Raw genomic sequence first — 56894 nt, 5'->3', positions numbered from 1 at the left:
TGGCCGCTTTTGGACGAGGCCAGATCGAACTGAAGTCCCCTGCCCAGTTCAAGCTGATGAAAGAGGCAGGGCTGATCCTCTCTGCTGCCCTGGACGTCGCGGTAGCTGCTGCCGACGTCGGAGTCAGCACCGCCGAGCTGGACGCACTTTTTGCCGAGCAGCTGACGAAGGCGGGGGCGACGTCGAACTTTCTGGGCTATTACGGATACCCGGCGACCATCTGCACCTCAGTCAATGAGCAAGTGGTGCACGGCATTCCGAACGATCGGAAATTGCAGGACGGCGATCTGGTCTCCATCGACGGCGGAGCCATTGTCGGGGGCTGGCATGCTGATTCAGCGCGGACAGTGATCGTCGGAACCGCGGACCCCGCTGACCTGAAGCTCTCGAAGCTCACCGAAGCGGCGATGTGGCGCGGGATCGCCGCGATGGCCACAGCCAGCCGGGTGGGCGAGATCGGCGATGCCATCGACGACTACGTCACCGAGGCGGCGGGGGAGAAGTTCGGCATTATCGAGGACTACACGGGGCACGGCATCGGCTCAGCAATGCATATGGATCCCGATGTGCTCAACTACCGATCCCGGAACAGAGGCCCCAAGTTGCGTCCCGGCATGGCCCTGGCCATCGAACCTTTGCTGGTACGCGGTGGCATCGCTACCCGGACGCTGGAAGATGAGTGGACAGTGGTGACCGAAGACGGCCAGCGGGCGGCTCACTGGGAACATTCGGTGGCGGTTCATCAGAACGGCATCTGGGTGCTCACCGCGCCCGACGGCGGTGCCGCCAAGCTCGCCCAGTTCGGCGTCACCCCGGCGCCCCTACCTTAAACTCCAACGCTGTGACAGTTAGAGCCGTTATGGAGCTTTCAAAACGACTCCAACTGTCACAGCGTTTTCAACGGATGCTGAAGTGGGGCGCACCCCTAGGATGGCGCGCGCCACGACAGTGGGGCGCGAGGGCTCCACTGTGGCGACGAAGGGAGCGGACAGGGTTCCCTGCCCGAACTTGCGAGGGGAAGGGCTGTTCGCGAACGCGACACTGTGGGAGTGTCCTTAGAGTGGGGCGCGAGGGCTCCACTGTGGCGACGAAGGGAGCGACAGGGTTCCCTGCGCGAGCTTGCGAGGGGGAGGGCTGTTCGCGAACGCGACACTGTGGGAGTGCCCCAATCTCTTTAGGACTTGAGCTTGGGTTTGACGTCCTTATCGTAGATGCCTTGCAGAGTGTTCTTCAGATCGGCCAGCGTGGCTTTGACATCAGCTTTCTCATTCATGATCTTGGCCGCCGCCTTGGCCATCTCCTGATCAGCGCCGGGCAGGAAGACCCGGGCGTAATCCTGGCTCTTGGTCACCTTGAGCTGGTCGAGAGCGACTTGGATCTGCGGGGTCTTCGCCAGCACGGCCGACATGTCTGCCGAGGTGCGGCTCGGCATATAGCCGGTAGCTTCGGAGAACTGCGCGGTGCTCTGAGCACTGGTGTAGAAGCTCAGGAACTTGGCAGCCGCCAATTGGCGTTCCGGGCTGCTCTTCTTGGCGATCGCGAGCCCGGCCCCGCCAGTGGGGCAGACCGGGGACGCCGAGGCGGGGCCACCGGGCAGGAAACCCACGCCGATGTTCAGGCCCTTTTCCTTGGCGGCCTTCAGCGTGGTCACCAAGTCTCCGGTGGAGGAGACAGTTGAACTGACCGCTCCGGCCGTCATATCGCCCACGGCGTCCTTGGAAGAGACTCCCGCCCAGTTATTCTTCACAATGCTGTCCTGCACCCACTGCATGGCCTTGACCGTTTCATCAGAATCAGCGGTGATGTCCCACTCCTTGGACCAGCTGCCGCCGAAGCCCCAGAGGACGTTCTGCAGCGTCCAGCCGGCATAGCCGGCCAGCGCCGGGTACTGGTATGCGTGCAGGAAACCCGGTTTGGAAGCGTTGGCTTGTTGGATCTTGGGAGCCCACTGGGCGAACTCGTCCCAGGTCTTCGGGGCACGGTCCGGCAGGCCAGCGGCTTTGAAATGATCCTTGTTGTAGTAGAACAACGGGGTCGAGCGGTTGTTCGGCACGGCCCAGTGCTTGTTGTCGTACTTGTAGTCGTCGTACAGCGTCTGGTTGAAGTCGTCGGTCTTGTCGTTGACCGCTTTGAGCAGCTCATCGATCGGCACGATGGAATCCGCGATGGCGAAGCGGAACCACCAGACGTCGGAGGCCAGCACGATATCCGGGGTGTCGTTGCCGGTCTGCGCGGTCTGGAACTTCTGCGCTACTTCCTCGTAGTTCGAACCGCCGGTGATCAGGCTGACCTTGATCTCCGGATTGGCCTTCTGGAAATCGTCGATCAGCTTCTGCTCGATCGGCTGGGAAGAGCCGGGGTGGCTGGAGAGGAAGGTGATCTGCCCTGCTGGCTTAACCTTGGACCAGTCGACGTTCGTGGCGGCAGTGTTCGGGCCGCCGCTCGTGCTGGGACCACCGCAGGCTGCGAGCGCCGTCGCACCTATTCCCAGACCACCGAGGGTGAGGAATCCTTTGCGATTGATGTTCATGTTGTGCCTTTCATTGGAAGGTAGGGTGCAGCGAACTGGGTCGGGAAGCTTTAACCGGTGACGGAGCCCTGAGTGAGCCCGGCGACGATATAGCGCTGGAGAGCGGCGAAGATCACCAGGATCGGCAGGATGACAATGACCGCTCCGGCCATCAGCACGCCCCAGGCTTGGGAACTCGAGTCTGAATTGCTGAGCAGGGTCAGGCCCACCGGGAGCGTCATCATCTCCGGCTTGGTGGTGATGATGAGTGGCCAGATGTACTCATTCCACTCGGTCACGATGGTGACCAGGGCGACGGTAGCGATTGAGGGCACCGAGATGGGGACCACGATCTTCCAGAGTCGGCGCCAGTGCCCGGCTCCGTCGATCTCTGCGGATTCCAGGATCGAGGTGGGCAGTGTCATGAAGTGCTGACGCAGCAGGAAAGTGCCGAAAGCGGTGCCAAGACCGGGCAGGATGATTCCCCAGTAGGTGTTCTGGCCGTTCAGACTGGAGATCAGAATATAGTTCGGCAGCACGGCGACCTGCGGCGGGACCATCAGGGCCACCAGGATCAGGATGAAGATCAGGCGTTTGAAGGGGAACCGGACGAAGACTAAGGCGTAAGCGGTGAGAATCGCGAGGAGGCATTTAATCACCGAGCCGATCGCCGTCACGATCACGCTGTTCAGGAAGAACTGTGCAAAGGGAACCGTGGTGGCCGCGGTGGCGTAGTTATCGAAAGTCGGGGCTTGCGGCAAGATTTTGAGGTCCGTGGTGATGATTTCCCCGGGCGCCTTGAAGGAGGAGAGGATCATCCAGAGCAGCGGCAAGAACACCACCAGCGTGGCGATCAGCAGCGGAAGATAACCGCCAACCAGGGTTCGGGCGAGGTTCTTGGCTGAGAAGGGGCCTGGAACGCGGGTGGCAATGGAACTCGAACTCATGCGTAGTGCACCTTCTTCTCAACGAATCGCATCTGGATAGCCGTCATGATCAGCAGCAGCACGAAGAGCACTACGGAAATCGCCGCTGAGTAACCTGCCCGGTTATAAGCGCCGAAAGCCTGCAGATAGGTTTCGAACATCAAGGTGTCGGTGCCCTGCCCGGTGGGGGTCATGATCTTCAAGATGTCGAAGGCCTGAAGCGAGGACAGCAGCGAAGTGATCAGCAGGAAGAACGTGGTGGGGGAGAGCAAGGGGAAGACGATGGAGAAGAAGCGACGGACCGAACCGGCGCCGTCCAGTGAAGCAGCCTCCATCACATCCTTGGGCATCGATTGCAGGCCTGCTAGGTAGACCACCGCGCAATAGCCTAGGTTCTTCCAGATGTAGACGATGATCACCATGGTCAAGGCCAGTTTGGGATCGTTGATCCACTGCGGGCTGCTCTGCCCGAGTCCTCGAAGGATCCAGGAGAGCGCTCCGTAGACCGGATCGAAGATGAAGAGCCAGACCAGCCCGACTCCGACGCCGGAGAGCACGTAGGGCGCGAAAATCGCGGACCGCGCGAAGGTCCTGCCGGGAAGTCGCTGGTTGAGTGCCAGGGCCACGAGTAAGCCGAGTACCATCGCACCGCCCACCGTGAAGATGGTGAAGATCGCGGTGGTGCCCAGTACCTTCGGGGCATCCGAGGAGGTGAAGAAGGTCACGTAGTTGTCCAGGCCCACCGACGTGGCGAAATCGGAGCCCAGGGTCCAGTCCAATAACGAGTACTGGATATTAGCGATCAGCGGACGGTAGGTGAACAAAACGATCAGAGCGATGTTCGGCAGCGCGAAGGCTAGGAAAATCCAGGCATCGCGCTTGGTACGCGCAGTCCAATATCGTTGCCTGATCTTAGTAGTCCCACCCGGTGCGGAAGGTGGTGTCGTCATAGAGAGATCTCGCTTTACTTTTCAGTGGCCGCACGACGCCCCCAGGCGGCTGCAGGAAGATTCTCTGACTACTCCAGCACAAGCGACGGCGTTGTCTTGCCAAAATCGTACTGCTCGTGGCAATGTTCCCGAAGCTTTCACCGGACGTTTACCTAGTTGAGTCATAGAAGGCTGAGTACTCCGTAAAAATTAACTCGATTGATTCATAAATCGGTTTATCTAAGTAGAGACAGCACGCTCAAAATGGTCAACAATAGATGCATGACGGAGAGCGTGGGGGTCTCAGGCGGACAGTTAACCGATGTTCCAGGTATTTCGGTGGGGCAAGTGGAGCGAATCGGCGATGGCTGGCTGACCGGAGTCAGTGTCGTCATACCGCCCCCCGGTACCGTCGGTTCGGTTGATGTACGCGGTGGCGGGCCCGGCACCCATGAAACCGACGCTCTGGACTCCGACACTCTGGTGCAGACCATAGATGCGGTTGTGCTCACCGGGGGCAGCGCCTACGGTCTGGTCTCCGCCCGCGGAGTGATGCGCTGGTGCGAAGAGCAAGGGCGAGGGTACGAAGTCGAAGGCGGCACGGTTCCTATCGTTCCCGCCGCAGCGATCTTCGACCTCGGAAGGGGTGGCAATTTTGCCTGTCGACCGGATGAGGAGATGGGCTACCAGGCAGCTAAAGCGGCTCAGTCCGGAGATATTCGGCGCGGCAACGCTGGTGCGGGAGCCGGTGCCGCACTGGGGCGCGGTATTTTCAAAGGCGGTGTTGGCACCGCGTCGATGCGGATGCGCGGAATCAATAACGACGTCGTGATCGGTGCGCTGGTAGTGGTGAACGCCTACGGACACCCCTTGGGAGCGGACGAGACACTCAAGCAGATGGATGGCGAGCCCGGGCTGAACACCACTCTGGCCGTGGTGGCGACCAACGCCGTGCTGACCAAGCCGCAAGCGAAGCGCACCGCGACCGCTTCCCACGCCGGAATGGCCAGGGCCTTGGCCCCGGTGCACACCCTGCTCGATGGTGACACCATCTTCACTTTGGCGACCGGGGAAATCGAGTTGCGCGGGCATGGCGTGGCGGATATGCGTCCTATGGTCGAGTTGCAATCCTTCGCCGCGATCACCGTACAGGCGGCCATTGAAGACGCGGTGAAATCCGCTCAGACCATCAAGACTCCTGCGGGAACGTTCTCCCGCTGGCCGATGTAGCTACTTCGCCTCAGCCGCTGATGGCTACCGGATTTAACTTATCCGGCTAGATGGCGTAAAGTTGTGTGTTGGTTGTTTGCGCTTTGACGCGCCCATTCAAATCCATCAATAGTGTGTGGTTTGATGTGCGCATCGTACAGAGCGCAACTGTCAAAAATCGAACGCCGTCCGCAACAGCGGAGGGCAAACAACAGTTAGCGGAGGATATGGCCAAAAAAGACGGGGTCATTGAGATCGAGGGCGTAGTGACTGAGGCGCTGCCCAACGCGATGTTTCGTGTTGAGCTGACCAATAAGCACATCGTACTCGCTCACATTTCTGGAAAGATGCGCCAGCACTACATTCGAATCCTCCCTGAGGACCGGGTCGTGGTGGAGCTAAGTCCTTACGACCTTACTCGCGGCCGCATCGTCTATCGCTATAAATAACACTCACCTGCTCAAACGCAAAGGAATGCCATGAAGGTCAAGCCGAGCGTCAAGCAGATCTGCGACAAATGCAAGGTGATCCGCCGTAACGGCCGGGTCATGGTGATCTGCGAGAACCCACGCCACAAGCAGCGCCAGGGCTAATTCTTTCCTTCTTCAGGAGAGCGTTCCCCGGAACTGTGCACGACATAAATAGATAAAAAGGCAGCACAAGTCGATTCCTGGAATCGGCCCACCCCCGGTCGGAGGCCGGGGCCGCAATGAGAAATGCGGGTGTACTGCCTACGACCTCCGGATAAACCAAGGAGTACCGCCACTATGGCTCGTCTCGCCGGCGTTGATCTTCCCCGCGAAAAGCGGTTGGAAGTTGCGCTTACTTACATCTATGGCGTGGGCAAGACCCGTGCACACCAGACCCTGACCGAAACCGGGATCTCCCCGGATGTTCGGGTCAAGGACCTCTCCGATGCTGAACTCGTTCAGCTCCGTGACTTCATCGAAGGCAACTTCAAGGTTGAAGGCGATCTTCGCCGCGAAGTAGCCGCCGATATCCGCCGCAAGGTCGAGATTGGCAGCTACCAGGGTATTCGTCACCGCCGCGGCTTGCCGGTTCACGGCCAGCGCACCAAAACCAATGCGCGCACCCGCAAGGGCCCGAAGCGCACCGTTGCCGGCAAGAAGAAGGCAGGCCGCTAATCCCCACTCGGGATAGCGACCAGCTGATCAGAATTTAGGAGAAACAATGCCCCCGAAGACTCGTGGCGCGGTTCGCAAGCCGCGTAAGAAGGACAAGAAGAATATCGCGCTTGGTCAGGCGCATATCAAGAGCACGTTCAATAACACCATCGTGACCATCACCGATCCGGCAGGCGCCGTCATCGCTTGGGCTTCCTCGGGTGAGGTCGGCTTCAAGGGATCGCGCAAGTCGACGCCGTTCGCTGCCCAGCTCGCTGCTGAGCAGGCCGCTAAGCGTGCCCAGGAGCACGGCGTCCGCAAGGTCGATGTTTTCGTCAAGGGTCCGGGTTCCGGACGTGAAACCGCTATCCGCTCGCTGCAGGCCACCGGCCTGGAGGTGGGGTCCATCCAGGATGTGACTCCGAGCGCGCATAACGGCTGCCGTCCGCCCAAGCGTCGCCGCGTCTAACAGCGCCGATGAATCACTGGCGAGCTTGCCGCGAATCCTAGGATTCGCGGCAAGCCCACGCCGGTTAAAGACTTTAGATACCTTCTTTCCACTACCTGTGTTGCGTCATATAGCGGATGCTCGCTGAAAGGAAAACCAAGTGCTCATTGCACAGCGCCCGACCCTCTCTGAAGAAGTAGTTTCCGATAACCGTTCACGGTTCATCATCGAACCGTTGGAACCCGGCTTCGGATACACCCTCGGAAATTCTCTGCGTCGTACCCTGCTCTCCTCGATCCCCGGCGCCGCTGTTACCAGCATCCGGATCGATGGCGTGCTGCACGAATTCACCACCGTTCCCGGTGTGAAGGAAGACGTCACCGAGATCATCCTGAACATCAAGAACCTTTCGGTTTCCTCTGAGCACGATGAGCCTGTTGTCGCCTACCTGCGCAAGCAGGGCCCCGGCGTCGTGACTGCGGCTGATATCGCCCCGCCGGCCGGTGTGGAGTTCCACAACCCGGATCTGCACATCGCCACGTTGAACTCGAAGGGGAAGTTCGAACTCGAACTGACCATCGAGCGTGGCCGTGGCTACGTTTCGGCAGCGCAGAACAAGTCAGGCGATTCTGAGATCGGCCGGATTCCGGTTGATTCGATTTACTCGCCTGTGCTCAAGGTGACTTTCCGGGTGGAAGCCACTCGTGTTGAGCAGCGTACCGACTTCGATCGCTTGATCGTCGACGTCGAGACCAAGCAGGCCATCGCACCGCGTGACGCCGTGGCATCCGCTGGAACCACTCTGGTGGAGCTGTTCGGTCTGGCTCGTGAGCTCAATACCGCAGCTGAAGGCATTGAAATCGGCCCCTCGCCGACCGATGCCGCCTTGGCCGCGGATATGGCACTGCCGATCGAGGATCTGGACCTCACCGTCCGTTCCTACAACTGCCTCAAGCGCGAAGGCATCCACAGTGTGGGTGAGCTGGTTGCTCGTTCCGAGGCTGATCTGATGGACATCCGGAACTTCGGTGCCAAGTCCATCGACGAGGTCAAGGCGAAGCTCGTGGAACTCGGGCTGTCCCTGAAGGATTCCCCTCCAGGATTTGATCTCGCTGCTCGTGCCGCTGCGATTGATGAAGACGACGCCTTCGCTGACGACGAGCTCTAAAGCCTGTATTTGAATTTGCTTCCGGCGGGCTCAGCGTCCAAATGCTGAGAACCTCCGCTATCCATTTGAGGAGAAAACATCATGCCTACCCCTACTAAGGGTCCGCGCCTGGGCGGTGGCCCAGCTCACGAGCGGTTGATTCTGGCCAACCTGGCAGCATCGCTGTTCGAGCACAAGCGCATCACCACCACGGAGACCAAAGCCAAGCGGCTGCGTCCCTACGCCGAGCGCCTGATCACTTTCGCCAAGCGCGGAGATCTGGCCTCACGTCGTCGGGTGCTCGGTCTGATCAGCAATAAGAGCATTGTGCACGAGCTGTTCACCGATATCGCAGAAGCAGTTGAGAAGCGCGACGGTGGCTACACTCGGATCACCAAGATCGGCAACCGGAAGGGCGATAACGCTCCGATGGCTGTGATTGAGCTCGTCCTCGAGCCGGTCAGCCCGAAGCAGGCCGTTGTTGCCGAGGCCGAGTCGGCCAAGTCAGCTAGCGCTGCAAAGCCCGCCAAGGTCGTTGAGACCGAAGTTGCTGAGGAAGCTCCCGTCGAGGCCGCTGAAGCCACCGAGGACGCTCCGAAGTACGCCGGCTCGCACGCTGTCCTGGAAGACGTCAACGAAGCTCCTGAAGGCTTCGAGATCAAGGGCAACGAAGATTCCATGAAGTACCACGTGCCTGGTTCACGTTGGTACGACAAGACCGTCGCCGAGGTGTGGTTCGCCACCGCTGAGGACGCCAAGGCAGCAGGCTTCGTGCCCGCTGGTGGCGAAGACGCTCAGGAAGAAGGCGAAGAGGAAGCTGCCAAGTAACACTGGCCGCTAGACTTCAGCTATGTCTTTGATGGAACCCATCATCCCCGCCTCAGGGGGTGGTGGGTTCTTTCGTGTCCGGCTCGACCTGGCCTACGATGGGACGCCGTTCAGCGGCTGGGCGATTCAGCCCTCTCGGCTCACGGTGCAGGGAGCGCTTGAGGCTGCGCTGGAGATGCTGATCCGGCGTCCGGTGCGCACCACGGTGGCGGGCCGAACCGACGCTGGGGTGCACGCTCGCGGGCAAGTCGTCCACCTGGAACTCAGCGAACAGGAATGGTCGGCCCTTGCCAGGCGCAGCGGTCAGCGACCCGAGCAGGCGTTGCTCCGCAGGTTGCGCGGCACCCTCTCGAGGGTGCTTGCCGCCGATAGCGGGGCGATCGTGGTCCATCGCGCGGCGCTGGCTCCCGCCGGTTTCGACGCTAGGTTCTCTGCGCTCTGGCGTCGCTACAGCTACCGAATAGCCGATGTCCCCGAGAACTGGGACCCGGTGCAGCGGCAGCTGACCTGGTGGTACAAGGACGCGCTCGACGTCGTTCGGCTCAATCAAGCCGCGCTGCCGTTGCTGGGCCTGCAGGATTTCAGGTCTTTTTGCAAGCCGCGGGCGAATGACCCGGGTTCCAGCACGGTACGCCAGTTACAGAAATTTGAATTCTTGCGCGGCTATGACGGCGTGATCACGGTGAATATTCAGGCGGACGCCTTCTGCCACAACATGGTTAGGGCACTCATCGGGTCGGCGGTACAGGTTGGCTCGGGGGAACAGCCCCTTGGTTGGCTGGAAGAGCGTCTGGCCTTGAAATTCCGAGACGCGAAATCACTACTGGCTGCTCCGCATGCCTTAGTCCTGGAGGAAGTGGCTTATCCGGGTGATGGGGAGCTTGCGGCTCGTGCGGAATTGACCAGGGCACGCCGAGCTGAGGCTTAGGCTGAACGCGGCATTCAGCTTCATGCCTGGTTTCTGTTGGGCCGTTACGCCGACCTCGCGCGGTCGTTGGGACCTCGTTTTGAGGAGCCCTCTGAACGGGGGCTCTGGAAGCATTTTGAACTGCAGGCTCAACAGGGTAATATTGATAGTCGTTGTGCGTATCCTCACTCGGTATCGTGCATCCAGGCGTTGGCTCAGTTGCAGAGTCATAAGACGCGGGGTGTGCCGGGTAACTGGATTACTGGTCTTTAGAGTCCTCACCTCTTGCCCGGTAACGCACGAGATGTGATGCCGTTGGATCTAAAAATCCGCGGTATTCCCCCTAAGAACACGAAACGAAGGCAAAAACTGTGCGTACGTACACCCCGAAGCCCGGCGACATCAACCGCCAGTGGCACGTCATTGACGCCACCGACGTTGTCCTGGGTCGTCTTGCCAGCCAGACCGCAACACTGCTGCGCGGAAAGCACAAGCCGACCTTTGCACCCCATATGGATATGGGCGACTTCGTCATTATCATCAACGCCGACAAGGTTGCCCTGACCGGCGCCAAGCTCGAGCAGAAGCGCGCTTACCGCCACTCCGGTTACCCGGGTGGTCTGTCGAGCGTGAGCTACGCGGAACTTCTGGAGAAGAATCCGGTTCGCGCTGTAGAGAAGGCCATCAAGGGCATGCTGCCCAAGACTTCGCTGGCCGCTCAGCAGCTGTCCAAGCTGAAGGTCTATGTGGGTGCTGAGCACCCGCACGCCGCTCAGCAGCCGAAGACGTTCGAAATTTCCCAGGTCGCCCAGTAGTCCTGGCCACCAAACACACTTAATCAAGGAGAATCGTGGCTCAGAACACTGAAGAGCTGAATACCGAAGCTGCTCCGGCAGCCGAGGAAGAAGTATTGACTAGCTACACCTCAGAGAGCGCTGGCGCATCAGAGTCCGCTCCGAAGAAAGAGCGTCCCGCGCTGACCGTTCCCGGTTCCGCCGTCGGCCGCCGTAAAGAAGCCATCGCTCGGGTCCGGGTTATCCCGGGCACCGGCAAGTGGACCGTGAACGGTCGCGAACTGGCTGATTACTTCCCGAACAAACTGCACCAGCAGGAAGTTAACGAGCCCTTCAAGATCCTCGATCTGGATGGCGCTTACGACGTGATCGCTCGCATCCACGGTGGTGGCCCTTCAGGCCAGGCCGGTGCGCTGCGTCTCGGCGTCGCTCGTTCACTCAACGAGATCGACGAAGAGAATAACCGCCCGACCCTGAAGAAGGCAGGCTTCCTGACTCGTGACGCTCGCGTCATCGAACGTAAGAAGGCCGGTCTCAAGAAGGCCCGTAAGGCTCCGCAGTACTCCAAGCGCTAAAACAGCGCTCCTCAAAAGGCCGGTCGCTTGGGCGACCGGCCTTTTGAGTCTCTCGCGCTGTTTGAGCGCTTGGCTCCACAAGCGCTAATCCCCACAGCCTCTCGACACTCATTCTTCGTGTCGGGGCCCTCGGCTGTGTGGGCCCAAACGCTTCCAAAAGGGCCCGTTGCAAAGCGACGGGCCCTTTTGGGTCCTCGCGAATATTTAGCGCTTGGCTCCACAAGCGCTAATCCCCGTGTCCTCCCGACACTCATTCTTCGTGTCGGGGCCCTCGGCTGTGTGGGCCCAAACGCTTCCAGAAGGGTCCGTCGCAAAGCGACGGGCCCTTCTGGCGTTCCTGTGGTATTCCCCCAGGGCTTTGCGATAGTCCAGGGACTCAAATCCAAAAAGAAAACCCGGAAACCTCCTTCGTGCAATCCAGTTGTCCCACTGAGTGTTACGGATGAGGCGGGATATTTGCCACATTTGCACCACCCTTAACATTCAGTGGGACGGCTGGTTTTGAGCTGGGCTGGATTTGCTCTTGCGGGCTGGGGTTTTGATGGGGGTCGGTGTGGATCGGACGGTTTGGAGCGGTGAACGGGAAGTGCTCCGGGGGAATGTAGAATCGATCTGATGTCTAGATTGTTTGGAACCGATGGGGTTCGCGGCTTAGCCAATGGCTTGCTCACCGCCGAGCTGGCGCTTTCTCTGGCTCAGGCAGCGGCTGTAGTCCTAGGCCATGATCAAATGGCGGAGGGCAAACGCCCCAGAGCGGTGATTGCCCGCGATCCACGGGCCTCCGGTGAGTTCATCGGAGCCGCTGTGGAAGCTGGCCTGGCCAGCGCCGGCGTCGACGTCTACGACGCCGGAGTGCTGCCCACTCCCGCCGCAGCTTATTTGATCGCTTCTTTGGACGCCGACTTCGGCGTGATGATCTCGGCTTCCCATAACCCTGCGGCGGATAACGGTATTAAGTTCTTCGCCCGAGGCGGCCAGAAGCTCGCCGACGAGGTGGAAGACGCCATTGAAGCGGAGCTCAAAAAAGAGCCGCACCGTCCCACCGGTGTCGGAGTGGGTAGGATTCAGCGTTTCTCTGATGCAGAGGATCGCTATATCTTGCATCTGCTCACCACCTTGCCGCATCGGCTCGATGGGCTGACCGTGGTGCTGGACTGCGCTCACGGGGCAGCTAGTGGCTGCTCCCCCCAGGTTTTCAAGGACGCCGGGGCTAATGTCATCGTGATCGGTGCCGAACCCGATGGTTTGAACATCAATGACGGCGTCGGCTCGACACACCTGGGACCCCTGCAAGAAGCCGTGGTGGCCCACGGAGCTGATCTGGGCATCGCTCACGACGGGGACGCCGATCGTTGTCTCGCGGTGGACCACGAGGGCAATGTGATCGACGGCGATCAGATCATGGCGATCCTGGCTCTCGCCCTGAAAGCCGATGGCAAACTCCGGGACAATGTCTTGGTGGCCACCGTGATGAGCAACCTCGGACTCAAGCTGGCGCTGCGCGAGGCGGGAATCAGCATCCGAGAAACGGCAGTGGGCGATCGCTATGTGCTCGAAGCAATGCGCGAAGGCGATTTCAACCTGGGCGGCGAACAGTCGGGGCACGTTATTTTTTCTGATTACGCCACCACCGGAGACGGCGTGCTGACCGGGCTGCAGTTGGCCGCTCAAGTGGCTCGGACAGGTCGTAGCCTGCAACAGCTCGCCACCGCGATGACGAAACTCCCGCAACTGATGATCAATGTCAAAGGCGTCGATAAGCAACGTGCGCAGAGCGATGAAGGCGTCCGGGAAGCGGTGCGTCGCGCAGAACAGGAGCTGGGGGAGACGGGCCGAGTGCTGCTGCGCCCCTCCGGTACCGAGGCCTTGGTGCGCGTGATGGTCGAAGCCGCTGATATGGACACCGCGACCCGGATCTGCCAGGAACTCGCTTCGGTGGTAAAAGAACGGCTGACGCTCGTCGCCTAGCGATTACGCTAAGCCGAGCATCAGCCGTTCGGTGGAGCTATTCGATTGTCGATGGAGCTAGTTACGTGCCTTGAGCGCATCCCGGATCTCGGTGAGCAGCACGATCTGCGGATCCGGAGCATCTTCGTCCGGCTTAATGCCGAGCTTGGCATTGCGGCGGGCGATCACATGGTTCATCGGAACCACAACAACGAAGTAGACCGCGGCAGCGACCAACAAGAAGTTGATAATAGCGGTAATCAATGCACCGATAGAGATGAAGTTGGCCGCATCTGCACCGATTTGGTACTGCAGCACATTATCGAAATTAGGTTTGCCGAAAATGCCAGCGATCAGTGGCATCAGGACTTTGTTGACGAGTGTGGTGACGACGGTGCCAAAGGCTGCGCCGATGACGACGGCAACTGCCAGGTCAACGACGTTGCCTTTCATAATGAAATCTCTGAATCCCTTAATCATGGCACCTAATTTAGGCGGAAATTTTAGCGTTTCCTTCTGCGACACGCATTCTTGGAAACTTATTCCACGGTTCGCACGTTGAGGTGCCGGTGATTCAGGAGTAGTCCGGCGCTGCTTCCAGGCCGAAATACTCCTCAAGGGTGTGCAAGCCCGACTTCTTGACGGCGGTGGCCAGTTCCACCCCGACGAACCTCAGATGCCACGGCTCAGCGAAGTATCCGCTGATCAGATGAAAACCCAGCTGATAGCGCACCACGAAGCCGAAGCGGTGAGAGTTCTCCCCCACCCAGCGAGCGAGTGGACGGTCGGCAAAACAAGGCTGGAGATTGCATCCTCCGGAATCGCCGACGTCCACCGCGAGACCGGTCTGGTGCTCCGAATAGCCGGGCCTGGCAGAGGCGTGATCCGCACCGGAAACTCCTACCGAGCCGGCGTAGGAGCCATAGGTGGCAACCTGGGTCTGGTAAGAACGGAAACCGCTGACCAGACTGAGCGGGGTTCCCTGAGCGGCGGCTTCTTGGGCGAGCGCCTCCAGCGCCCTGGCTGCTGGCGCACGAAGCAGAGCGCTTTCTCCGCTCACCATGCTGGTCACCCGAGGCTGAACCAAATCGTTCGGTCGATAGGTCGAGGGACGCAAAGGGCGATGCTTATTGACCACGACCCAGATCGAACTGGGATCGTCGAGCGAATGAGCCAGTGCAGCGGCTGGATGCTGAGCGGGGCCTGGAATCTCCCCGATAGTCGCTTTCACCGGGCTGCTCGAGGAGCTTGCGGCACCGCTGGAGGAAGCAGCAGGAGGTTCCGGAGCGCAACCGGCCAGACCCAGGGCAGCCAGGCCACCAAAGCCCAGGTGCAGGATGGCCCGACGATCCATCGCGGATCCATTCATCACGTCTTCCTTAGCAGCATCCGCCGGATCGAGTGGTCGGCGTCCTTGGTCAGCACCAAACGAGCCCGGCCTCTGGTGGGAAGCACGTTCTCCCTGAGGTTGGGCTCATTGATGCGTTGCCAGATTCCGCTGGCCGTCTCTACCGCCTGGGCATCGGATAGTGAAGCATAACGATGAAAATAAGATTCTGGATGGGAGAAGGCGGACTGCCGGAGTGAAAGGAATCGATCGATGTACCACTGCTCGATGTGTGCAGGTTTGGCATCCACGAAGACCGAGAAATCGAAGAAGTCGCTGACCGCGAGGCCTGAGCGGCCGTCCTGCTGAGGGCGGGCGGGAGCCAGCACATTCAGCCCCTCCACGATGAGCACATCTGGCCGGTGCACGACGACCTCCCTGCCCGGCACGATGTCATAGGTCAGATGCGAGTACCAGGGGGCACGCACTTCTTCTGCCCCGCCTTTGACCTCGCTGACGAAGCGCAATAGCGCTCGTCGATCGTAGGATTCCGGGAAACCCTTGCGTTGCATCAGACCTCGCCGTTCCAGCTCGGCGTTGGGGTAGAGGAAGCCATCGGTGGTGACCAGTTCAACATTGGGTGTGCCGGGCCAGCGGCGGAGCATCTCGCGCAGGATCCTGGCGGTCGTTGATTTGCCGACCGCCACCGAGCCGGCGACTCCGATCACGAAAGGCGTGCGCTGAGTCTGCTCGCCGAGAAAAGTCGTGGTGGCTGAGTGCAGCTGACCTGCGGCAGCCACATAGAGGTTCAGCAGGCGGGAGAGAGGTAGGTAGACTTCACGCACTTCTGTCATGTTCAGCGGGTCATCGAGACCACGAAGCCGCAGAATGTCTTCCTCGTTGAGCGGTTGCTCGATCTCGGCGGAGAGCTGCGACCATCTCTGCCGGTCCAGCTCAACGAAAGGGGAGGCGCCGTAGCCCGAATCCGTGCGTTGCAAACTCACCTAAGAGATTCTGCCCCCTCCGCGAGCCAATGGCGAATTGCCAGCGATCCACTGCAGGTCAGGGATGCCGTGCCTGCCCGGTAAGATTGAATCCATGTGCGGAATTGTTGGCTATGTAAGCCGGGCAGATCAAACGCGAGATCATGGGGCCCTCGATGTTGTACTGGAAGGTCTGCGTAGGCTGGAATACCGTGGCTATGACTCAGCCGGTGTAGCAGTGCTATCGGATGGCCAGATCTTCTCGGCGAAGAAAGCGGGGAAGCTGAGCAATCTTCTGACCGAACTTGAAGAACATCCGCTGCCCGCTTCCCGAACCGGCATCGGGCATACTCGGTGGGCTACTCACGGCGGACCCACCGACGTCAATGCGCACCCGCATCTGGCGGATCAAGGTCGGCTGGCGCTGATCCATAACGGCATTATTGAGAATTTCTCCGAATTGAAAATCGGCCTGCTGGAGCGCGGAGTCACCTTCCTCTCATCGACCGATACCGAGGTTGCCGCAGCTTTGCTGGGCGAGGAGTATCAGGCGGCGAGCGACGTCGCCCCGGCAGATCGGCTAACGGTAGCCATGCAGCGCGCCTGCCAGAAGCTGGAAGGCGCCTTCACCCTGCTTGCCGTGCACGCGGAACTTCCCGACGTCGTGGTGGCAGCGCGGCGAAACTCACCGCTCGTGGTGGGACTGGGCGAGGGCGAGAACTTCCTCGGCTCCGACGTCTCCGGCTTCATCGATTACACTCGGCGAGCCGTGGAACTGGGCCAGGACCAGATCGTCACCATCGCCCCCGATACCGTGGTGATCACCGATTTCTTCGGCGCTCCCGCCGAAGGCAAGGAATACGAAGTCGACTGGGACGCCGCGGCGGCCGAGAAAGACGGTTTCCCCTCCTTCATGGAGAAAGAAATTCATGAGCAGCCACGCGCAGTTTCGGAGACCTTGCTGGGGCGCACTGACGTTTCCGGCAGGCTGATCCTCGATGAACTGCGGATCGACCCGGCCCAGCTCAAGCAGGTCAATAAGATCATTGTGCTGGCCTGCGGTACCAGCGCCTACGCCGGCCAGGTGGCGAAATACGCTATCGAGCATTGGTGCCGGATCCCCACCGAAGTGGAGCTTTCACACGAGTTCCGCTACCGGGACCCGATTGTGGATTCCAATACCTTGATCATTTCGATCTCACAATCCGGTGAGACCATGGACACTTTGATGGCAGTGCGCTATGCCCGGGAACAGGGCGCTAAGACGCTCGCCATCTGCAATACCAATGGCTCCACCATTCCTCGCGAGTCTGACGCGGTGCTGTACACCCACGCCGGGCCGGAGATCGCGGTGGCTTCCACGAAGGCGTTCCTGGCACAGATCACCGCTGCTTATTTGCTCGGGCTCTACCTGGCGCAACTGCGAGGCAATAAATTCCAGGGTGAGATCAAGGATCTGCTGGCGGATCTGCACAAGACCCCGGAGAAGATCCAACGTGTGCTGGACAACGAACAGCAGATCCGTGATCTGGCAGTTGCCATGAAGGATGCTAAATCGGTGCTCTTCCTGGGGCGGCACGTCGGTTTCCCGGTGGCGATGGAAGGTGCGCTCAAGCTCAAGGAGCTCGCCTATATCCATGCCGAGGGCTTTGCTGCCGGCGAGCTTAAGCACGGTCCGATCGCTCTGATCGAAGACGGTCAGCCGGTTTTCGTGGTGGTGCCTTCGCCCAATGGCCGCGATTCGCTGCACGCCAAGGTGGTCTCCAACATTCAAGAGATCCGGGCCCGCGGAGCGAAGACCATTGTGATCGCCGAAGAGGGCGACGAGGCGGTGCGCGAATTCGCTGAGCATGTGTTCTACATCCCGGCGACGCCGACTCTGCTGGCCCCGCTGCTGACCACTGTGCCTTTGCAGATCTTCGCCTGCGCGTTAGCTAGCGCCAAGGGCTACGATGTCGATCAGCCCCGTAACCTGGCTAAGTCAGTGACGGTCGAGTAATGGCACAGGCGCTATTGGTTATTGATGCACAGCAGGCCATGGTGGACGGCAGCTATGCCGGGGAGCTATTCAACAGGGACGCCGTGCTGAGCAATATCGCTTTGGCGCTGCAGAAGGCCACCGCAGCTGGAGCGCAAGTCGTCTTTATCCGCGATAAGGACGTGGCCGGTGGCAGTGGGGCCGGTTTTGAGGTGGCTGCTGAACTGGTCCAGCCCGCTGGATCGGTGACCATCGATAAGTCGAATAACAATGCCTTCACCCGGACCCTGCTGGGCCCCTTCTTAGAGCAGCGCGGCATTGATCATCTGGTGATCTGCGGGTTCCAGAGCGAATACTGCATTGACACCGCGGTGCGAGCGGCGGTTGGCCGTAATTTGAGCGTCACCCTGTTGGAAGACGCTCACTCCACTGTCGACTCGCCGGTGCTGAGTGCAGAGAAGATCATCGCGCACGAGAATGAGACGTTGTATGCGCACGGTGATCTGGAGCATTTCTGCGTGACCCGGCCGACGTCTGAGGATGTCTTCGTGCCGAATCACGCAGAGACTCTGGCTCACTGGGAAGCTGAAGAGAACGGCTAAGTTTTTAAATGACTGATCCCGGTGGACTCGATAACGAGTCCACCGGGATCAGTCGCATTCAGCGTGAAGACTCAGACTAGAGTGGCGTTGCGCTTCTGCCTCACTAAAGGTTCGAGTCCTTCGTAGAAGAACGGGATGCTGTCTTCCTCTCCGTTCCGGACTCGATCTAAGACCTTGGACATCGCCATGAATCCGAGATTGAATTCAGGTTCGCCAATCACCAGCACCCAGGGGTTCTGATCCTGAAATGGTTTGTAGCTCCCGCCGTATTCGCGACGCGCAGTCTCCATAATGTAGGAGGAGATGCCTTCCCACATCGGCTGGGGTAACTCGATATTGTGTCGGTGGAATTCTTCGAGAGCTTCGTCAACCACGTTCAGTGATTCACTCTTGAAATTGAGCACGCCAGCAGCAATGCCAATGGATTCTTCCGCGAAGGAAACGAATTGCGCTGCCTGGAGAGCATGCAATTCCTCTGCGGTTTCCACCACGACCGGCTCGGGTTGTTGTTCCTGGGGAGTTGTTTTCTTACGGCCGAAGAGTCCCATTAGAGCTTCCTGGGTAGTTGGAATATGGATGGATGAAGTCAGCGAACTCGGCGACGAGCGGCGTATAGCGCTGCGACCCCCGAGAGCAGCAGGAAGCCTGCCAGGCTCAGAGGGAGTGCCGGATCGGCGCCGGTGTTGGCGAGGGCTGATTTCTGGTTATCACTGCTTGCAGAAGCAGCAGAGGCTGTGGGTGTCTGCTTGTCCGTTGGAGTCTGCTTGATGGTCGTATTCACTGGATGCGGTTTGGTGGTGTCTGGTTTAGCTGTAACAGCGGCGGGCTTCGCCCCCACTGTCACGTAGATGTATGCGGTGGAGTAAACCTCGTCGAGGTTATACGCATAATACTTGACCCGCGGAACTGCTCCACTGAAGCCAGGCGCTGGAGTGAAAACGACCTTTCCACCGGGCAGGAATCTAAAGTTGCCTTCCGGACCTTCCACCGTGTCACCTGAAGAACCGTCTCGACCGATCAGAAATATGAAGTTCGGATCCATCGGCGTTTGTCTTTCATCGCCATCGTTACTGCTCACGTCAATGGTGATGGGAGTCTGATACTTTGTCATCGCAATGTCATTATGAGCGCTGGTGAGGCTGGCCAAGGATGCTTGCTCTAAAGTCACACTGAGCTTGACATTAGCCGGATAACGTCTAGTTGCGCTGAAGTCGCTGGTCAGAATATTCTTCTGGTTTGCCCTAATATAGAACCACCCTTGGGCGGCTGAGCTCGGTTCAGGCTTAGCGTTAGTTAAAGTGATGACTGGGGTTTCTCTATACATGCCAGTCAGTTGATTCCATTGGGTCACGCCGACACTAATAGGAGGCAAGGTGACTGTTTCCCGCGCTAATATTGAGGTACCTGCGGCCAAAAGTGGCCAAAGCTCGCTGAAATCGGTGATCTGATTCCCATCGAGGTTCAGCCGTTTTAACTGTGTCATGGAGCCTAGCGAACTTACATTTGAGATTTTACTGTAGGTAAGCACTAACTCAGTCAAGTTCGGCAGGTTTTTCAGAGGCGAAAGGTCAGTAACCGAGCTTCCCCAGATAGTGATTTCTTGCAGTTTGGTCAAACCGCTGAGCGGTCGTAAATCAGTCAGAGCGGGGCTTCGAACGAAGTTGGAAAATTCCTTGAGATTGCTTAGCTGTGCAATACCGGACAGAGTCGAGATCTTCCGGGTGCAGGTGAGCTTTTCAATAGTGAGCGCTTGTTCTTGAGTAATATCGGCATCTTTAGATTGCTCAAGCTGCTCGTTGATGCATTCTTTGAGATTTACATCTTGAACATCAATCCCTGCGGCTGCCGCTGGCTGAGCGCCGAGTAATGAAGCGGCTATAGCAATGAGTCCCGCGGCAGCGGTGATGGACAGTCTTTTCTTCATGAACTTCTTTCGTCGGTAAGCCCGGCTGTTGTGCGCCGGCAGAGAGCTCTCTGGGACCGGGTAGCAATCGCCTCGGTGGGGTTTAAAGAGGCCGATACAGATGCCAATGCATCGAAACAGGCCGTTCTTCGCTCTTTCTCAATTTTTTCACAGGATCCAGCCGCGCCGGTTCTTAACGGTTGGAAGTTTTATTGGAAGTGACCGGAAGTTTTTGGTTTCTGGCACCTCGCCGCCCTCTCCAGTCCGCTCGCTAGACTGTCAGCATGATCATCGGTATAGGCATTGACGTAGTGGACATCGAACGTTTCGGTCGTCAGCTGGAGCGGACGCCCGGGTTATTGGACCGGCTCTTCGTGCCCGCTGAGCGCGGGCTCAACACCCGTTCTCTGGCCGCCCGGTTCGCTGCCAAGGAAGCGGTGGCCAAAGCGCTCGGAGCACCGGCAGGGATGAATTGGCAGGACTGCTGGATCGGTCTGGACGAGAACGGCCCGACCGTCCAGGTGAAAGGCACTGTCGCCGCGGTAGCTGAGTCTCGGGGCGTGAAGCGCTGGCATCTTTCGATGAGTCATGACGGCGGAATCTCTACGGCCTTCGTGATCGGTGAAGGCTAATGCTTTCAGCCTTCACCGGCACCACGATCCGAGCCGCTGAGCAGCCTTTGCTCGACGCCGGAGCTGGGCCGGAACTGATGGCTCGGGCAGCCTATGGTCTGGCCAACGCGGCGCTCTGGCAGTTGAGCCGGGGCGGCCTGGTGTATGGCAGCTCAGTGGTTCTCTTAGTGGGTTCCGGAAACAACGGCGGCGATGCGCTCTACGCTGGGGAGCTGCTGATCCGCCGTGGAGTACGAGTGACGGCGGTACTGGTCTCGGAGCGAGCGCATCCTCAGGCGTTCGAGGCTTTTCAGCTGGCGGGTGGCAATGTCTTGCGGTTAGCTACTGAGCCCAGCTGCTGCCTAGAGCAAGCGCTCGCCGCCGATCTGATCATTGACGGTATTCTCGGCACCGGTGCTCGAGGGGGTTTAAGGGGTGCAGCGGCTGAGCTGGTGGAAAAGTTGGCCGAGCATTCGCCGCCGGTGCTGGCCTGTGATCTGCCGAGTGGTGTTGATGCCAATACCGGCGAAGTCTCCGGGCCTGTGCTTCGGGCCAATCACACCGTGACTTTCGGTGGTGTGAAAGCCGGACTGCTACTGCCTCCCGCGGAGGAATACGCCGGCGGGCTGAGCCTGATCGACTTGGGATTGGAACTGCCGGAAGCAGCGTTGAATCGCCTGGATGAGCGGGATCTTGCCGATCTCTGGCCCTGGCCGGGAACCACCGATCACAAGTACAGCCGAGGCGTACTCGGCGTGGTGGCAGGTTCTCAGGCCTATCCCGGGGCGGCTCAATTGGCGTTGGGAGGTGCTCTAGCCGCCGGCGTCGGCATGATTCGCTATTTGGGGCCAGCCCCCATTCCTCCTGAGGTGGTGCGAGGCGCTGAGACAGTGGCCGCCAACCGGGTGCAGGCTTGGTTAGTGGGGCCCGGAGTCGCCTCTGACGTCGAGCAGGAGCGGCGTTGTTTTGACGCTTTGACTTCGGGGCTGCCCGTGGTAGCCGATGCCGGAGCACTGAGCTTGCTGCCGGATACCCTGGGGCCACAGGTGGTGCTCACTCCTCATGCCGGAGAGCTGGCCGCGCTGCTGAGTCGCCGCGGGCACTTGACCGAGCGCGTCGACGTCGAGCGTTCGCCTGTGCAGCATGCCCGTCAGGTGGCGGAGCTGACCGGGGCGACGGTGCTATTGAAAGGGTCGACTACGGTGGTGGTGAGCCCTCGTGGCGCGGCTTATAGCCAGGCCGAGGGCACGCCCTGGCTGGCGACGGCGGGTAGCGGAGACACACTGAGCGGCATTCTCGGTGCCTTGCTGGCCGCGGGGGTGAAACCCGCGCTCGCCGCTGCAATGGCTGCCAGTGTGCACGGCAGAGCGGGGGTCTTCGCTTCCGACGGGGGATCGATCACCGCTCGGGAGATCGCCGAGTCCGTTCCGCAGGTACTTCGCCAACTCAACGCTAGAAACTCAACGGCGTGACAGCAAACGTCGCTAAGAGCGGTTCATAGCGACTCTAAGTGTCACAGCGTTGGGAAAAGAAGGGGGAGGGGAGGGAAATTAGCACTCCACCACGTTGACGGCCAGGCCGCCCATTGCGGTCTCCTTGTACTTATTGCTCATGTCCTTGCCGGTCTCGCGCATCGTGACGATCACTTCGTCGAGCGAAACGCGGTGCTCGCCGTCACCCCAAAGTGCCATCTTGGTCGCGTTGATCGCCTTGGCCGCGGCAATCGCGTTGCGCTCGATGCAGGGCACCTGAACCAAGCCGCCAATCGGGTCGCAGGTCAGCCCCAGATTGTGCTCCATGGCGATCTCCGCGGCGTTCTCCACTTGCGCCGGGGAGCCGCCCATCACCTCGGCCAGTCCAGCGGCAGCCATTGACGACGCCGAGCCGACCTCGCCCTGGCAGCCCACCTCGGCGCCGGAGATCGAGGCCTGTTCCTTGTACAGCACGCCTACTGCGCCAGCCGCGAGCAGGAAGCGAACCACGACGTCGTCTTTGTCCTCTTGAGTAGCGTTCTCCATGCCCGGCGCATAGTTCAGGGCGTAGTAGAGCACCGCGGGAATGATTCCTGCCGCACCGTTGGTTGGCGCAGTGACCACCCGGCCACCGGAGGCGTTCTCCTCGTTGACCGCCAGCGCGATCAGGTTGACCCATTCCTGCCAGTACTTCGGATCGCGGTCCTTGTCCTCTTTGAGCAGTCGCTCGTGCCAGTCGGGGGCACGACGCCGGACCTTGAGCCCGCCGGGCAGTAAACCTTCGCGGTGCAGGCTGGATTCCACGCAGCCTTCCATCACCGACCAGATGTGTTTGAGTCCCTCCCGAACCTCGTCCTCGGTGCGTCGGGTGCCGTCGGCGGGCATTTCCAGCTCGTTGATCAGCATCACCTCGGAGAAGCGCAGCCCACGGCTCGCGCAGTGTTCTAGCAGTTCAGCCGCGGTGCGGAAGGGCAGCGGCAGCCCTTGATGGCTCTCATCCAGTTCTTGCAGTGCGGAGTCTTCCTCACCCTCACGGACGATGAACCCACCACCCACCGAGAAGAACGTGGCCTGGTGCAGCAGCTTCCCCGCCTCGTCGGAGACGGCGAATTTCATCCCGTTGGTATGCCGGTCCAGCACCGTCAGTGGATGCAGCACCATATCGTCGACGGCGTAATCCAGCGTCTTGCTGCCGGCCAGCCGGATGGTGCCGGTTTCCGCCATTGAGGCGAGTCGCTCTTCGACCTCGGCGGGCAGAATCAGATCCGGGTAGTGGCCCTCTAGGCCGAGCAGGACGGCGGTCATCGTGCCGTGGCCGCGCCCGGTGGCAGCCAGTGAACCATAGAGGTCGACTCGGAGCTGGGTCACCTGGTCGAGGCATCCCTCGGCGCGCAGTTCTTCGACGAAAACTGCCGCAGCGCGCATCGGGCCGACCGTATGAGAACTTGACGGTCCGATGCCGACCTTGAAGAGGTCGAAAACGCCTATAGCCACAGTTTGATCCTAGTCCTATTCGTGATGGTCGGGCCTTTCTCCGTAACTTCGCATCCTAATGAGATGGTCTCCGGTGAATCCCGAAGCCAAATGCCTATCGCGAAGCGCAGGGTTCGCCGGTTGCTGACGATCAGCGGTCAGGCCGGCCGTCGCTAGCTGTGCGGAGCGATATCGGGGTAGAGCGGGTGAGCTTCTGCCAGCGCCTGCACCCGCTGCGCCAATGGCGTCAGATCGGCGTCCGGCTCAGCGATTAAGGCTTCCGCGATGATATTCGCGATCTCGGTGAAGGCCTCGGTCTCAAAGCCCCGCGAAGCCAGCGCCGGGGTGCCGATCCGCAGCCCCGAGGTGACCATCGGCGGCCGCGGGTCGAAGGGCACCGCATTGCGGTTCACCGTGACGTCGATCTGCGCCAGCCGGTCCTCGGCCTGCTGACCATCCAGCTCGGAATCTCGCAAATCCACCAGTACCAGGTGCACATCGGTGCCACCGGTGACCACCGAAATGCCCTTGGCTTTGACGTCGTCTTGCACTAGGCGCTCGGCCAGAATACGCGCACCTTCCAGCACCCGCTGCTGCCGCTCTTTGAACTCAGCGGATGCCGCGATCTTGAAGGCCACGGCTTTGCCAGCGATGACGTGCTCCAAAGGGCCGCCCTGCTGGCCGGGGAACACCGCGGAGTTCAGTTTCTTGGCGATATCGGCGTCGTTGCTCAGGATGATGCCGCCGCGCGGACCGGCGAGGGTCTTATGCGTCGTTGAAGTGGTGACGTGAGCGTGCGGTACCGGTGATGGGTGCAGCCCAGCAGCCACCAAACCGGCGAAATGCGCCATATCCACCATCAGATAAGCGCCGACGGAATCGGCGATCCGGCGGAACTCGGCGAAGTCCAGCTGACGGGCGTAGGCGGACCAGCCGGCCACGATCATCTTCGGCCGGTGTTCCTGCGCCAAGCGCTCAACCTCGACCATATCGATCCGGTGATCGTCTTCGCGGACCTGGTAGGGCACCACATTGTAGAGCTTGCCGGAGAAGTTGATCCGCATACCGTGGGTCAGGTGGCCGCCGTGCGCCAGATTGAGGCCCATGATGGTGTCGCCCGGGGTGAGCAGCGCGTGCATCACCGAGGCGTTGGCCTGCGCCCCGGAGTGCGGTTGCACATTGGCGTAGGCTGCGCCGAAGAGAGCCTTGACCCGGTCGATGGCGAGCTGTTCGACGACGTCGACGTGCTCGCAGCCGCCGTAGTAGCGGCGTCCCGGGTAGCCTTCGGCGTATTTATTGGTCAGCACCGAGCCCTGGGCCTGCATCACGGCGACCGAGGTGTGGTTCTCCGAGGCGATCATCTCCAGGCCGTGCCGCTGCCGGGAGAGTTCGTCGTCGAGCTTGGCCGCGATCTCGGGGTCGAGCTGGGCGAGCGTGCCATTGAGGTGGTTCAGGGTTTGGCTCACAGCTCGCCACCGTTCTTCTCTGCGTACTCGGCAGCGCTGAGCAGCGGACCTTCTTCACTCACGCTGACCTTGAAGAGCCAGCCCGCTCCATAGGGATCCTGGTTGACCACGGCGGGGTCGGCGACGGCGTCGGCGTTGATCTCGGTGATCTCACCGCTGACCGGGGCGTAGAGGTCGGAGACCGATTTGGTGGATTCAATCTCGCCGCAGCTTGTCCCAGCGGAGATGGTGCTGCCGACTCCGGGCAGGTCCAGGTAGACGATATCGCCGAGGGCTTCGGTCGCTACAGCGCTGACTCCAACGGTTGCAATGGCGCCAACCGTGACGACGGCTCCGGCGGTCACCGGGACGGCGCCGTCGGCGGCAACCCATTCGTGCTCGGCGGAGTAGCGGAGTTCAGGAACAATTTTGGTCATCTGAGGGTCTCTTTTCGTGAGGTTGATCGAGGGGAGCCGGTCGGGCTCAGTTGGAGCGCTTGTAGAACGGTAGCGCGACGACGGTGAAGGGCTCGGCCTTGCCGCGCAGGTCAACGAGCAGCTCGGTTCCGGGTTCGGCGTGGCTCGCCTCGACATAGGCTAGGGCCACCGGGTAACCGAGGGTCGGGCTGGGCAGACCGGAGGTCACCTCGCCGATGGTCTGCGTTTCGCCGTTCTGGTCGGTCAGCAGCACTGGGTAGTGGCTACGAGCAGCACGGCGTCCCTGGCCCTGCAAACCGACCAGCACGCGCTTTCCGTTAAGGCTTTCGGCGCGTTCGGCCTTGATCCTCGCCAGAGCTTCTTTACCGACGAAGTCGCCCTCTTTGGCGGTCTTCGCCGGGGGGAGGGAAACTACCGGGCCGAGGCCCGCTTCGAAGGGGTTACCTTGCAGGCTCAGCTCGTTTCCGTAGAGCGGCATGGCCGCCTCCAGGCGGAGTGAATCCCGGCTGGCCAGCCCGCAGGGGGTGACGACGTCGTCCGCGGTGAGCAGGGCGTTCCAGAGCTCTGCGGCCTGGTCGTTTCCGATGTACAACTCGAAGCCGTCTTCACCGGTGTAACCGGTGCGAGCAAGCAGAATCGGCAACCCCGCCACGGTCACCTCGGTGGCCGCGTAGTACTTCAGCTCTCGGACGGCCTGAGCCTGCTCGGCTGGGACCAGGCCGAGCAGGATCCGCTCGGCCTCTGGGCCCTGTAGGGCGATCAGCGAAGTCTGCGCGGAGACGTTCTCCAGATCGACGTCGAAGTTCTGAGCCCGGTTGACGAACTCGGCGTAGACGGCGTCGGCATTGCCCGCATTGGGCACTACCAGGTAGACATCGTCAGCGTTGTCCGATATAGGGTTATCCAGCGCAGGACGGCGATAGCTGATCAGGTCGTCGATAATGCCGCCCTCGGGCGTGCAGATCAACGAGTACTTGGCCTTGCCAACGGCAATCGCCGACAGGTTGCCCACCAGGGCGTAGTCCAGGAAAGCGGCGGCCTGCGGGCCACGGACCCAGATCTCACCCATATGGGAGAGGTCGAAGAGGCCAGCGCCGCGCCGCACCGCGTGGTGCTCGGCCAGTTCACTCTGGTACTTCAGCGGCATATCCCAGCCGCCGAAGTCGGTGAAGCTGGCACCGAGCGTGGCGTGCTCGTTGTGCAGGGCTGTTTCTTTGAGAGTCATCTGTGGCTCCTAGTTTTCAAAGGCTTCGGGAGGCGGGCAAGAGCAGATCAGGTTTCGGTCGCCATTGGCACCGTCGATCCGGCCCACCGGCGGGAAGTACTTATCCACTCGCAGGCTCGGCAGCGGGAAAGCGGCCTGCTCGCGGCTGTACTTGCGATCCCAGGAATCGCTCACCACGGCGTTCGCGGTGTGCGGGGAGAGCCGCAGCGCGGAATCCTGCACCGTGAGCTTGCCCTCCGCGATCTCGTCGATTTCGCCCCTGATGGAGATCATCGCGGCGATGAAACGGTCGATTTCACTGAGGTCTTCGGATTCGGTCGGTTCCACCATCAGGGTGCCCGCCACCGGGAAGGCCAGCGTCGGGGCGTGGAAGCCGTAATCGATCAGCCGTTTGGCGACGTCCTCGGCGGTCACGCCGGTTTTCGCGGTCAGCTCGCGGAGGTCCAGAATGCACTCGTGCGCCACCAGACCGCCGTTGCCGGTGTAGAGCACCGGGAAGTAGTCGTTCAGGCTGGCCGCCACATAGTTGGCCGCCAGCAGCGCGCTGCGGGTGGCCTCGGTCAGGCCGTCGCCGCCCATCAGCTTCACATAGGCCCAGGAGATCGGCAGCACCCCGGCGGAGCCGTACTTGGACGCGGAGATCGCCACGCCGTGCCCTTCCTCGTGGGCGCTCTTCGCGGCGTCGGAGGGCATGAACGGGGCCAGATGCGCTTTGGCCGCGACCGGTCCGACGCCGGGGCCGCCGCCGCCGTGCGGGATGCAGAAGGTCTTGTGCAGGTTCAGGTGTGAGACATCGCCGCCGAACTGGCCCGGCTGGGCCAGGCCGACCAGGGCGTTCAGGTTGGCGCCGTCGATGTAGACCTGGCCGCCGGCGGCGTGCACCGCATCGCAGACCTGGCGCACATCGGCGTCGAAAACCCCGTGCGTCGAGGGGTAGGTGATCATAATCGCGGCCAACTGCTCGGCGTTCGCGTCGATCTTGGCCTGCAGATCCTGGTGGTCGATGGTGCCGTCGGGCGCGGTGGCCACTACCACGACCTTCATCCCGGCGAGCACCGCGGAGGCGGCATTGGTGCCGTGCGCGGAGGCCGGAATGAGACAAATGGTGCGCTGCTGATCGCCACGCGAGAGGTGGTAGCCGCGGATCGCCAGCAGCCCGGCGAGCTCGCCCTGCGAACCGGCGTTGGGCTGGATGGACACCTGGTCGTAGCCGGTGATGGTGGCTAACTCGGCCTCCAGGTCTTCGATCAATTCACGCCAGCCCGCAGTCTGCGACTCCGGGGCGAAGGGGTGGATCCCAGCGAACTCGGGCCAGGAGATGGCTTCCATCTCCACGGTGGCATTGAGCTTCATGGTGCAGGAGCCCAGCGGGATCATGGTGCGGTCCAGGGCCAGATCCCGGTCGGAGAGCTTGCGCAGGTAGCGCAGCATCTGGGTCTCCGAGCGATGCGAGTGGAAGACCGGATGGGTCAGGTATTCCGAGTTGCGCAGCAGGTTTTCTGGCAGTTTAGCTTCGCCGTCCGCCACCTCTGCGCTGACCAGCTCGGCACCGAAGACCCCGGCTACCAGGGCAACGGTCTCGCTCGTGCTGGTCTCGTCGAAGGAGACGCCCAGGGTGTCGGCGTCGATCGGGCGCAGGTTCAGGCCCTTCGCTTCCGCAGCGGCCAGTAGCTCAGCGGCTCGGCCAGGAACCTGCACCGTGAGGGTGTCGAAGAAGCTCTGCTGAGGGACGTCGAAGCCAGCGGCGCGCAGCGAAGCGGCCAGCGTCGCGGCGTGCCGGTGGGTGCGCTGGGCGATCCACTTCAGCCCCTCCGGGCCATGGTAGACGGCGTACATGCTGGCCACGATGGCCAGCAGCGCCTGTGCGGTGCAGATGTTCGAGGTCGCCTTCTCACGGCGGATGTGCTGTTCGCGGGTCTGCAGAGCCAAGCGGTAGGCGGGGGTTCCGGCGTCGTCCTTGGAAACACCGACCAGCCGGCCGGGCAGTGAGCGCTCCAGGCCGCCCCGCACAGCCATATAAGCGGCGTGCGGGCCGCCGAAGAACAGCGGGACGCCGAAGCGCTGGGCGGAGCCGACCGCGATATCGGCGCCCTGCTCGCCCGGCGGGACGATCAAGGTCAGTGCGAGCAGATCGGCGGCCACGGTGACCATAGCACCGCGTTCCTTGGCCTCTTTGATCAGGGAAGCGTGGTCGTGCACGGTTCCGGAGACGCCGGGCTGTTGCAGGACGACGCCGCAGATCTCACCGTGCTCTGATCCCACCGGAGGAAGGCCTTGAGCCGCCAGATCGATCACCACGACGGCGAAGCCGAGCGCCTCGGCGCGGCCCTTCACCACGGAGATGGTCTGCGGCAGCACATCGGCGTCGAGCACGATGACGCCGTCGTTCTTGGCTTTGTTGGAGCGGCGCATCAGCAGCACGGCCTCAGCGACAGCGGTCGCTTCGTCGAGCAGCGAGGCATTGGCGATTGGCAGTGCGGTGAGGTCCTCGACCATGGTCTGGAAGTTGAGCAATGCTTCCAGCCGGCCCTGGGAGATCTCCGGCTGATAGGGGGTGTAGGCGGTGTACCAGGCGGGGTCTTCGAGGATATTGCGGCGGATCACCGGGGGAGTCACGGTGTCGTAGTAGCCCTGGCCGATCAGCTGGACAGCGGTTTTGTTCTTCGCGGCGAGTTCGCGCAGCGTGGCGAGTACCTCGACCTCGCTCAGCGCCGGCTGCAGGCTCAGCGGGCTGTGCTGACGGATGCTCTCCGGCACTGCGGTGTCCACCAGGGTGTCTACCGAGTCGTAGCCGATGGTCTTGAGCATATGGGCCACATCCTCGGCCCGGCGGGCACCGATATGGCGGTCAGCGAAAATCGTTTCTGTCACAGCATCTTGGCTCATCAGGAACTCCAGTATTCGGGTACGGCAGTACCGGGCGTGGGTTCCTCCCCGCTCTGTATGGGACCTGAGAGATTCCGCGAGGACGTCCTCGCTTGCACCGTCGGTGAGCTCTGCCCTGGTTCGGGTAGCGCTGCTTTCCAGAGTTGCCTCGCCGCGGCGGTGCGGGTGCCTGAGAGATTCCCGGGGAGGATTTGCTCCTACGGCGCCCACTGCCTGGTTGGTGGCAGGAGGACTCTCCCGCCGCGGATCGCTGGCGTTTCGTGTTCGTGACCATTCTCACATGGCGGCTGAGGTTGGATCAAACCGCCTTCTGAACTGGTCCTTGAGATGCAAGTTCTGTCGTGGGGAGAGCCTGGGCTGACTCGTAACTTTGGCGGCAGAGGTTGTGGGAAAACGAGGCCCCTGATAAAACTTGAGCAAGTGCTCAACTATTGATCTGAACAATTTATGAGGTGACGGTTATTTTAGAGTTTGATTCTACGGATCTCCCACTCGTCTGGGCGGTGGCGGTTCATCTGTTGTTCCTGGTGCTCGCGGTGATCCTGACGCTCTTCCGCAAGTATTCCCTGGCCGGCGCTTTAGCTTGGCTCGTCACCCTAGGGTCGCTGCTACTGGGGCTGTTCTGGTTTCTGATTCTGGGTGGTGGCCGCAAAAACACTCATGCCGAGGAGTCTGTTCGATTCGCCTTTGATCCCGCCGGGGGTTTGTACATCACCTTGTACATTGTGATCACCCTGGCTGTTGGAGGCTTCATCTCCTGGTACTGCAAAAAACGCCGCAGGGTGGCCCAATCCTGAACCCCTCCCCACTGAATCGCCCGTTCGCTGGGCCATAACTATCCACGCCCACTGAATCCCCGATTTGGTGGGCGTGGCTATGCCTGCTCAACCTAGTGTGGGTGTTTGTATCGATTAGATGGTGCAGATGAGCAGTCTGTTCTGTCGGCGTTGGCGGCTACCTTATAAAATATGAGTGAATTGACCCTGCGGTTTAAGTCCTTTCCCTGCCGGGAATTTCGTATTTTTCTTGACAGACCTTATGTTCGACGATGGATAACACCAAGGGCGATCTATGGTTGGTGGTTTCTTCTGCTTATTTTCGCGGTATCCAGCCAATCCACTATCTTGCTCAAAATCTTGGCTTGGCTCCCTATGCTTGTGATGATTCTTAGTTTCTTTGTGGGATGCGCTTTGGTCTCAAGATTTCCACCGCCAGTTCCTTGGCGAGAGAGGAATCTGTTCTGGGCTAGGGCGGCTGCCCTCATGAATTTCATACGCGGCGGGATACTGCTGTGCGTGGGGTTCTTTGTCTCTCAGATGCTCCTGGAAAAGTACAACCAGCTATCGCTTACTAATGGTGGTTTTGATGAGTTATTTACGTACATTGGCCAACAGATCGTTTGGCCCTCGATACTATTTGGTGCTTTCTTCGTGAGTCTTTGGCTCTGGAGCAGCCTGTTTTTGCGTTATATTCGGAGGCCTCGTGAATGGTCTGTAGCCAGCCGTCAGCTTCTTCACTTAGCCCGCCTTCATCGTTCATCACTCGCCGGTATATGGCTCAAAGGATTGACCCATCCGGGCTGGTTATTCCTGGTGTTCTACATGGTTCCGTTGATGCTGGGTTTCTTAGCCACGATGCCCAGTGCTTTCCTGTGAAACCTGATTGATCGGGCTCCTCGGTGTGTCTTTGTGGCATGCCGAGGAGCTTTTTCGATTTTTCTCAGAAACCCTCCGACTCCGCAGTCCGGGATTCGCATACCACGCCCACTGAATCCCCGATTCGGTGGGCGTGGCTATGCGGGGCTGCAAGGTCAACTGTGCGAACCACAAACCAGCGCCGGTAGCCTTATGGCAGGAACATCTCTTCGCGAACAGGAGCGCAGCATGGAAGTTTGGCCTGGATCGGCCTACCCGCTGGGTGCCACCTTCGACGGCAATGGAACCAACTTCGCGATCTTCAGCGAAGTGGCCGAGGCCGTGCAACTCTGCTTGATCGAGGAGAGCCCTGAGGGCCCGGTGGAGACCAGGATCCCGCTCACCGAGGTGGACGGCTATGTCTGGCACTGCTATTTGCCGCAGATTCAGCCCGGTCAGAAATACGGTTACCGGGTGGATGGCCCCTTCGACCCAGCCCAAGGCCTGCGCTGCAACCCGAATAAATTGCTGCTCGACCCCTACGCCAAGGCGGTCGCCGGGAAAATCGACTGGGACAATGCGTTGTTCTCCTACCAGCACGCCGACCCGACGAAACGCAATGACGAGGACTCGCTGCCGCACATGATGCTCGGCGTCGTAGTCAACCCCTTCTTCGACTGGGACGGCGATCGTGCCCCGCGCACCCCCTACCATCGCTCCTTCATCTACGAAGCGCACGTCAAAGGCCTTACCCAACTGCACCCCGAGGTTCCCGAGGAGCAGCGGGGCACCTATGCCGGCGTCGCGCATCCAGCGGTGATCGCGCACCTGAAAAAGCTTGGCGTGACCGCCATCGAACTGATGCCGGTGCACCAGTTCGTGCAGGACAGCGTGCTGCTCGAAAAAGGCCTCAGCAACTACTGGGGCTACAACACGATTGGCTTTTTCGCCCCGCAGAACACCTACAGCTCCACCGGAGACCAAGGCCAGCAGGTGCAGGACTTCAAAGCCATGGTGCGTGCCCTGCATCGGGCCGGTATCGAAGTGATTCTCGACGTCGTCTACAACCACACCGCGGAGGGCAACCAGCTGGGCCCGACGCTGAGCTTCCGGGGCATCGACAACGCGGCCTATTACCGCTTAGTGGACAACGACGAGCAGTACTACATGGACTACACCGGCACCGGGAACTCGCTCAATGTGCGCAACCCGCACGCGCTACAACTGCTGATGGACTCACTGCGCTACTGGGTGACCGAGATGCACGTGGACGGCTTCCGCTTCGACCTGGCCTCCACACTGGCCCGTGAGTTCTACGACGTCGATAAGCTCTCCACCTTCTTCGAACTCATCCAACAGGACCCGGTGGTCTCCCAGGTCAAGCTCATCGCCGAGCCCTGGGACGTCGGTCCGGGTGGTTACCAGGTGGGCAACTTTCCGCCGCAGTGGACCGAATGGAACGGTAAATACCGCGATACGGTGCGTGATTTCTGGCGCGGCGAGCCCTCGACACTAGGCGAATTCGCCTCCCGGCTCAGCGGTTCCTCCGATCTCTACGAGCATTCGGGACGCCGCCCGGTCGCCTCGATCAACTTCGTCACCGCACATGACGGATTCACCCTCGCCGATCTGGTCGCTTATAACGACAAGCACAACGAGGCCAACGGCGAGAACAACAACGACGGCGAATCCCACAACCGCTCCTGGAACTGCGGAGTGGAAGGGCCCACCCAGGACGCCGGAGTGCTCGCGCTGCGCGCCAGGCAGCAGCGGAACTTCATCGCCACCATGCTGCTCTCCCAAGGCGTGCCGATGCTGGTGCACGGCGATGAACTGGGACGCAGCCAGAGCGGCAATAACAACGCCTACTGCCAGGACTCAGAGCTCACCTGGATTCATTGGGATAGTGCAGACCAACCGCTGATCGAATTCACTGCCAAGCTGAGCCAGCTGCGCCGGGATCATCCGACTTTTCGGCGCTCTCGGTTCTTCGACGGCCGGCCTGCCAAACGCGGTGAGGGGGAGAAGCTCCCCGATCTGGTCTGGCTCGATACCGATGGCAGCACAATGACCGAGGAAGACTGGGGGAACGGCTTCGGCCGCACCATTGGCGTCTTCCTGAACGGCGAGGCCATCTCCGGGGTGGACGAGCGTGGCCGACGGATCACCGACGTCAACTTCCTGCTCTACTTCAACGCTCATGAGGCTGAGGTGCAATTCACCCTGCCCGCCGCAGAGTACGCCCCGCGTTGGGATCCGTTGATCGACACCGCCGGAAGCCAGTTCCCGGCCGGGGTGATCGTCGCCGGTGAAGTGCTGGCGGTCCAGCCGCGCTCTCTGGTCGTGCTGCGCGCCCACGATGAAGAGGCGAGCAGCCCGGACCATTCGGTGGCGGCCTCCTTGGTAGGCAAAATCCAAAACTGAGTCCTCTCCCAGCTGCCACCGAACCAGCCGTCCCCGAACCAGCCGTCCCACCGAATGCGGCAAAAGTTGCCCATGTGGTCTTTCCGAGTGAGCGCCAGCCTCATACGTAACACTGGGTGGGATAACTGGTCGGGACTTTGGCGGCTCGGGGTCTGGGTGGAGGAGCGTGGCATGATGGAGCCATGACCTACTTTCCCGCTGAGTCCCGTTATGCCGAATTGCCTTACCGTCGGCTTGGCCGCAGCGGCCTGAAGCTGCCCGCCGTCTCACTGGGACTGTGGCACAACTTCGGCGATGATAAGCCCTTCGAAAATCAACGGGCCGTTTTGCGTCGAGCCTTCGATCTGGGTGTCACTCACTTCGACCTGGCCAATAATTATGGGCCACCGGCCGGCAGCGCGGAAAGCAACTTCGGGCGCCACCTGCGTGAGGACTTCCGGCCTTACCGCGACGAGCTGATCATCTCCAGCAAAGCCGGACACCTGATGTGGGATGGTCCGTATGGTGAATGGGGTTCCCGGAAGTATCTGCTGGCCAGCCTGGACCAGTCGCTGCAGCGGATGGGTCTGGACTACGTCGATATCTTCTACAGCCACCGCTTCGATCCGGAGACCCCCCTCGAAGAGACCATGTCCGCGCTGGACCACGCGGTGCGTTCCGGTAAGGCGCTCTACGTCGGCGTCTCCAATTATTCTGCTTCGCAGACTCTGGAAGCGGCGAAGATCCTCCGCGAACTGGGCACTCCGATGGTGATCAATCAGCCCAACTACAATATTTTCGACCGCTGGATCGAGCGCCCGGATGAGAGCGGCTCCTCGCTGCTGCAGGTGCTCTCCGATCAGGGAATCGGCTCGATTGCCTATTCACCGCTGGCTCAGGGTGTGCTCACCGACCGCTATCTCAAGGGCGTGCCCTCGGATTCCCGGGCCGCCCTGGGCCACTTCCTCAAGGAGAGCGCGCTCACCGAGGAGAAAATGACTGCGGTTCGTACACTCAATGAACTGGCTGCGGCTCGCGGCCAGTCGCTCGCCGAGATGTCGGTGGCCTGGGTGCTGCGCGAGCAGGCCGCAGGAGCTGTCACTTCCGCGTTGGTGGGCGCCTCCAGCGTCGCCCAACTGGAAGCGAACCTGGCCGGAGTGGCCAAGCTCGGCTTCGACGAAGCAGAGATCGCCGCGATCGACGCCGCCAGCGCTGGCATCTAAGCGCAGAACACCCACCTTTGAGGAGAACTATGTCCGTCAACCCTATTCGTGTTGCCATCGTCGGTGTTGGTAACTGTGCATCATCCCTGGTGCAGGGAGTGCATTACTACCGAGACGCTGATCCTGGTCAAACCGTACCGGGGTTGATGCACGTGCGGTTCGGCGAGTACCACGTGAGCGATGTGCAGTTCGTCGCTGCGTTCGACGTCGACGCGAAGAAGGTCGGCTTGGACCTTTCCGAAGCGATTACGGCGAGCGAGAACAATACCCTCAAACTCGCTGACGTCCCGGAGACCGGCATCCTCGTGCAGCGCGGTCCGACCCTGGATGGATTGGGCAAGTACTACCGGGAGACGATTGAGGAATCTTCCGCGGAAGCCGTCGACGTGGTCGCCGCGCTGCGGGCGGCCGAGGTCGACGTCGTGGTCTGCTACCTGCCGGTGGGCTCGGAGCACGCCGCGAAGTTCTACGCCCAGGCCGCTATCGATGCGGGCTGCGCTTTTGTGAACGCGCTGCCGGTGTTCATCGCCGGGACCAAGGAGTGGGCGGATAAATTCACCGCCGCTGGTCTGCCGATCGTGGGCGATGACATCAAGAGCCAGCTGGGCGCCACCATCACCCACCGGGTGATGGCTAAGCTCTTCGAGGACCGGGGGGTCATCCTGGATCGCACCTATCAGCTCAATGTGGGTGGCAATATGGACTTCAAGAACATGCTGGAACGCGACCGGCTGGAATCGAAGAAGATCTCCAAGACCCAGGCAGTGACTTCCAATACCTCCGCCGCGCTGACCGAGCGCGATGTGCACATCGGCCCGTCCGATTACGTCGCCTGGCTGGACGACCGGAAATGGGCCTTTGTCCGGCTGGAGGGCCGGAACTTCGGCGATGCTCCGGTGTCCCTGGAGTACAAGCTCGAGGTCTGGGATTCGCCCAACTCGGCCGGCGTCATTATCGATGCCATCCGTGCCGCGAAGATCGGCCTGGACCGGGGAATCGGCGGGCCTTTGCTCGCACCGAGCGCCTACTTCATGAAGTCCCCGCCGGAGCAGCTGGCTGACGACGTGGCCCATGAGGCCGTAGAAGCCTTTATTAAAGGCTAGTTGTCATAACGGCTGAGGGGCTTAGCCGAGGGCGCGCTGGTAGCTCTCCAGCGTGAGCTCCGCGGTGTGCTGCCAGGAGTATCCTGCGGCGTGGATGGCTGCGGCGCGCCCCATGGCCTTGAGTTGCTCCGGGTCATTCAAGGTGCGCTCTAAGACGATCGACCAGTGGTGCGGGTCCAGCCCATCCACCAGGGTGCCGGTCAGCTGATCCTGCACCGCTTCGACCAGGCCACCCACCCGAGTTGCCAGTACCGGTGTGCCACAGGCCCCGGCTTCCAACGCGACCAAGCCGAAGGACTCCGAAGAGGAAGGCATCGCAACGAGATCCGCGGAGCGGAACCATTGGGCGAGTTCAGCGGGTGGCTTGGGGCTTTCGAAGCCAATGAGATGAGCTATGCCGAGTTGCTGCGCCAATTTTTGCAGATCGTAATCCTCGGGACCGCTCCGGGAGCCGATAACGCTCAGTTGTAGTTCGAGTTCTGGGCGGCGCTGATGCAGCAGCGCCACAGCCTCAATCAGCAGGTGAGCACCTTTGAGGCGCTGCAACCGTCCCGCGAACACCACGTGCAGCCGTTGCGGGTCGATCCCCAGCTCCCCTCGGGCGGCAGCTTGTGAACCCGGGCGGAAAACTTTCAGGTCGACGCCGGGAGGGATCACATCGATGCGCTCGGCTTTGCCGTGGTAGAGGAATTCGATCTCTCGTGCCTCGTAGTGAGTGTTAGCGGTTAAACGGGTGGCGGTATGGACGATGCGGTCTTCACCGGCCGCCCGTTCGGAAGGTTCACGCACTTGGCCGTCGAGACGATACCGGTCCTTCACTTTGGCCATGGTGTGCATCGAGTGCACTAGAGGCAGTTGCCAGCTGGCTGCCAATGGCAAGGCCGCTACTCCGGAAATCCAGTAGTGGGAGTGCAGCAGCTCAGTGCGGCCCGGGCCTGTGGTACCTAGGACGTCGACCAGCTTGGGCAGCAGCTCCGGGAGCTTTTCCTTGCTGATTTTCAGCGGATGAGATTTTTTCGCTGTGTTCGTTTCGCCGAGGCCGGGCAGGCCGAGGCTGCGCGGATCGAGATGGCGCACCAGGACGCCGGGAGCCAACTCCGTTGCAGGCGAGTCGCCGATGGTGACAATTTCAACCGACACCCCGAGATCGGCTAAGCCCAGGGCGAGCTGGCGGATATAAACATTCATTCCGCCAGCATCTCCGGAACCCGGTTGTTCCAGGGGAGAGGTGTGCAAAGAGAACATCGTCACATGACGCGGTACCTGCACGTGAGTCCTCCTTGGATAAGAATCAGGCAATAGCCGGAATTCCAGTGGTCTGCTTCTGCCGCCATTCTCGCATCCGCAAGCAGCACAATGGAAAGCAAGGCCACCTGGGCTAAGGGTGCACCGTCTGGCTGCTTGTTTCCAAGCGAGTTTTTATGAAGCGTATCTAGTCCCGGCAGGCTCAGCCCAGAGCTTTCGCAGCTCCGGGAAAGTCTCTTCATAACTGATAAGCACCCGCGAAGCGAGTTTTTCGTCGCCCACCAGGGGGTGCAGGGCGAAGGCCAACTCGGCTTGGTCGCGCTCGCCATTCAGCACAGCGCGGACGACGGCGGTTTCCACGGCTTTGAGCTGTGCCATCAACCCGAGCTGGTGGGGTTCCGGCTGGGACTTCAGGGGCAGGGGACTAGCTCCGGAAGCATCGATGCCACTGGGTACCTCGATCACCGCATCGGCTGGCAGAGCGGCGATGGTGCCGCCGTTGGGCACATTGAGAATCAGTTCGCTGCGTTCTCCGGTGAGCAGGGCGGCCATCGCGGCGAGCGCGACCTCTTCATAGCCACCGCCGGCCAGGTCAGCCTCATCGCGTTGTTCCTGTACGCCGTCCTTCGGTGACCGGGCTTCGGCCAGATAGCCTTCCTCGCGCTCCCGGCGAGCCGCCTCCCAGCGCTGGAAAGCTTCGGGCCCCCTTAACTCCGGGTAGCTTAACCGCTGTGCCTCGGCGATGGACTCGCCCCGGGTTTGCGGGGAGCCCTGAATCGCTGCGAATGCCTGGCCTCGCCGGTAGTAGTAAAACAGGTATTCATTGGGTATCGCCCCCAGAGCGTGCAAGAAGTCAGCTTTGAACAGCCTGCCCTCTTCGAAGCTCGCCAGTGCCCCTGGACGGCTGAGCAGACCGGGCAGTCGGTCGACGCCGTCGTACTCCAGACCGCGCAGCCAGCCCAGGTGGTTCAGCCCTACATAGTCGACGCCGCTCAGACTGCCAGTCGCGAGCGGAACACCCGCCGCTCTTGCCGCCCGGCGCACCAGCCCAATCGGTGAATCGCAGATTCCGATTACCTTTTGGCCCAGTACCCCTTGCAGCGCTTGAGTCACCATGCCTGCCGGGTTGGTGAAGTTGATCAACCAGGCTTTCGGGCAGAGCCGCCGCATGGCTTCGGCGAGTTCCAGCATGAAGGGAAGGGAGCGCAGTGCATAGCTGATCCCTCCGGCGCCGGTGGTCTCCTGGCCGAGTAAGCCCAGGCCCAGCGCGACTTTTTCGTCCAGAACACGGCCGGCCGCGCCGCCCACCCTGGTCGCCGCGAACACCACGTCGGCCCCTGGTAATGCTGCTTCCAGTTCGGTGCTGAGCGTGACCGGGGGACCGGTAAACGGCATCGCCTCCAGCACTGCCGCAATGGCTTCCAACCGTGATGGTTCAATATCGTGCAGCACCACCGAGTCGATCAGCCCGGCGTACTTTCCTTGGCTCACCGCACGGTAAACCAAGGGCACCCTGAAGCCGCCGCCACCGACGATCACCAATCGCATAGCCCCATTCTCACCCATATCGTTCGATTCATGGTCGGTGCAGCCCAGTGAGTGTGCAGATCTACACGTTTTGAACCAGGTTTAAGGTGTAGATCTGCACACTCGGCAGAGCCGTAGGGCGGTAAACTGCGGTACATGGTTGGGGAAAACACGGTCGGGGAGAATACCCAGCGCAGCAGATTCGATCCGCTCGCTGGAAAACGCGGCGCGGACTCTCCTGCGGTCGATCTGATCCTCACCGGCTCGGTCTTCTTCGACATTATCTTCACCGGTCTGACCGATCTGCCGAGCAAGGGCACCGAGATCTTCAGCGAGGGGATGGGCTCGTGCCCCGGTGGTGTCGCCAACCAGGCGATCGCGGCAAGCCGTCTCGGACTGAACACCAGCTTGGCGGCGGCTTTCGGCGATGATGGCTACGGTGACGCCAATTGGACCATCCTGAGCGAGCAAGAACAGGTCGATCTGAGTCATTCACAGCGTTTCGACGGCTGGCATTCTCCCGTCACGGTCTCACTTTCGGTGCATAAAGACCGTTCCATGGTCAGCCACGGGCACCCTTCGCCGCTCACCGCTACCGAACTCTTCGCGGCCAAACCGCCCAAGGCCTTGGCCGCCGTCGTGCCCCTGGAAGTGGAGCTGGAACCTTGGGTGCTGACTGCTCAGCGGCAAGGCACCAAGCTCTTCGGCGACGTCGGCTGGGACCCCAGCGGCGAATGGCCACAGCAGACCCTGAAGAACCTCGAGCACTTCTACGCGTTCATGCCCAACGCGACCGAGGCGATGGCTTTCACCCGCTGCGACGATCCCTGGGGCGCGCTGTACGCGCTCGCCGATCAGGTGCCGGTCGCCGTGGTGACAGTGGGCGAGCAGGGTGCGATGGCGGTGGACTCCGAGACCGGTGAAGAAGAGTGGGTGCCCGCGCTCCCGGTGAACGCCTGGGACCCCACGGGTGCGGGCGACTGTTTCGGGGCCGCCTTTGTGATGGGTAGCCTGGCTGGCTGGAATCTTGCCGACCGGCTGAGTTTTGCCAATCTCTGCGCCTCGCTTTCGGTGCAGCAGGTCGGAGGCTCGCTGGCGGCACCGGGCTGGGGTGATATTGCGGACTGGTGGCACAAGATGAACACCGCCCGGGAAGGGGTTCATAAGCAGTGGCTGCGCCGGTATGCATACCTTGAGGATCTGCTCCGTGATATGCCGCTCGAAGTAGTGCGGCGGGCGACGGCGACCATCGCGCACCACTCCGACGCTTGAGCTGAGCACCGGCTCGGCGAGGTGCGTGAAATAGAATCGACTCATGACAGCCGAACGCCAAGCCCAGGTCGATCTAGAGGCCATCCGGCACAATGTACGGCGGATCTCCGAGTTGGTGTCCCCGGCTCAGGTGATGGCAGTGGTGAAAGCGGATGCTTATGGGCACGGCCTGCTGCCGGTGGCCAGGGCCGCCCTTGAAGCAGGAGCCAGCTGGCTGGGAGTGGCCAGGGTGTCGGAAGCGCTCACGCTGCGCCGCGGCGGAGTCGAAGCTCCCTTGCTGGCTTGGCTGCATACTCCCGGGAGTGATTTCGGCTCGGCCGTGGAGGCGGGCATTGACCTCGGCGTCTCCGGCTGGGAGCTGAAACATATCGTCGCTGCGGCTCGTGAACAGCAGCGACCGGCGCGGGTGCACCTCAAAATCGATACCGGCTTGGGGCGCAATGGCAGCACCGCTGAACTGTGGGATTCCCTGGTCGGTGAAGCCCTGGAGTATCAGGACGAGGGGTTGCTGCGTGTAGTCGGGCTGTTCTCTCACCTCGCGGTGGCCGATCAACCACAGCGCGATGAGACGGACTTGCAACTGGAACGTTTCCGGGAAGCAGTGGCAATAGCCGAGGACGCCGGCGTTGACGCCGAAGTGCGGCACCTGGCGAACACCCCGGCGATCTTCTCCCGCCCGGACACCCATTTCGACCTGGTGCGAGCGGGGGTCGGCATCTACGGCCTATCGCCCTTCGACGGACAGACCTCCGAGGAGTTGGGGCTTCGCCCGGCCATGACGCTGAAGACTTTCGTGGCGCACTGCAAACGGGTTCCGGCAGGTCAAGGCGTTTCTTACGGCTTGCAGTACCGCACCCCCGGCGCTACCTCCTTGGCGCTGATTCCGCTCGGCTACGGCGACGGGGTGCCCAGGGTGGCTACCGGAGGCCCGGTGCGCATCGCCGACCAGGTGTACCCGGTGGTCGGCCGGATCGCGATGGATCAAATGGTGGTAGATCTGGGCACCCAGCTGGCCGACGACGAATCGCTGCTCGGCCAGGAAGCCGTGCTCTTCGGGGCAGCCGAGGCCGGAGACCCCTCAGTTGATCTCTGGGCGGCGGCCGCCGGGACGATCAACTACGAAGTGGTGACCCGGCTTGCGCCGAGCGTGCAGCGCGTCTATCTCCATGAGACACCGATGCTGAGCGGCGTGGAACCGCAGAGCACGGCAGCTCAGCTCAATGATAGGGAACCGCTCGCTGCCCAGGAATCGTTTAAAGCCCAGGAGACAGCGTGAAGTTCCAACTCCCAGGGATCGAGCAAACCGCTCAGTTCGCCCGGCAGCTGGCCGGAGAGCTAAAAGCCGGGGATCTGATCATCCTCTCCGGTGAACTCGGCGCGGGCAAAACCACCTTCACCCAAACGCTAGGTGAAGCACTGGGAGTGCGGCCGGGCATTATCTCGCCCACCTTCGTGCTGGTGCGGATTCACCCTTCACTGATCGGCGGGCCAGACCTGGTTCACGTCGATGCCTACCGCCTGGGCTCCGCGGCCGAGATCGATGACATCGACCTTGAGAACACCCTTGATTCCTCGGTCACCGTGGTGGAATGGGGTGAGGGCCGGGTTGAGCACCTCAGCGATTCCTACCTTTTGATCCGCTTGGAACGGCCCAGCGAAAGCCCCGAAGCGGCAGGTGATGAAGATTCCGAGCCGCGCAGCCTTGAACTCACTGCGGTGGGCCCTCGCTGGGCTGATCTCGAAGCTGGCAGCTTTGAGGCGGACTTAGGGCAACAGCACTAGATTTTGCCCTAAGCCGACTGCCCAGCCTCGAAACAAAAATCAACTAAGCTGGTACGGTGCTTCTGCTTGCCATCGATACCTCGGCGATTGCCAGTGCCGCCCTGATTCTGGACGGCGAGCTACTGGAGAGTTTCGCCACCGAAGACACTCGCAGCCATGCGGAGGTGCTCGCCTCGGGGATCGAAGGCCTGCTCAAGGCGCGGCAGCGGCCCGATGCTATTGCGGTGGGGACCGGACCGGGACCTTTCACTGGTCTGCGCTCGGGGATCGCCACCGCCAGAACACTTTCCTATGTCTGGCAGGTGCCGCTCGCCGGGGTGATGAGCTTGGATGCCCTGGCCTGGGACGTGGTAGCGAGTTTCGAGCGCGAGCAACGGACGGCGTCCTCCTTTATCGTGGCCACCGATGCACGGCGCAAGGAAGTTTACTGGTCGCAGTATGCTCCTCATGGTGGGCTCCTGGAGGGCCCGCGGGTCGGAGCTGTTTCAGAGCTACCGGAGCGGCTTCCCGTCTATGGCTATGGCGCTGGGCTCTACGCTGAGGCTCTGGCCGATCGCGTGGTACCGGAATTCAGCCGGGCACAGCCTCAGGCTTCCTCACTCGGTTTGTTCGCAGCACATCAGCTGGCTGCCGGGCGGCAATTGCCCGACACTACGCCGCTCTACCTGCGCGAATCGGATGCCCAGGTGCCAGGGCCCCGAAAGCGGGCACTATGAATCAGCTAATTAACCATTTCCGTCCCATGACCGCCCAAGATATCGACGCCGTCAGCGAGCTGGAGATCCTGCTCTTTCCTGAGGATGCCTGGCCGCGCCAGGCCTTCGTCGATGAACTCGGCCAGGCCACCCGGCACTACCTGGTGGTCGAACGGCAAGGGCAGATCGTCGGCTACGCCGGATTGATGTGCGTGCCGCCGACAGCGGACGTACAGACCATTGGAGTGCGCCCCGAACTGGAAGGCCAGGGGATCGGCAGCGAACTGCTCTCCAGGCTGATTTCCGAGGCCAGGGACCGCGGTGCGGCCGACCTGCTGCTCGAGGTCCGCGAAGATAACCCCCGGGCACAGCAGCTGTATCAAAGATTCGGCTTCCGGCATATTCACACCAGGCCGCGCTACTACCGCGGGGGCGTGGACGCCTTGATTATGCAGCTCTCCCTGCTCGCCGAAGAGGGGGTCTGACGGTGCTGAACCCAGTTCGGGAACCTCTGGTGCTCGGCATCGAGTCCTCCTGTGATGAAACCGGCGTCGGGATCGTCCGGGGCAATACTCTGTTGGCCAATACGGTCTCCTCCTCGATGGAGGAGCACGTCCGCTTCGGCGGAGTGATCCCGGAGATTGCTTCCAGGGCTCACCTGGACGCCCTGGTGCCCACTCTGAATGAGGCGCTGCACACTGCAGGGGTCGAGCTGGAAGAGCTGGATGCGATCGCGGTGACTGCTGGGCCGGGGTTAGCCGGTGCCCTGATGGTCGGAGCGTGTGCTGCCAAGGCGCTCTCTCTGGCCACCGGCAAACCGCTCTATGCGGTCAACCACCTGGTGGCCCATGTCGGGGTCGCGCTCTTGGACTCCTCGCTGGGAATCAGCGGGGCGTTTCCTGAGAAGCTCGGAGCACTGCTGGTTTCCGGTGGGCACACCGAAATCCTGAGAGTCAGAAACCTGACCGACGACGTCGAACTGCTCGGCGCGACGATTGACGACGCCGCGGGCGAGGCCTTCGATAAGATCGCCAGAATTCTGGGGCTGAACTACCCGGGTGGGCCGGCGATCGACCGTTTGGCTAAGGAAGGAAATCGCACCGCGGTGGCTTTCCCCCGAGCGCTCACCGCCCCGAAGTATCTGGGCACCCGAGAGGCTCCCGGTGCGCACCGCTATGACTTCTCATTCTCCGGCTTGAAAACGGCGGTGGCACGCAAGGTCGAGCAGCTGGAAGCCACTGGAGAACACGTACCGCGGGCGGATATCGCCGCCTCGTTCCAGGAAGCAGTGCTCGACGTCGTGACCGCCAAAGCCGTGCTGGCCTGTCAGGAGCAGGACTTAGACACCTTGCTCTTGGGCGGCGGAGTGGCAGCCAACTCGCGATTGCGGGAACTGCTGAGTGAACGAACTGCTGCGGCGGGCATCGATTTACTGATTCCGTCGATTTCATTGTGCACGGACAATGGGGCGATGGTTGCCGCCCTGGGGGCACAGCTGGTGGCGAAGGGCACGCCGCCGAGCGGTATCGGTTTCGCTCCGGACTCTTCGCTGCCGGTAACGACGATCTGCCTTTAGGGGCTTAGCAACGGCTTTAGTTTTGGTGACCTTCGCGCATCAGCCGCACCAGATCGTCAACCACGGGACGCAGATTGCCGCCGTTCGCAGCGGCGATCTGGCGTTGTCGCTGGTAGCCGGCGCCGCGCTGGATGATTTTCTCCACATCGGCTAGTTCGGCGGAGCAGTTCAGCCGTTTAGCCACTGGTTCGAGCCGGTTCAGCAGCTCTCTCAAGTCGTCGGTGACCAAGCGTTCGTTCGACTGGGCGTCCAGGATGATGATGGCATCCAGTCCATAACGCGCAGCCCGCCATTTGTTCTCCTGAACGTGCCAAGGCGGCATGGTGGGAATACTGCCGCCGGCATCCAAAGTGTCAGAGAAGGACTGCACCAGGCACTGGGTGAGCGCCGCAATAGCTCCCACTTCTTCCAGGGTGGAAAGACCATCGCAAACCCGCATTTCGATGGTACCCAGAGCTGGAACCGGCCGAATGTCCCAGCGGATCTCGGAGATCTGGTCAATCACTCCGGTGGTCATCATGTCCTGGACGTAGCTCTCATAGCCCTTCCAATCCTCGAATTGGAAGGGCAGTCCGGCAGTGGGTAGTTGCTGAAACAGCAGAGCCCGTTGCGAAGCGTAACCGGTATCTTCCCCGTTCCAGTACGGAGAGGAAGCGGAAAGGGCTTGGAAATGTGGGAAGTAGTTGACCAGGCCATTGAGCACCGGGAAGGCCTTGGCTTTGGAGTCCAGGCCGACGTGCACGTGAACTCCGTAGATCACCATCTGCGAGCCCCACCACTGGGTGCGGTCGATCAGCTTGGCGTAGCGCTCCTTATCGGTGACTGGTTGAGAGCTGGAGTGGCTGAAGGGGTGGGTTCCTGAACACATCAGATCGACACCGAAACGGGCTCCAGCCTCGCGGACCGTGTTGAGTGAACGCTTTAGATCTTCCTTTGCCTCGGCCACGGTATGGCAGACCCCGGTGACCAGTTCCAAAGTGTTGAGCAGCAGTTCGCGCTTGATATGGGGGTGTTCCTCATCGGCTTGCAGTTCCGGATGCTCTTGGTTGATGACGCCGAGCAGGGCATCGGCTTGCGGGGTCAGTTCACCGGTCTGAGCGTCGACGAGAGCAAGCTCCCATTCGACCCCTAGCGTCGACTGTGCGGATTCGCCGAATTGGATTTCCATGATTCGCCCCCTTCGGACGTGCACTGATGCCTCTCGTTCCAAGAGGTCTAAGTCTAAATCAGCGATGAGCATATGACGCGCACGGTTACGCGGCCCAGCTTGCAAATAAGAATCATTTTCATATACCTTGATGGTCATGCATCTTTCTCTTGTCGCTTCGCTCGATCCGCAGTGCAGGCAATATGGCGCGGAGCTCTTGGCCGGGACTCACCCCGGTTCCGTCGTCGTGGTGCACGATCTGCTGGACGGCGGCATTGTGCTGCGCCGAATCTATCGGCGTGGCGACCTCGCCGAACGGTCCAGCACTCAGCTGGAACACGGATGCCTTTCCTGCACTGTGCGACTGGACATTGTGCCGACTGTCGCCCGGCTGATCCACGAGGGCGTCAACCACGCCGTGCTGGCGCTGCCACCGGGCGTTGAGCCCGATCTTGTGGTGGAAGCGCTCTTCGCCGGTTTGGATGAAGAATTCAGCATCGATAACGCGGTGCTTTCAATAGATCCCACGGAGCTGGAAGACCAGTTGTGGGATCGTCGGCGGCTGACCGAACTCGGTATGACCAGCTATCCTCGTGATTCGCGCACTCCGGGCGAATTCGTCGTCTCCGCGCTGGCGCAATCAGACACCGTAGTGCCCACGGTCTCGCTCGCCAACTCGCTCAATGTGGGCTTGGCGGGCAGCGATTCACCGAGCGATTCCTCGACCGAAGCGATTCGGTCAGAAATCCGCAGCGGAGTGGAATTGCTCCGTGAGCTGGCGCCGCATGCCGCCCTGGCGCGAAACAGCTCGGAAGTCCGGCCGGGTTGCTTCGACCTGGATGAAGTCATGTCCAGGCAATCACCGGGAGAAGTGCGGGTCGCCGAGGGGGTGGCTAGGGGAAGTTTCCGGACCGTGCGTCACGAGCTTGAACGGCCTTTGCATCCGGACCGGTTCCGGCTCGCGCTCCCCGAACTAGCTGCTGGGAGCTGTTGGATTCGAGGTCGGTTATGGATCGCCTCGACTCCCACGCAACGCATTGCAATGCGTGGCATCGGGCCTCGGCTATGGCTCGAAAACACCGGTGAATGGCTGCCCACTCTCGAGCAGCCAGGCAGCGTCGTCGCTTTGACCGGGAGGAAAGACGAACTGGTTGATCGGGAGATTTTCCAGCTCCTCGAAGAAGCCCAGATCACTGCAGCCGAAGCCCGGAGAAATCCGGAATATTTCAATGACCCCTTTGGTTTGAACGTCAGTCAATAAGGAGCAGAAGCCATGAAAGTCAGAAACTCATTACGTGCCCTGAAGAAAATTCCGGGTGCTCAGATCGTCCGGCGCCGGGGGCGCACCTTCGTGATCAATAAGAACAACCCGAGGATGAAAGCGCGCCAAGGCTAACTGTCTGTCCCCGCTGCGGTGGCACTCCGAATGGGCATACTGCACAATAGCAGTGTGCCCATTCTGAATAAAGACATGACCTTGTGTATCTCGCTCGCCGCCAGGCCCAGCAATATCGGTACCAGATTCCACAATTACCTCTACGAGCAGCTTGGGCTGAACTACGTCTACAAGGCCTTCGCGCCGGTGGATCTCGCCGATGCGGTGCGCGGGATCCGTGGCCTGGGCATTCGCGGAGCCGCGGTATCGATGCCGTATAAAGAGGCGGTGATCCCGATGCTCGATAAACTCGATGCTTCGGCCGCGGCCATCGACTCGGTGAACACCATTGTCAACGACGACGGTGTGCTGACCGCCTACAACACCGACTATCTGGCGATCGAAAGACTGTTGAAAGAACACCGAGTGCCGGTTTCTTCCACAGTGCTGCTGCAAGGGTCCGGCGGAATGGCCAAAGCTGTCGCCGCAGCTCTGCGGGACGCCGGGTTCCGTTCGGTGACCGTACTGGCCCGCAATGAGACGACTGGCAAGGCACTCGCCGGGCTCTACGACTTCGACTGGGTCCCTGAGGTGGGCGAGCTGTCCGCTGAGCTGCTGATCAATGTCACTCCCTTGGGCATGCAAGGAGCGGACGCCGAGGTGCTGGCTTTCCCGCAGCGGGCGATCGAGGCAGCGCGGATCGTTTTCGACGTCGTCGCCCTGCCCGCTGAGACCCCGCTGATCAAGGCCGCCAGAGCGGCTGAGAAACACGTGATCTCGGGTGCGGAAGTGATAGCCATCCAAGCCGAGGAGCAATTCGTGCTCTACACCGGAGTCCGGCCGAGCCCCGAGCAGGTGCGGGAAGCCTCGGAGTTCTCCAGGGCGTAGTTGGCGTTCTGTGCGCTGAATCTAGTGCATAGGTTTCAGCGCCAGGCTTCAGCCTGAGACGGCTTCAACCACCGCGGCAACCCGGTCCTGGCCGATACGAGTCAGCACCAAGGTCGCCGTCGTCGAGCCTCTGGCCTTTTTAGGGCTGGAGCCCAGCAGCTGTTTGCGGAGCTCTTCAGGAGTTACAGCGGTACCGCGTTTTTTGATCTCCAAGCTGCCGATATTGTTCTCCCGTACCCAGCTCCGCAAACCCTTCACGTTGTACGGCAGGACCTCAAGAACCCTATAGGCGCGGGCGAAAGGGGTCTCGATCAGCTCGGGAGAGCAAAGGTAAGCGATCTGCGGGTCGATCAGATGTGCCCCCAGGTGGTTCGCCAGATCAGCTACCAGTCCAGCGCGGATCACCGCGCTGTCCGGTTCGTAGAGGTAGCCCTCCAGGGGGCCGATGGCCGCTTGCTGCTCCGCGGGCAGATAATCCACCGGGCTGCTCAGCTCCGCTGCGCCGTCTGGCCCGAGCAGCAGTGCTGCACGCCGAATTCCCGGTCTGGCCAGTGAGTTGAACCAGAGCGTCACCTCGACCAGCTCTCCAGCGACTGAAACCCACTGTGCCTCACAGCCTCCTGGAATCGACTCGTGCGGGATCCCAGGGCCCAGTTTGACTCCCACCTGCAAGCCGCGGTTGGCGAGTTGCTCGACAAAGGACAGCGGTGGTGAAAAGGCTTCCGGATCGAAGATCCGGGTGCTGCCGGAACTAGAGGTCGCTCGCCGCGCCGGGTCCAGCCAGACGCCGTCGACGTCGTCCAGAGCTACTGTGCTGGCTTCGGCCTGGAGCACTTTGGCATCGGGAAAAGGCATCAGATTGATGGTGGCGCAGGCAGCGGTGATCTCATCTTGTTCCACTGCGGTGACCTTGAGGTCGAGGGTGCTGAAGGCGAGCGAATCGGCACCCAGCCCGCAGCCCAGATCAGCGATGCTCTTCACCCCTGCTTGGGCGAATCGCTGGGCGTGCAATACCGCGACTTGCAGACGGGTGGCCTGCTCCAAACCGGTCTGGGTGAAGAGCATCTGCTGTGCGAATTCACCGAACTTGGCTGTGGCTTTGGTTCGTAGCCGGGACTGGGTAAGCACTGCCGAGGTCAGTTCCGCGGAGTGGCCGGCCTTACGCAGTTTCTCGGCTAGGGCCAGCGAGTCTTTTTCGGAGTATGGGCCGATGCTGGCCAATAAGTCCCAGCCCTCGGGGGTGAGCAAAGGGGAGATTGAGTCATCGGCCATGATGCTAAGCGTATCGCCCAGGTTCCCTATCCAGCTGTCCCACTGAATGTTGCAGATGAGGCGTAAGTAAACTTAAACAGTCCCCATCCTGCACTTTGTTAACACTCGGTGGGATAGCTGGCTGAGGTGTGGGGGATGGCTGAGGTGTAGGGGAGCTAATCGGCTTTGCCGTTCCGTGGGAGTTCGCTCTGAGCGGTAAAGATGACAGAAATTAGCACTCGCCTTGACCGAGTGCTAATCGGCTCATAGAGTCAGTATTAGCACTCTTACTACTAGGGTGCTAAGCCATCACGGCCTCAGCAGTTGCATATACCGGCACCGCGACGACGGTAACTGCAACATCTTGTCGAGTTGCCGTGGCCTTAAAAACCGCAGAGTTTACTGAGAAGGAGAGGTCCGAGTGTCGGTCTCTATTAAGCCTCTTGAGGATCGTATTGTTGTCCGCCAGCTGGAAGCCGAGCAGACCACTGCTTCGGGTCTGGTGATCCCGGATACCGCTAAAGAAAAGCCGCAGGAAGGCGAAGTTGTCGCTGTCGGCCCAGGCCGTGTCGATGACAACGGCAACCGCGTTCCGATCGATGTCGCCGTGGGCGACGTCGTGATCTATTCCAAGTACGGCGGCACCGAGGTCAAGACCGGCGGCGATGAGCTGCTCGTGCTCTCGGCCCGTGACGTCCTGGCCATCGTCGTCAAGTAGCAATTCCACGGCCGGTCTGTGGCTCGCAGAACCTGTGAACCACAGCCGAAGCTGAGTGGACCCTCTTCAGATGCCCCGGTCCACCGAGTCCGGGGCATCTGTCAGATAAGGACAAAGACTTATGGCTAAACAGATTGAATTCAATGACGCCGCCCGGCGTTCCCTGGAGGCGGGCGTTGACCGCCTGGCCAACGCTGTCAAGGTGACCCTTGGTCCGCGCGGCCGCAATGTCGTGCTCGCCAAGCAGTGGGGTGCCCCCACTATCACCAACGACGGCGTGACCATCGCTCGCGAGGTCGAGCTGGACGATCCCTACGAGAACCTCGGCGCGCAGCTGGCCAAGGAAGTCGCCACCAAGACCAACGACGTCGCCGGTGACGGTACCACCACGGCCACCGTGCTGGCTCAGGCCCTGGTCAAGGAAGGCCTGCGGAACGTAGCGGCTGGTGCAGCTCCGGGTGCGCTCAAGCACGGCATCGAGGTCTCGGTCGAGGCGATTGCGGCCCGTCTGCTGGAGAACGCCCGCGAGGTCTCCGGTGGCCAGGTGGCCAGCGTCGCCTCGATCTCCGCGCAGAGCACCGAGATCGGTGAACTGCTCGCTGAGGCTTTCGACAAGGTCGGCAAGGACGGTGTGATCACTATCGAGGAATCCTCCTCGATGCAGACCGAGCTGGTGCTCACCGAAGGCATGCAGTTCGACAAGGGCTACTTGTCACCGCATTTCGTCACCGATCACGAGCGCCAGGAAGCTGTTCTGGAAGACGCCTTGATCCTGATCAACCAGGGCAAGATCTCCTCGATCCAGGAGTTCCTGCCCTTGCTGGAGAAGGTGCTGAAGGCTTCCAAGCCGCTCTTCATCATCGCTGAAGACGTCGACGGCGAAGCGCTGTCCACGCTGATCGTGAACAAGCTGCGCGGCACCTTGAACGTGGTTGCCGTGAAGGCTCCCGGTTTCGGTGACCGCCGGAAGGCCATGCTGCAGGACATCGCGATCCTGACCGGTGGCCAGATCGTCTCCCCGGAGATCGGTCTCTCGCTCGATCAGGTCGGCCTGGAGGTGCTCGGTACCGCTCGTCGGATCACCGTCACCAAGGACAATACCACGATTGTCGACGGTGCTGGCACCGAGCAGGACGTGGCGGATCGGATCGCGCAGCTGCGCGCCGAACTGGACCGCACCGATTCGGACTGGGATAAAGAGAAGCTGCAGGAACGCCTGGCGAAGCTCGCCGGCGGCATCGGCGTGATCAAGGTCGGCGCAGCCACCGAGGTCGAGCTGAAGGAGAAGAAGCACCGCATTGAAGATGCTGTTTCCTCCACTCGTGCAGCCCTTGAAGAAGGCATTGTGGCCGGTGGTGGCTCCGCTCTGGTGCAGGCTGCCAAGGCTCTCGATGAGAGCGCCGAGGTCAAGGCCCTGGAAGGCGACGCCGCGACGTCGGTCGGCCTGGTGCGCCGCGCTCTGGCGCAGCCGCTGCGCTGGATCGCGGAGAACGCCGGACACGATGGCTATGTGGTGATCGACAAGGTCAGCCAGCTGCCCGACGGCCACGGTTTCAATGCCGCGACCGGCGAGTACGGTGACTTGATCGCCCAAGGTGTTATCGATCCGGTCAAGGTGACTCGTTCGGCGCTGCGCAATGCGGCCTCGATCGCGGCCCTGGTGCTGACCACAGAAGCCCTGGTAGTGGAGAAGCCCGAAGAGGATGAAGATTCTCATGCGGGGCACAACCACTAATTAGCTCAGCTTCAAGTGATGGCGAGTGCGGACCTCCGCACTCGCCATCCACTTTTAACCCTCCTTCTTTACCCAAGTTTTACCCAGTTATCCCATTGAGTGTTGCTGGTGTGGCCAATGTGACTGATCCCGGTGAACTTTCATAACTTTGGCAACATTCACTGGGATAGCTGGGCGCGGGGGTTGGAGGATCTGGGCTTGAGTTATGTGGAATAGCTGAGGCTTCGGATTCGTTTAGAATGTAATCAAGCACAGGCCAGGCCCGTAATCACGTGCCGGTCATCGGTTGCAGGCAGACATCCTTTACCCGTATTTCGCCGATACCAGCATTAGGTGACCATGACTCAGAATGAACCCAACGATCCGTTTTCACTGATCGGCTTGACCTACGACGACGTGCTGCTCCTCCCGGGGCACACCGACGTCATCCCCTCGGAGGCAGACACCTCTTCTCAGCTTTCTAAGCGCATCTCGGTGCAGACCCCTTTGCTCTCCGCCGCGATGGACACCGTCACGGAATCCAGAATGGCCATCGCGATGGCTCGTCAGGGCGGACTGGGAGTGGTGCACCGGAATCTCTCCATCGACGATCAGGCCGAACAGGTCGATCGGGTGAAGCGCAGCGAATCCGGGATGATCACCAACCCGGTGACCATCGGTCCGGAGGCAACTCTGGCGGAGCTGGATGAGCTCTGCGGGCGCTACCGGGTCTCCGGCCTGCCAGTGGTGGATGAGTCCGGTCATCTGCTCGGCATCGTGACGAATCGGGATACCCGCTTCGTGCTCGAATCCGACTTCCCGCACCGGCTGGTCCATCAGGTGATGACCAAGATGCCGCTGATCACCGGAAAGGTCGGGATCAGCCGGGAAGACGCCTCGGACCTGCTGGCTAAGAACAAGATCGAAAAGCTCCCCTTGGTGGATGACGAAGGACGTTTGCGCGGACTCATCACGGTCAAGGACTTCACCAAAGCTGAGCAGTACCCGCTGGCCACCAAGGACGACGAAGGTCGCCTTCGGGTGGGCGCCGCGATCGGTTTCTTCGGCGACGGCTGGGAACGCGCCATGCGGCTGGTGGACGCCGGAGTTGACGCCTTATTCGTGGACACCGCGAACGGTCACTCCCAGGGCGTGCTGGACATGATCGCCCGGCTCAAAGCCGATCCGGTAGCCGCTCATGTGGACATCATCGGCGGCCAGGCCGCCACCCGCGAGGGCGCTCAGGCGCTGATTGACGCCGGTGCCGATGGCATCAAGGTCGGCGTCGGCCCGGGTTCGATCTGCACCACGCGCGTGGTAGCCGGCGTCGGAGTTCCCCAGGTCACCGCGATCTACGAGTCGGCGAAAGCGGCTGGACCGGCGGGGGTTCCCCTGATCGCCGACGGCGGCCTGCAGTACTCGGGCGACATCGGCAAAGCGCTGGTCGCCGGGGCGGATACCGTGATGCTCGGTTCACTGCTGGCGGGCACCGAAGAGGCACCCGGTGAGCTGATCTTCGTCAACGGCAAGCAGTTCAAGTCCTACCGCGGAATGGGTTCGCTCGGCGCGATGCAGAGCCGCGGCAAGAACACCTCCTACTCCAAGGACCGTTACTTCCAAGCCGACGTCTCCGGTGACGACAAGCTGATTCCCGAGGGAATCGAGGGGCGAGTGGCCTACCGCGGTCCGCTTTCCTCGGTGGCTTACCAGCTTTCCGGCGGGCTGCGACAGACCATGTTCTACACCGGGGCGCGGACCATTCCGGAGCTGAAGGCCAAAGGCAAGTTCGTTCGGATCACAGCGGCGGGATTGAAAGAGTCTCACCCGCACGATATTCAGATGACGGTCGAAGCGCCCAACTACGGAGAACGCTAGCGGACGCCTGCTTGCCCCAACCTCATTCTTCGGTCGGGGACCCCTGGCGGGCGTCCTTATTCCCGCAGAGGTTTGATGCTCGGTCTCGGGTTTGGCGTGATTAGCCCTGCCCACTGAATGCGGGGTTCGGTGGGGTAAACCGTCCCTGCCCAGTGAATCCATTGATTCAATGGGCGTGGGTAGCGGGGCGATCGGCGAGCCCTTCCGTGGTGGGGCTGACAACAGTACTCCGTCGTAACTCCCACCCGCTAACGAACCCCCGCTTCCCCCAACCTCGTGCCTCGGTCGGGGACCCCTGGCGGGCGTTCTTATTCCCGCAAGGGTTTGCTGCTGAGGGAAGCCACACCCGCTAAGCTGGAGTGGTGACTTACGAGATTGAGATCGGCCGTGGCAAGCGGGGGCGCAGAGCGTACTCCTTGGACGAGATAGCTATTGTTCCCTCCCGGCGGACCCGCGACCCTGAAGCGGTGTCGATTTCCTGGCAGATCGACGCCTACCAGTTCGAGACGCCGGTGATCGGCGCCCCGATGGACTCGGTGATGTCCCCGGCGTCGGCAATCGCACTCGGGAAGCTCGGCGGCCTGGGAGTGCTCGATCTGGAAGGGCTCTGGACTCGTTACGAGAACCCCCAAGCGGTACTGGACGAGATCTCCCAACTCAAGGGAACCGCCGACAGCCCAGCCGCGACCCGACGGCTTCAGGAGCTCTACGAAGCTCCCGTTCAGGCCGAGCTGATCACCTCGCGGCTCGCTGAAATTCGTGCTGCCGGGGTCACCGTCGCCGGTGCTCTCACCCCGCAGCGCACCCAGGAGTTCTACAAGACAGTGCTCGCGGCCGGCGTCGACATCTTCGTGATCAGGGGGACCACGGTGTCCGCCGAGCACGTCTCCAAGGACCGTGAGCCGCTCAACCTCAAGCAGTTCATCTATGAACTCGATGTGCCGGTGATCGTCGGCGGTGCCGCGGGTTACACCCCTGCGCTGCACTTGATGCGTACCGGTGCCGCCGGGGTATTGGTCGGATTCGGTGGCGGCGCGAGTTCCACTACCCGGCGGGCCCTGGGCATTCACTCGCCGATGGCCAGTGCGATCTCCGATATCGCTACCGCACGCCGGGACTACATGGATGAATCTGGCGGACGCTACGTCCATGTGATCGCCGACGGCGGGATGGGTACCAGCGGCGACATTATCAAGGCGATCGCGATGGGAGCCGACGCCGTGATGCTCGGCACCGTGCTGGCGCGCGCCGAGGAAGCTCCCGGTAAAGGCTGGCACTGGGGAGCCGAATCCCATCATTCTGAGCTTCCCCGAGGGGACCGGGTCGAACTGGCAACCGTTGGGCCGCTTCAGGAAGTGCTCTTCGGGCCGGCGCACCACGCTGACGGCACGTCCAATGTGATGGGCGCCCTGCGGCGTTCGATGGCGACCACCGGTTACTCCGATTTGAAGGAGTTCCAGCGCGTCGAGGTCGTCGTCTCGCCGTACTGAGCCGCCCACCGTGCTACTCACTGTGTGATTGAAGATTTCGAGCTGAGGCGTCATCCATCAGGTCGGGAAGAACTATTGTTGAGTTATCGGCTATCTGAGGAGGCTCCTGTGCCAACACCACGAACTCGAACCACGGCGTCCAACCCTGCTAAAAGCAGCGCTGACGCTTCGAAAGCTGGAGTGAATACAGCCGGGAGCCTGAGTCCGGAGTTCCGCCAAACCTCCTTGGACGCATTGGCCGGGACGATGCAGCCCGGGCAGGAACTCGATGTGCTGATCGTCGGCGGCGGGGTGGTGGGTGCAGGTTCGGCGCTCGACGCCGTGACCCGGGGCCTCAAGGTCGGCATCGTCGAGATGAACGACTGGGCTTCCGGCACCTCGAGTCGTTCCTCGAAGCTGATTCACGGTGGACTCCGCTACCTGGAGATGCTGGATTTCGCCCTGGTTCAGGAAGCTCTGCAAGAGCGCGGACTGCTCATTCAGCGCATCGCCCCGCACTTGGTCCGTCCGGTGCCCTTCCTCTACCCGCTGACCAAGCGCTTCGTTGAACGCCCCTATGTCGGTGCCGGTATCATGCTCTATGACACCCTGGGCCTGACCAGTGGAAACTCCCGTGGCGTACCCTTCCACAAGCATCTGACTAAACGCGGCACACTGCGCGCGGCGCCCAGCCTCAAAGACGATGCGATGATCGGTTCGATCCGCTATTACGACGCGCAAGTCGATGACGCGCGATTGGTCACCGACGTCGTGCGCACCGCAGTCTCCTACGGGGCCTATGCGGCCAATGGGGTGAAGGTGGTCAACTTCCTGCGCGAAGGCGAACGGGTGGTCGGTGCCCGAGTCCGCAATCAGCTCGACGGCAGCGAATTCGACATTCGGGCCAAGCAGGTGGTGAACGCCACCGGCGTCTGGACCGATGAGACCCAAGCCCTGGTCACTGACCGTGGCCAGCTCAAAGTCCGCGCTTCCAAGGGCATCCACTTGGTGGTGCCGCGGGATCGATTCCAGTCCACCGTTGGGCTGATTCTGCGCACCGAGAAGTCAGTGCTCTTCGTGATCCCCTGGGGCAGGCACTGGATCATCGGCACCACGGACACCGATTGGAAGCTGGACAAGGCCCACCCGGCGGCGTCCGCAGCCGATATCGACTATGTGCTGGAACACGTCAATAAGGTGCTCAAACGGCCACTCACCCGAGAGGACGTCGAGGGCGTTTACGCAGGATTGCGTCCCTTGCTGGCCGGAGAGAACGATTCGACGGCGAAGCTCTCCCGCGAGCACGTGGTGGCCCATCCGGTGCCAGGCCTGGTCGTGGTGGCCGGCGGCAAGTACACCACGTATCGAGTGATGGCCAAGGACGCCGTCGACGAAGCGACCAGAACACTCGACGAACGAGTGCCGGAGAGCTGCACCGAGACCATCCCGCTGCTCGGAGCGGTGGGCTATAAAGCCGCCTGGAACCGGCGTAATCGCACCGCCGAGGAAACCGGGGTGCACGCGGCTCGGATCGAGCATTTACTGGGCCGTTACGGTTCGCTGACCTCCGAGGTGCTCAAGCTCATCGAAACGGATCCTTCGCTCGCAGAACCACTGCCCGGCGCCGATGACTATCTGCGCGCAGAGGTGGTTTACGCCGTCTCGCAGGAAGGCGCTTTGCACGTCAATGACGTACTGACCCGGCGGACCAGGATCTCGATTGAATCCTGGGATCGCGGAGTGGCTGCGGCCCCCGTGGTGGGCGAGCTGATGGCCCCGATCCTGGGTTGGAGCAAGGCCGAGCAGGAGAGCGAAGTCAAGCACTACCTGGCCCGGGTGGAAGCCGAGCGGCTGAGCCAAGAGCAGCCCGATGACGCTTCCGCCGACGCCGTCAGGCTCGGTGTGGAGGATATCTCGGACGGGGCTGCAACGCGCTGATGGCAGATATTGAGGAGGACTGGGAACGTTACGATGCCCAGCTGACCACCCCGGATCTGGTGATCCTGGAAATGGTCGCCGATTCCCGTCAGGATGCATCCGCTCAACTTGCCGAGCGGATGCACGCTACTGGACGGGTCTCGAATCTGCCCGCGTTCCTTGAGCAGATCAATTCCCGTGAGCACCAGCTCGCCACCGGGCTGCCGGGCGGCATTGGCTTGCCTCACGCCCGCAGCGAGTTCGTGCAGCAGACCACAGTGGCGGTCGGCATTACCAAATATGGCCATGCCCTGGACTTCGGTGCCGCGGATGGCCCGGCCAATGTGATCCTGCTGATCGGCACTCCGGCGGCGTCCTTCTCTCAGCACCTATCG

Annotated in this window: 53 protein-coding genes and 1 riboswitch (2 of these 54 cut by a window edge); of the genes, 36 read left to right on the top strand and 17 right to left on the bottom strand. The window is 61.3% G+C overall.

Translation table 11 applies throughout. From position 1 onward, the window contains the following. A protein-coding gene (gene map / locus ABDK06_RS04785) for a type I methionyl aminopeptidase (RefSeq protein WP_394939449.1) crosses the window boundary here: on the top strand, positions 1–830 show its 3' portion. 1 nt of this gene lie to the left of the window's left edge; the window shows 830 of its 831 coding nt (coding positions 2–831); the start codon is cut by the window's left edge — 2 of its three bases fall inside, at positions 1–2; the stop codon is at positions 828–830. A 344-nt stretch (positions 831–1174) separates the two neighbouring features. Here the strand turns inward: map and ABDK06_RS04780 are convergent, their stop codons facing one another. Genes ABDK06_RS04780 through ABDK06_RS04770 form a run of 3 tightly spaced genes read right to left on the bottom strand, consistent with a single transcriptional unit; the run spans position 1175 to position 4385 of the window. Beyond that, positions 1175–2530: an ABC transporter substrate-binding protein gene (locus tag ABDK06_RS04780; protein WP_394939447.1), complete on the bottom strand. Its 1356-nt coding sequence runs from the start codon at positions 2528–2530 to the stop codon at positions 1175–1177. Positions 2531–2580: 50 nt separating this feature from the next. Next, positions 2581–3456 carry a carbohydrate ABC transporter permease gene (locus ABDK06_RS04775; protein ID WP_394939445.1) on the bottom strand — a complete coding sequence of 292 codons (876 nt, stop codon included), beginning with the start codon at positions 3454–3456 and terminating at the stop codon, positions 2581–2583. After that, the gene (locus tag ABDK06_RS04770; protein WP_394939443.1) at positions 3453–4385 is read right to left on the bottom strand and encodes a carbohydrate ABC transporter permease; all 933 of its coding nucleotides are present in this window, start codon (positions 4383–4385) and stop codon (positions 3453–3455) included. The genes ABDK06_RS04775 and ABDK06_RS04770 overlap by 4 nt, the downstream gene beginning before the upstream one ends. Before the next feature lie 261 nt (positions 4386–4646). Here ABDK06_RS04770 and ABDK06_RS04765 point away from each other — a divergent pair, with 261 nt between their 5' ends. The 11 genes from ABDK06_RS04765 (at position 4647) to glmM (ending at position 13364) form a co-directional block, all read left to right on the top strand. Beyond that, a complete protein-coding gene (locus ABDK06_RS04765) occupies positions 4647–5594 on the top strand; it encodes a P1 family peptidase (protein WP_394939441.1) in 948 nt (315 codons plus the stop codon). Positions 5595–5800: 206 nt separating this feature from the next. Further along, a complete protein-coding gene (infA, locus tag ABDK06_RS04760) occupies positions 5801–6022 on the top strand; it encodes a translation initiation factor IF-1 (RefSeq protein WP_009358723.1) in 222 nt (73 codons plus the stop codon). A gap of 30 nt (positions 6023–6052) precedes the next feature. After that, a complete protein-coding gene (gene rpmJ, locus ABDK06_RS04755) occupies positions 6053–6166 on the top strand; it encodes a 50S ribosomal protein L36 (RefSeq protein WP_011775570.1) in 114 nt (37 codons plus the stop codon). 174 nt (positions 6167–6340) lie between these two features. After that, positions 6341–6718 carry a 30S ribosomal protein S13 gene (gene rpsM, locus ABDK06_RS04750; RefSeq protein WP_045075214.1) on the top strand — a complete coding sequence of 126 codons (378 nt, stop codon included), beginning with the start codon at positions 6341–6343 and terminating at the stop codon, positions 6716–6718. 46 nt (positions 6719–6764) lie between these two features. Continuing rightward, positions 6765–7166, top strand: a complete 402-nt coding sequence (gene rpsK / locus ABDK06_RS04745; protein ID WP_179388906.1) for a 30S ribosomal protein S11 — start codon at positions 6765–6767, stop codon at positions 7164–7166. Positions 7167–7305: 139 nt separating this feature from the next. Next, entirely contained in the window at positions 7306–8313 is a 1008-nt protein-coding gene (locus tag ABDK06_RS04740) for a DNA-directed RNA polymerase subunit alpha (protein WP_394939435.1), read from the top strand. Between the two features lie 81 nt (positions 8314–8394). Next, positions 8395–9120, top strand: a complete 726-nt coding sequence (gene rplQ, locus ABDK06_RS04735) for a 50S ribosomal protein L17, sunset domain variant (RefSeq protein WP_394939433.1) — start codon at positions 8395–8397, stop codon at positions 9118–9120. A gap of 22 nt (positions 9121–9142) precedes the next feature. Beyond that, positions 9143–10048: a tRNA pseudouridine(38-40) synthase TruA gene (gene truA / locus ABDK06_RS04730; RefSeq protein WP_394939431.1), complete on the top strand. Its 906-nt coding sequence runs from the start codon at positions 9143–9145 to the stop codon at positions 10046–10048. A 350-nt stretch (positions 10049–10398) separates the two neighbouring features. Further along, positions 10399–10842 (top strand): 50S ribosomal protein L13, encoded by a 444-nt coding sequence (rplM, locus tag ABDK06_RS04725; RefSeq protein ID WP_394939429.1) that lies wholly within the window; start codon positions 10399–10401, stop codon positions 10840–10842. Between the two features lie 35 nt (positions 10843–10877). Next, the gene (rpsI, locus tag ABDK06_RS04720) at positions 10878–11396 is read left to right on the top strand and encodes a 30S ribosomal protein S9 (RefSeq protein ID WP_394939427.1); all 519 of its coding nucleotides are present in this window, start codon (positions 10878–10880) and stop codon (positions 11394–11396) included. 615 nt (positions 11397–12011) lie between these two features. After that, a complete protein-coding gene (glmM, locus tag ABDK06_RS04715; protein ID WP_394939425.1) occupies positions 12012–13364 on the top strand; it encodes a phosphoglucosamine mutase in 1353 nt (450 codons plus the stop codon). Between the two features lie 57 nt (positions 13365–13421). Here the strand turns inward: glmM and mscL are convergent, their stop codons facing one another. The 3 genes from mscL to coaA all read right to left on the bottom strand — a co-directional run bounded on the left by mscL (position 13422) and on the right by coaA (position 15674). Next, the gene (gene mscL / locus ABDK06_RS04710; protein ID WP_394939423.1) at positions 13422–13823 is read right to left on the bottom strand and encodes a large conductance mechanosensitive channel protein MscL; all 402 of its coding nucleotides are present in this window, start codon (positions 13821–13823) and stop codon (positions 13422–13424) included. Between the two features lie 94 nt (positions 13824–13917). Further along, a complete protein-coding gene (locus ABDK06_RS04705; protein WP_394939421.1) occupies positions 13918–14712 on the bottom strand; it encodes a M15 family metallopeptidase in 795 nt (264 codons plus the stop codon). After that, the gene (gene coaA / locus ABDK06_RS04700; protein WP_394939419.1) at positions 14712–15674 is read right to left on the bottom strand and encodes a type I pantothenate kinase; all 963 of its coding nucleotides are present in this window, start codon (positions 15672–15674) and stop codon (positions 14712–14714) included. Before coaA ends, ABDK06_RS04705 begins: the two co-directional genes overlap by 1 nt. Before the next feature lie 94 nt (positions 15675–15768). On the opposite strand from coaA, the gene glmS reads away from it, so the two are divergent. Together glmS and ABDK06_RS04690 are read left to right on the top strand one after the other, a co-directional pair. Continuing rightward, positions 15769–17652 (top strand): glutamine--fructose-6-phosphate transaminase (isomerizing), encoded by a 1884-nt coding sequence (gene glmS, locus ABDK06_RS04695; RefSeq protein ID WP_394939417.1) that lies wholly within the window; start codon positions 15769–15771, stop codon positions 17650–17652. Continuing rightward, positions 17652–18233 carry an isochorismatase family protein gene (locus ABDK06_RS04690; protein ID WP_394939415.1) on the top strand — a complete coding sequence of 194 codons (582 nt, stop codon included), beginning with the start codon at positions 17652–17654 and terminating at the stop codon, positions 18231–18233. The genes glmS and ABDK06_RS04690 overlap by 1 nt, the downstream gene beginning before the upstream one ends. A gap of 71 nt (positions 18234–18304) precedes the next feature. Here ABDK06_RS04690 and ABDK06_RS04685 read toward each other — a convergent pair whose 3' ends face one another. Then, a complete protein-coding gene (locus tag ABDK06_RS04685) occupies positions 18305–18781 on the bottom strand; it encodes a hypothetical protein (RefSeq protein ID WP_394939413.1) in 477 nt (158 codons plus the stop codon). A 38-nt stretch (positions 18782–18819) separates the two neighbouring features. Beyond that, entirely contained in the window at positions 18820–20157 is a 1338-nt protein-coding gene (locus tag ABDK06_RS04680) for a leucine-rich repeat domain-containing protein (protein WP_394939411.1), read from the bottom strand. 263 nt (positions 20158–20420) lie between these two features. Here ABDK06_RS04680 and ABDK06_RS04675 point away from each other — a divergent pair, with 263 nt between their 5' ends. After that, complete coding sequence (locus ABDK06_RS04675) at positions 20421–20768, top strand: holo-ACP synthase (protein ID WP_394939409.1); 348 nt, start codon at positions 20421–20423, stop codon at positions 20766–20768. Continuing rightward, positions 20768–22219 carry an NAD(P)H-hydrate epimerase gene (locus ABDK06_RS04670; RefSeq protein WP_394939407.1) on the top strand — a complete coding sequence of 484 codons (1452 nt, stop codon included), beginning with the start codon at positions 20768–20770 and terminating at the stop codon, positions 22217–22219. Before ABDK06_RS04675 ends, ABDK06_RS04670 begins: the two co-directional genes overlap by 1 nt. Before the next feature lie 78 nt (positions 22220–22297). On the opposite strand, the gene ABDK06_RS04665 is transcribed toward ABDK06_RS04670, so the two are convergent. The 5 genes from ABDK06_RS04665 to gcvP form a co-directional block, all read right to left on the bottom strand. Beyond that, on the bottom strand, positions 22298–23713 hold the full coding sequence (locus tag ABDK06_RS04665) for an L-serine ammonia-lyase (protein WP_394939405.1): 1416 nt from the start codon (positions 23711–23713) through the stop codon (positions 22298–22300). A 152-nt stretch (positions 23714–23865) separates the two neighbouring features. Continuing rightward, positions 23866–25158: a serine hydroxymethyltransferase gene (gene glyA, locus ABDK06_RS04660; protein ID WP_394939403.1), complete on the bottom strand. Its 1293-nt coding sequence runs from the start codon at positions 25156–25158 to the stop codon at positions 23866–23868. Continuing rightward, on the bottom strand, positions 25155–25574 hold the full coding sequence (gene gcvH, locus ABDK06_RS04655; RefSeq protein WP_394939401.1) for a glycine cleavage system protein GcvH: 420 nt from the start codon (positions 25572–25574) through the stop codon (positions 25155–25157). The genes glyA and gcvH overlap by 4 nt, the downstream gene beginning before the upstream one ends. A 46-nt stretch (positions 25575–25620) precedes the next feature. Further along, complete coding sequence (gene gcvT, locus ABDK06_RS04650) at positions 25621–26799, bottom strand: glycine cleavage system aminomethyltransferase GcvT (protein ID WP_394939399.1); 1179 nt, start codon at positions 26797–26799, stop codon at positions 25621–25623. Between the two features lie 9 nt (positions 26800–26808). Beyond that, positions 26809–29685 (bottom strand): aminomethyl-transferring glycine dehydrogenase, encoded by a 2877-nt coding sequence (gene gcvP / locus ABDK06_RS04645; protein ID WP_394939397.1) that lies wholly within the window; start codon positions 29683–29685, stop codon positions 26809–26811. A gap of 147 nt (positions 29686–29832) precedes the next feature. Next, a riboswitch (glycine riboswitch) is annotated at positions 29833–29935 on the bottom strand. A 202-nt stretch (positions 29936–30137) separates the two neighbouring features. Between gcvP and ABDK06_RS04640 the strand changes: the two genes are divergently transcribed. The 5 genes from ABDK06_RS04640 to ABDK06_RS04620 all read left to right on the top strand — a co-directional run bounded on the left by ABDK06_RS04640 (position 30138) and on the right by ABDK06_RS04620 (position 36048). Beyond that, complete coding sequence (locus ABDK06_RS04640) at positions 30138–30482, top strand: hypothetical protein (protein ID WP_394939395.1); 345 nt, start codon at positions 30138–30140, stop codon at positions 30480–30482. Positions 30483–30653: 171 nt separating this feature from the next. Continuing rightward, entirely contained in the window at positions 30654–31340 is a 687-nt protein-coding gene (locus ABDK06_RS04635; RefSeq protein WP_394939393.1) for a hypothetical protein, read from the top strand. A 228-nt stretch (positions 31341–31568) separates the two neighbouring features. After that, positions 31569–33743 (top strand): glycogen debranching protein GlgX, encoded by a 2175-nt coding sequence (gene glgX, locus ABDK06_RS04630; protein WP_394939391.1) that lies wholly within the window; start codon positions 31569–31571, stop codon positions 33741–33743. Positions 33744–33925: 182 nt separating this feature from the next. Further along, entirely contained in the window at positions 33926–34945 is a 1020-nt protein-coding gene (locus ABDK06_RS04625; RefSeq protein WP_394939389.1) for an aldo/keto reductase, read from the top strand. 29 nt (positions 34946–34974) lie between these two features. Next, positions 34975–36048, top strand: coding sequence for an inositol-3-phosphate synthase (locus ABDK06_RS04620; protein WP_394939387.1), 1074 nt, complete (start codon positions 34975–34977; stop codon positions 36046–36048). 21 nt (positions 36049–36069) lie between these two features. Here ABDK06_RS04620 and ABDK06_RS04615 read toward each other — a convergent pair whose 3' ends face one another. Continuing rightward, complete coding sequence (locus ABDK06_RS04615; RefSeq protein WP_394939385.1) at positions 36070–37317, bottom strand: glycosyltransferase; 1248 nt, start codon at positions 37315–37317, stop codon at positions 36070–36072. Positions 37318–37467: 150 nt separating this feature from the next. Beyond that, positions 37468–38841, bottom strand: coding sequence for a 6-phospho-beta-glucosidase (locus ABDK06_RS04610; protein ID WP_394939383.1), 1374 nt, complete (start codon positions 38839–38841; stop codon positions 37468–37470). Between the two features lie 135 nt (positions 38842–38976). Between ABDK06_RS04610 and ABDK06_RS04605 the strand changes: the two genes are divergently transcribed. Genes ABDK06_RS04605 through tsaD form a run of 6 tightly spaced genes read left to right on the top strand, consistent with a single transcriptional unit; the run spans position 38977 to position 44145 of the window. Beyond that, on the top strand, positions 38977–40092 hold the full coding sequence (locus tag ABDK06_RS04605; RefSeq protein WP_394939381.1) for a PfkB family carbohydrate kinase: 1116 nt from the start codon (positions 38977–38979) through the stop codon (positions 40090–40092). Between the two features lie 43 nt (positions 40093–40135). After that, positions 40136–41368 carry an alanine racemase gene (gene alr, locus ABDK06_RS04600; protein ID WP_394939379.1) on the top strand — a complete coding sequence of 411 codons (1233 nt, stop codon included), beginning with the start codon at positions 40136–40138 and terminating at the stop codon, positions 41366–41368. After that, positions 41365–41874: a tRNA (adenosine(37)-N6)-threonylcarbamoyltransferase complex ATPase subunit type 1 TsaE gene (gene tsaE, locus ABDK06_RS04595; protein WP_394939377.1), complete on the top strand. Its 510-nt coding sequence runs from the start codon at positions 41365–41367 to the stop codon at positions 41872–41874. The genes alr and tsaE overlap by 4 nt, the downstream gene beginning before the upstream one ends. Before the next feature lie 56 nt (positions 41875–41930). Further along, positions 41931–42590 carry a tRNA (adenosine(37)-N6)-threonylcarbamoyltransferase complex dimerization subunit type 1 TsaB gene (gene tsaB / locus ABDK06_RS04590; RefSeq protein WP_394939375.1) on the top strand — a complete coding sequence of 220 codons (660 nt, stop codon included), beginning with the start codon at positions 41931–41933 and terminating at the stop codon, positions 42588–42590. A gap of 26 nt (positions 42591–42616) precedes the next feature. Further along, positions 42617–43054 (top strand): ribosomal protein S18-alanine N-acetyltransferase, encoded by a 438-nt coding sequence (gene rimI, locus ABDK06_RS04585; protein WP_394939373.1) that lies wholly within the window; start codon positions 42617–42619, stop codon positions 43052–43054. Between the two features lie 5 nt (positions 43055–43059). After that, a complete protein-coding gene (gene tsaD, locus ABDK06_RS04580) occupies positions 43060–44145 on the top strand; it encodes a tRNA (adenosine(37)-N6)-threonylcarbamoyltransferase complex transferase subunit TsaD (RefSeq protein ID WP_394940798.1) in 1086 nt (361 codons plus the stop codon). Between the two features lie 16 nt (positions 44146–44161). On the opposite strand, the gene ABDK06_RS04575 is transcribed toward tsaD, so the two are convergent. Further along, on the bottom strand, positions 44162–45313 hold the full coding sequence (locus tag ABDK06_RS04575; protein ID WP_394939371.1) for a glutamate--cysteine ligase: 1152 nt from the start codon (positions 45311–45313) through the stop codon (positions 44162–44164). 136 nt (positions 45314–45449) lie between these two features. Between ABDK06_RS04575 and ABDK06_RS04570 the strand changes: the two genes are divergently transcribed. Genes ABDK06_RS04570 through ABDK06_RS04560 form a run of 3 tightly spaced genes read left to right on the top strand, consistent with a single transcriptional unit; the run spans position 45450 to position 47555 of the window. After that, positions 45450–46553, top strand: a complete 1104-nt coding sequence (locus ABDK06_RS04570) for a GTP-binding protein (protein WP_394939369.1) — start codon at positions 45450–45452, stop codon at positions 46551–46553. Between the two features lie 12 nt (positions 46554–46565). After that, positions 46566–46688 (top strand): type B 50S ribosomal protein L36, encoded by a 123-nt coding sequence (gene ykgO / locus ABDK06_RS04565; RefSeq protein WP_011775528.1) that lies wholly within the window; start codon positions 46566–46568, stop codon positions 46686–46688. 54 nt (positions 46689–46742) lie between these two features. Beyond that, positions 46743–47555: a shikimate 5-dehydrogenase gene (locus ABDK06_RS04560; protein WP_394939365.1), complete on the top strand. Its 813-nt coding sequence runs from the start codon at positions 46743–46745 to the stop codon at positions 47553–47555. 48 nt (positions 47556–47603) lie between these two features. Here the strand turns inward: ABDK06_RS04560 and ABDK06_RS04555 are convergent, their stop codons facing one another. Next, complete coding sequence (locus ABDK06_RS04555; protein WP_394939363.1) at positions 47604–48827, bottom strand: THUMP-like domain-containing protein; 1224 nt, start codon at positions 48825–48827, stop codon at positions 47604–47606. 400 nt (positions 48828–49227) lie between these two features. Here ABDK06_RS04555 and groES point away from each other — a divergent pair, with 400 nt between their 5' ends. The 6 genes from groES to ABDK06_RS04525 form a co-directional block, all read left to right on the top strand. Next, on the top strand, positions 49228–49524 hold the full coding sequence (groES, locus tag ABDK06_RS04550) for a co-chaperone GroES (protein ID WP_394939361.1): 297 nt from the start codon (positions 49228–49230) through the stop codon (positions 49522–49524). Between the two features lie 121 nt (positions 49525–49645). Then, complete coding sequence (gene groL, locus ABDK06_RS04545) at positions 49646–51259, top strand: chaperonin GroEL (RefSeq protein ID WP_394939359.1); 1614 nt, start codon at positions 49646–49648, stop codon at positions 51257–51259. 339 nt (positions 51260–51598) lie between these two features. Continuing rightward, positions 51599–53113: an IMP dehydrogenase gene (guaB, locus tag ABDK06_RS04540; RefSeq protein ID WP_394939357.1), complete on the top strand. Its 1515-nt coding sequence runs from the start codon at positions 51599–51601 to the stop codon at positions 53111–53113. 362 nt (positions 53114–53475) lie between these two features. Next, positions 53476–54603 carry a GuaB3 family IMP dehydrogenase-related protein gene (locus ABDK06_RS04535; protein ID WP_394939354.1) on the top strand — a complete coding sequence of 376 codons (1128 nt, stop codon included), beginning with the start codon at positions 53476–53478 and terminating at the stop codon, positions 54601–54603. A gap of 198 nt (positions 54604–54801) precedes the next feature. Next, a complete protein-coding gene (locus ABDK06_RS04530) occupies positions 54802–56520 on the top strand; it encodes a glycerol-3-phosphate dehydrogenase/oxidase (protein WP_394940797.1) in 1719 nt (572 codons plus the stop codon). Continuing rightward, positions 56520–56894 carry the 5' portion of a PTS sugar transporter subunit IIA gene (locus ABDK06_RS04525; RefSeq protein WP_394939352.1) on the top strand. The gene runs 123 nt beyond the window's last position, so 375 of the gene's 498 nt are visible here — the first part of the coding sequence; it begins with the start codon at positions 56520–56522; the stop codon falls past the right edge of the window. The genes ABDK06_RS04530 and ABDK06_RS04525 overlap by 1 nt, the downstream gene beginning before the upstream one ends.

Source organism: Psychromicrobium ferritrahens (genome assembly GCF_043789415.1).
Classification (GTDB): Bacteria; Actinomycetota; Actinomycetes; order Actinomycetales; family Micrococcaceae; genus Renibacterium.
This window is presented reverse-complemented; position numbering and strand designations above follow the sequence as displayed.

What these genes read in the sequence shown, in the direction of transcription:
- ABDK06_RS04780 (WP_394939447.1), bottom strand. Translation starts at nt 2,530, where the DNA reads ATGAACATCAATCGCAAAGGATTCCTCACCCTCGGTGGTCTGGGAATA.
- ABDK06_RS04775 (WP_394939445.1), bottom strand. Translation starts at nt 3,456, where the DNA reads ATGAGTTCGAGTTCCATTGCCACCCGCGTTCCAGGCCCCTTCTCAGCC.
- ABDK06_RS04770 (WP_394939443.1), bottom strand. Translation starts at nt 4,385, where the DNA reads ATGACGACACCACCTTCCGCACCGGGTGGGACTACTAAGATCAGGCAA.
- ABDK06_RS04765 (WP_394939441.1), top strand. Translation starts at nt 4,647, where the DNA reads ATGACGGAGAGCGTGGGGGTCTCAGGCGGACAGTTAACCGATGTTCCA.
- infA (WP_009358723.1), top strand. Translation starts at nt 5,801, where the DNA reads ATGGCCAAAAAAGACGGGGTCATTGAGATCGAGGGCGTAGTGACTGAG.
- rpmJ (WP_011775570.1), top strand. Translation starts at nt 6,053, where the DNA reads ATGAAGGTCAAGCCGAGCGTCAAGCAGATCTGCGACAAATGCAAGGTG.
- rpsM (WP_045075214.1), top strand. Translation starts at nt 6,341, where the DNA reads ATGGCTCGTCTCGCCGGCGTTGATCTTCCCCGCGAAAAGCGGTTGGAA.
- rpsK (WP_179388906.1), top strand. Translation starts at nt 6,765, where the DNA reads ATGCCCCCGAAGACTCGTGGCGCGGTTCGCAAGCCGCGTAAGAAGGAC.
- rplQ (WP_394939433.1), top strand. Translation starts at nt 8,395, where the DNA reads ATGCCTACCCCTACTAAGGGTCCGCGCCTGGGCGGTGGCCCAGCTCAC.
- truA (WP_394939431.1), top strand. Translation starts at nt 9,143, where the DNA reads ATGTCTTTGATGGAACCCATCATCCCCGCCTCAGGGGGTGGTGGGTTC.
- glmM (WP_394939425.1), top strand. Translation starts at nt 12,012, where the DNA reads ATGTCTAGATTGTTTGGAACCGATGGGGTTCGCGGCTTAGCCAATGGC.
- mscL (WP_394939423.1), bottom strand. Translation starts at nt 13,823, where the DNA reads ATGATTAAGGGATTCAGAGATTTCATTATGAAAGGCAACGTCGTTGAC.
- ABDK06_RS04705 (WP_394939421.1), bottom strand. Translation starts at nt 14,712, where the DNA reads ATGAATGGATCCGCGATGGATCGTCGGGCCATCCTGCACCTGGGCTTT.
- glmS (WP_394939417.1), top strand. Translation starts at nt 15,769, where the DNA reads ATGTGCGGAATTGTTGGCTATGTAAGCCGGGCAGATCAAACGCGAGAT.
- ABDK06_RS04690 (WP_394939415.1), top strand. Translation starts at nt 17,652, where the DNA reads ATGGCACAGGCGCTATTGGTTATTGATGCACAGCAGGCCATGGTGGAC.
- ABDK06_RS04685 (WP_394939413.1), bottom strand. Translation starts at nt 18,781, where the DNA reads ATGGGACTCTTCGGCCGTAAGAAAACAACTCCCCAGGAACAACAACCC.
- ABDK06_RS04680 (WP_394939411.1), bottom strand. Translation starts at nt 20,157, where the DNA reads ATGAAGAAAAGACTGTCCATCACCGCTGCCGCGGGACTCATTGCTATA.
- ABDK06_RS04675 (WP_394939409.1), top strand. Translation starts at nt 20,421, where the DNA reads ATGATCATCGGTATAGGCATTGACGTAGTGGACATCGAACGTTTCGGT.
- ABDK06_RS04670 (WP_394939407.1), top strand. Translation starts at nt 20,768, where the DNA reads ATGCTTTCAGCCTTCACCGGCACCACGATCCGAGCCGCTGAGCAGCCT.
- gcvH (WP_394939401.1), bottom strand. Translation starts at nt 25,574, where the DNA reads ATGACCAAAATTGTTCCTGAACTCCGCTACTCCGCCGAGCACGAATGG.
- gcvT (WP_394939399.1), bottom strand. Translation starts at nt 26,799, where the DNA reads ATGACTCTCAAAGAAACAGCCCTGCACAACGAGCACGCCACGCTCGGT.
- gcvP (WP_394939397.1), bottom strand. Translation starts at nt 29,685, where the DNA reads ATGAGCCAAGATGCTGTGACAGAAACGATTTTCGCTGACCGCCATATC.
- ABDK06_RS04635 (WP_394939393.1), top strand. Translation starts at nt 30,654, where the DNA reads ATGAGTGAATTGACCCTGCGGTTTAAGTCCTTTCCCTGCCGGGAATTT.
- glgX (WP_394939391.1), top strand. Translation starts at nt 31,569, where the DNA reads ATGGAAGTTTGGCCTGGATCGGCCTACCCGCTGGGTGCCACCTTCGAC.
- ABDK06_RS04625 (WP_394939389.1), top strand. Translation starts at nt 33,926, where the DNA reads ATGACCTACTTTCCCGCTGAGTCCCGTTATGCCGAATTGCCTTACCGT.
- ABDK06_RS04620 (WP_394939387.1), top strand. Translation starts at nt 34,975, where the DNA reads ATGTCCGTCAACCCTATTCGTGTTGCCATCGTCGGTGTTGGTAACTGT.
- ABDK06_RS04610 (WP_394939383.1), bottom strand. Translation starts at nt 38,841, where the DNA reads ATGCGATTGGTGATCGTCGGTGGCGGCGGCTTCAGGGTGCCCTTGGTT.
- ABDK06_RS04605 (WP_394939381.1), top strand. Translation starts at nt 38,977, where the DNA reads ATGGTTGGGGAAAACACGGTCGGGGAGAATACCCAGCGCAGCAGATTC.
- alr (WP_394939379.1), top strand. Translation starts at nt 40,136, where the DNA reads ATGACAGCCGAACGCCAAGCCCAGGTCGATCTAGAGGCCATCCGGCAC.
- rimI (WP_394939373.1), top strand. Translation starts at nt 42,617, where the DNA reads ATGACCGCCCAAGATATCGACGCCGTCAGCGAGCTGGAGATCCTGCTC.
- ABDK06_RS04575 (WP_394939371.1), bottom strand. Translation starts at nt 45,313, where the DNA reads ATGGAAATCCAATTCGGCGAATCCGCACAGTCGACGCTAGGGGTCGAA.
- ABDK06_RS04570 (WP_394939369.1), top strand. Translation starts at nt 45,450, where the DNA reads ATGCATCTTTCTCTTGTCGCTTCGCTCGATCCGCAGTGCAGGCAATAT.
- ykgO (WP_011775528.1), top strand. Translation starts at nt 46,566, where the DNA reads ATGAAAGTCAGAAACTCATTACGTGCCCTGAAGAAAATTCCGGGTGCT.
- ABDK06_RS04555 (WP_394939363.1), bottom strand. Translation starts at nt 48,827, where the DNA reads ATGGCCGATGACTCAATCTCCCCTTTGCTCACCCCCGAGGGCTGGGAC.
- groL (WP_394939359.1), top strand. Translation starts at nt 49,646, where the DNA reads ATGGCTAAACAGATTGAATTCAATGACGCCGCCCGGCGTTCCCTGGAG.
- guaB (WP_394939357.1), top strand. Translation starts at nt 51,599, where the DNA reads ATGACTCAGAATGAACCCAACGATCCGTTTTCACTGATCGGCTTGACC.